This is a genomic window from Geodermatophilus sp. CPCC 206100, from assembly GCF_048569675.1.
In the GTDB taxonomy this organism is placed as follows: domain Bacteria; phylum Actinomycetota; class Actinomycetes; order Mycobacteriales; family Geodermatophilaceae; genus Geodermatophilus.
In genome coordinates this window covers 57,402-115,072 of the sequence record NZ_JAQISV010000017.1, presented here as the reverse complement: position 1 = coordinate 115,072, position 57,671 = coordinate 57,402, and the positions used below count along the sequence as shown (strand labels likewise).

Genomic DNA, 57,671 nt, shown 5'->3' with positions numbered 1-57,671 from the left:
GTGACGTCGGCGACCAGCGGCACCTCGCCGTCCAGCTCGCACCGGACGGTGGCGCCGTGCGGGGTGGCCGAGACCAGCCGCAGCGGCCAGACGTTGCGCGGGCTGCCCTGCGGCCGGGCGGGGAAGAGCGCCACCGACTCCGGCCGGACGGCGACGAACACCGGCCCGGCCGCCTCCTCGGCCACCGCCACCGCGCCGCCGCCGTCCAGCCGCACCGTCGTCCCCTCCCCCGTGCCGGGCAGCAGCGCCAGGCCGACCAGCCGGGCGACGTAGTCGGTGCGCGGGTGGCGGCTGACGTCGGCCGGGGTGCCCGCCTGCACCACCCGCCCCTCCTCGACGACGACCACCCGGTCGGCCAGCGCCATCGCGTCGACCGGGTCGTGGGTGACCAGCACCGTGCTGCCGGCGTAGTCGCCCAGGTGCCGCCGCAGCTCGGCCCGGACGGCCAGCCGGGTGCGCGCGTCCAGCGCCGACAGCGGCTCGTCGAGCAGCAGGACGGCGGGGTCGCCGACCAGTGCCCGGGCCAGCGCGGCCCGCTGCGCCTGCCCGCCCGACAGCCGGCCGGGCCGCCGGTCGCCGAGCTCGGCCAGCCCCACCCGGTCCAGCCACGCCGCGGCCGCGGTGCGGGCCGCCGCCTTCCGCGCGCCGCGGGTGCGCAGCCCGAAGGCGACGTTGTCGACCACCGTCAGGTGCGGGAAGAGCAGGTGGTCCTGGAAGACCATGCCCAGGAGCCGCCCGTGCGCGGGGCGGTGCACGCCGGCGGCCACGTCGTCCCACACCTCGCCGTCCACGGTGACGCGGCCGCCGTCGGGGGGCAGCAGCCCGGCCAGCACGCGCAGGAACGTGGACTTCCCGGCGCCGTTGGGCCCGAGGACGGCGAGCACCTCGCCGTCGGCCACCTCGACGTCCAGGTCGACGGTCACCCCGCCCCGCGCCACCCGCACGGTCGCCGCGAGGGTCACGGGGCGGCCCGCGAGAGCCAGCGGTCGCGCAGCAGGAGCAGCGTGGCCAGGGAGACCGCGAGGAGCACCAGCGAGAGGACGATCGCCGCCTCGGGCTCCCGCTGCAGGGCCAGGTAGACGGCCAGCGGCATGGTCTGCGTCGTCCCGGGGAAGTTGCCGGCGAAGGTGATGGTGGCGCCGAACTCGCCCAGCGCCCGCGCCCAGCACAGCACCGCGCCGGCCGCGATGCCCGGGGCGACCAGCGGCAGGGTGACCCGGCGGAACGTCGTCCACCGGTCGGCGCCGAGCGTGGCTGCGGCGTCCTCGAACCGGGCGTCGGCGGCCCGCAGCGCCCCCTCGACGCTGACGACGAGGAAGGGCATCGCGACGAACGTCTCGGCGATGACCACCGCGGTCGTGGTGAACGGGATGGTGACGCCGAGGGTCTCGTCCAGCCAGCGGCCGACCAGGCCCTGCCGGCCGAGCACGAGGAACAGCGCCACCCCGCCGACCACCGGCGGCAGCACCAGCGGCACGGTGACCAGCGCGCGCAGCACCGACCGGCCGCGGGCGGTCGACCGGGCCAGCACCCACGCCAGCGGGACGCCGAGCACGAGGGAGACCGCGGTGGCCAGGGTCGCGGAGACCAGCGACAACCGCAGCGCCTCCCCGACGGCCGGCTCGGCCAGCTGGGCCGGCAGGTCGCCCCACGGTGCCCGCACGACGAGCCCGGCCAGGGGCAGCACGAGGAAGACGACCGCCACGACGGCCGGCACCAGCAGGGGCAGCGGAACGCCGGCTGCCCGCCGCGAGGCCCTCACGGGGCCCGGAAGCCGGCGTCGGCGAGCGCCCGCTGCCCCTCCTCGGACCGCACGAGGTCGACGAAGGCGGCGGCCGCCTCGGGGTTGGGGGCGTCGGCGAGGACGGCGATCGGGTAGTCGTTGACCGCCTGCTCGGCCTCGGGGACGGCGATCCCCTCCACCGCGCCCCCGGCCGAGGCGACGTCGCTGGCGTAGACGAGGGCGGCGTCCACCTCGCCCAGCTCGACCTTGGTGAGGGCCGCGCGGACGTCCTCCTCCAGGGTGTCGGGCCGCGCGGCGACGCCGGCCGCCGCGAGCACGTCCTCGGCGGCGGCGCCGCACGGCACCTCCGGCGCGCACAGGGCCACCGCGAGCTCGTCGCGGGCGAGGTCGGCCAGCCCGGTGACACCGCCGGGGTTGCCGACGGGGACGGCGATCTCGAGCACGTTCGTGGCGAACACCGCCGGGTCGCCGTCGGCCAGCCCCGCGTCGGTCACCACCGCCATCTGCGCCTCGTTCGCCGAGGCGAAGACGTCGGCCGGTGCGCCCTGGGTGATCTGGGTGGCCAGCGCGGAGCTGCCGGCGAAGTTGAACCGCACCTCCAGGCCGGGCTGCCGGTCCGCCAGCTCCTCCCCCAGCGACGTGAAGACGTCGGTGAGCGAGGCGGCGGCGAAGACCGTGACCGTGCCGGGGACCCCGGTGTCGCCCGCGGGGCCGCCGGCGGCGGTCCCCGAGCCGCACGCGGTCAGTGCCACCGCCATCGCCATCGGCAGCACGGCGGGCCCACGCCTGGCCATCGGACCTCCCGTTTGCCGGACCGCTGGATCGCCGTCCGCGCGTGCGGGACCCTAGCCTGCGTCGGCCCGCGTCTGCGTGCCCGTGCCGGGTGACTCGTCCGAAGGTGCGGCCGCGCTCAGGGGACGTCGACGCTGACCTGGGTGGCCTTGACCGTGGCCACCGCCCGGACGCCGACGTCCAGGCCGAGCTCGTCGGCCGCCTCCCGGGACATCAGCGAGACGAGCCGGAAGGGACCGGCCTGGATCTCCACCTGCGCCATGACGGTGTCCCGGACGACCCGCGTGACGATGCCGGTCAGCCGGTTGCGGGCCGAGGAGTGCCGCGTCGCGCCAGGATCGGGGGCCTCGTGCAGCTGCGCGGCCACCCGCGCGAGGTCGGCGCCGTCGACCTGCGCCGGTCCGCTGCCCACCCGCCGGGCCGGGAGCCGGCCGCCGTCGATCCACCGGCGGACGGTGTCGTCGCTGACGCCCAGCAGCTGCGCGGCCTCGGCGATCCGGTAGGCAGGCACGGCCGCGCAGCGTAGCCGTGCGGGGAACGTGCACCCCTGTTCGTGCACAGGGCGGGCGCCGTCCCCAGGCCGCCGCCGGTCCGCGCGGCCCGGCCGGACAGCATGGTCGGCATGGGGAGCCCGACTGCCGACGACGCCTGGGTCCACGAGCTGCTGCTGCGGGGGGACTGGCTGACCGACCCCGCGCACACCGGGGCGACGGCGGCGGCCCTGGCCGCCCGGGACCCCGGGGTGGACCGGGACGGGAGCGCGACGCGGGCGCTGCTGTCCGCGCTGGCCGGCGCGTGGGAGAAGGGGTGGCAGCCGGCCGACGTGGCGCACGCGGTCGGCCGCGCGGGGACCGTGCGCGCCCGGCGGCTGGCCGTCGCGCTGATCGGGGAGGACGCCCGCGGCAGCGAGGCCGCCACCCGGGCGCCCGAGGCCTGGCTCGGGCAGCTGCGCGACCTCGGCGCCCTCGGGCCGGGCGACCCTGCGGTCGTCGGCGTCTGGCACCGGGCCGAGGGCCGGCCGGCCGCCGAGGCGTGGCGGGTGGTCCTGGGGGTGGCCACGACGCTGCGCACGCTGGCGCGGATCGACCAGCTGGTGCCGCCGCCGTCCCGCTGGGGCGCCGGGGCCGCGCGCCCGGAGGCCGCCCGCGGCGCGGACGACGCCCGGACGCTGCGGCGCATCCGCGGGCTGCTGGCCAAGGCGGAGTCCAGCGACTTCCCCGACGAGGCCGAGGCGCTGACCGCGAAGGCCCAGGAGCTCATGGCCCGCCACGCGCTGGACGTGGTCCTGCTGGACGCTGCGGGGCAGGACGGGGGCACGTCGGGCCGGGGGTCGGTCGGCACCCGCCGGGTGCACGTCGACGAGCCCTACGTGCGGGCCAAGACGCAGCTCCTGAACGCCGTCGCCGACGCCAACGGGGTGCGCCTGGTCTGGTACCAGGGCCTGGGCATCGCCACGCTGGTCGGTGCGCCGGCCGACCTGGACACCGTCGAGCTGCTGTTCACCTCTCTGCTGCTCCAGGTGGCCCAGGCGCTGGCGTCGGCCGAGGCGCACGCCGGGCAGCGCGAGGCGTCCCGCTCCTTCCGGCGCGCGTTCCTGCTGGGCTACGCCCACCGCGTCGGCGAGCGGCTGCGGACCGCCCGGGAGCGGGCGACGGCGCAGGCGGCCGCCGAGCGCGGTGCCGACCTGCTCCCGGCGCTCCGCGCGCGGCAGGACGCCGTCGACACGGCCTTCGAGGAGCTGTTCCCGCGGGTCCGCAGCAGCCGGACGCGGGGGTCGGTGGACGGCGGCGGCTGGTACGCCGGGCGGGCTGCGGCCGACCGCGCGGACGTCGGCCCGCGCCGCCCCTCCGTGCGCTGACCGCTCCGCTCCCGCTCAGCGTCTCCCCGACGTCCCAGCGGCCGAGGCGTTCCCGCGGGAACGCCGGTCGGCACCTCCTCGTGTTCCCCCACTCGCGCGGGCGCCCTGCCGGCTCTCGCCGCTGACGCTCGCCCCTCCTGATCGGCGAGCCGCACCCTCGTACCTCCCTCCATCCACGTGCCGCGTTCCCGCGGGAAACGTGCGCCGCTCACCAGCGCAGTTGTGTCGGTAGGGCCCGCTAGCTTCCGAACACACGTTCGAGGAGGCCAACCATGTCAGGCACGACTGCGGAGCACCCGTCCGGCTCACCACTGCCCGAGCTGGCGCTCGCCATCACCGCCGGAGCGGTGCGGATGGCGGCGGCGACCGCCGCCTGGCTGCGGCTCGTCGCCGAGTTCGACGAACGCGGCGGCTGGGAGGGCGTCGGCATCCGCTCGTGCGGGCACTGGCTGGCCTGGCAGTGCGGGCTCTCCCCCGGCGCGGCCCGTGAGCACGTCCGCGTCGCACGGACACTCCGCGAGCTGCCCCGGATCGAGGCCGCCTTCGCCGCCGGGCGGCTGTCCTACTCGAAGGTCCGCGCCCTCACCCGGGTCGCCGCCCCCGACTGCGAGGAGGCGCTGCTGGAGTTCGCCCGGTGCGCCACCGCGTCGCAGACCGAGCGGTTCTGCCGGCAGTGGCGACGCGTCGACGACGCCGAGGCCGCTGCCGAGACCCGGGAGGCCAGCCTGGCGTTCGAGCACTGGACCGACGACGACGGCGTCCTCACGCTCGAGGTGCGGATGCCCGCCGAGGCGGGTGCGGCGCTGATGGCCGCCATCGACTCGCTGGCCGAGCGGGAGGCGCGCCGCGAGCGCGCGCAGAACGTCAAGGCCGCGGCGCGCCACGCGGCCGTCCGCGCGGGGGGCGGCACCGTCGACGCGGAACTGGCCCGGCGCTGCGCCGAGGACCACGCCGCGGGGCTCGCCCGTGAGCGCACCGCGGCTCGCCGCATCGCCGCGTTGTCCGTCCTGGCCGAGGCGAGGGTGGGCCTCGACCGGCGGCCCGGGGACCCGCCGCGCCGGGAGGTGGTGGTGCACGTCGACGCCGGGGTCCTCGCCGAGGACGAGGCCGCGGGCCGGGCGCACGTCGAGGGCGGTCCCGCGCTGTCGGGCGCCCAGGCCCGCCGGCTCCTGTGCGAGGCCACGGTCGTGGCGATGCTCGAGGAGGGCCGCGAGCCGCTCGCCGTCGGCCGCCGCAAGCGCCGCGCCACCCGGGCCCAGCGGCGCGCGCTGCTGCGCAGGGACGGCGGGTGCGCCCGCCCGGGCTGCCCTGAGACGCGCATCGAACGGCTGCACGCCCACCACATGCGGCACTGGCTCTTCGGCGGGCGCACCGACCTGGCCAACCTCGTCCTGCTGTGCGACGCCGACCACGGGCAGGTCCACGACCAGGGTCTCGTCGTCGCCCGACAGCAGGGACGGTTGGTCGTCACCGCACCCGACGGACGGCGGGTGTGGGGCACCGCCGACGCGGCCTTCCGGAGCGGACTGGCCGGCCTCACCGCCGGCCCCGCCGACCCGACGGCCGAACTTGACCGCGCACACGCCCACGCCGGAGCCCAAGCCAGAGCCGGAGCTGACCGACCCGAGATCCCCGGCGAGGACGCGTTCACCGGCGTCCACCCCCTCGACACCGCCGTCGGCCGTCGCCCGCTCGACGCGCCGCCGTCGAGGCCGGTTCAGGGCGAGCGTCGGACCTCCGGCCGGGCACTCCTCCGCAGGTCCGCCGTCCGGCGCCGGCCACTGCCGGTGAACGTGCCCAGTCGCCGGGATGCGCGCCCCTCCGGTCGCGCCGCAGCACGCCCCGGACCCGCCGGCCGGTCGCGGGACCGCACGACCCCGCGACCGCCCACCGGCGGTCCGTCCCCGGCGGCCCTCAGCGCGCGGATGGACGCCGCGCTCTTCCCCGGCGGGCCGCCCCGCTTGCCGGCCACGCTCCAGGACCACCACGACCGCATGGACCTCGAGTGGGCGGTGAGCGTCCTCATGGGCCACCGCGAGTTCGTCCGGCGACTCGCGACGGAGGCGGGTGTGCCGGCGACGAGCTGAACGGCGCGCGGTGTGGTCACGTTCCCGCGGGAACACCGGCCCGCGCCGCCGGTCCCGGGACCGTGCCACCGCCGGTCCCCGGGACCGTGACCCGATCCACGCGGCCGTTTGCCGATCTCGGGCCATGGGCAGCGGGTGCCGGTGCCCCGCACCGATCAGACGAACCCCGCCGGGGCCTCCGCCTCCGTCCGCACCCGTCGCATCCGCGAGGTCGCGCACGACCTGCTCGGCTTCGAGGACTTCCGGCCCGGCCAGGAGGAGGCGATGCAGTCGGTGGTCTCCGGGCGGGACACGCTCGCGGTGCTGCCCTCGGGCGCCGGGAAGTCCGCCGTCTACCAGGTCGCCGGGCAGCTCACCGACGGTCCGGTGCTGGTGGTCTCCCCGCTGATCGCCCTGCAGCGCGACCAGGTGGACCGGCTCGACGAGCTGGACGGGCTGGACGGCCGGGCCGCCCAGCTGAACTCCGCCCTGGGCGTCGGCGACCAGCGCGCCGCACTCGAGGGGCTGGGGGACGGAACGGTCCGCTACCTGTTCCTCGCCCCCGAGCAGCTGACCAAGCCCGAGGTCGTCGAGGCCATCGCCGTGAGCCGCCCGGCGCTGTTCGTCGTCGACGAGGCGCACTGCGTGTCGGCCTGGGGCCACGACTTCCGCCCCGACTACCTGCGGCTCGGCGCGGTGATCGAGCAGCTCGGCCACCCGACGGTGCTCGCCCTCACCGCCACCGCCGCGCCCCCGGTGCGCGCGGAGATCCTCGAACGGCTCGGGATGCGCGACCCCCGGACCGTCGTCGCCGGCTTCGACCGCCCCGAGATCCGGCTGGAGGTCGAGCAGCACGCCGACGCGCACGGCAAGCAGCAGGCGGTGCTCGACCGGGTGCTCGCGGAGGTCGGCGAGGGCCACGCTCCCGGCATCGTCTACAGCGCCACGCGCAAGGGCACCGAAGAGCTGGCCGGCGAGCTCACCGAGCGGGGCCTGCGCGCCCGCGCCTACCACGCGGGCTTGCGCAAGGGCGACCGCGAGGACGCCCAGCGCGCCTTCATGGACGACGAGCTGGACGTCGTCGTCGCGACCACCGCCTTCGGCATGGGCATCGACAAGCCCGACACCCGCTTCGTGGTCCACGCCGAGCCGGCCGACTCGATCGACAGCTACTACCAGGAGATCGGCCGCGCCGGGCGGGACGGCGAGCCCGCGCTGGCGGTCCTCGTCTACCGGCAGGAGGACCTCGGCCTGCGCAAGTTCTTCGCCGCCGGCGTGCCCGCCGAGGAGGAGCTACAGCAGGTGGCCGGCCTGGTGGGCGCCGCGGAGGCCGCCGGGCTCGAGGACGGCGTCGCGGTCAAGCAGCTCCGCGAGGAGACCGGCCGGGGCGCCACCCCGCTGGCCCGCGACCTGAACCTGCTGGAGCAGGTGTCGGCGGTCGTCCTCGACGAGGAGGGTGCCGCCCACCCGGCCGAGGGCGCCCCGAGCCCGGGCGAGGCCGCCGCGGCCGCCCGCGAGCTGGCCGAGCACCACGAGCGGGTCGACCAGAGCCGCGTGGAGATGATGCGCGGCTACGCCGAGACCACCGAGTGCCGACGGCAGTTCCTGCTGGGCTACTTCGGCGAGCAGCTCGAGCAGCCCTGCGGCAACTGCGACAACTGCTCGGCCGGGTTGTCCCAGGAGCAGCCCGGCGAGGACGAGGACACCCCGTTCCCCGCCCAGGCGCCCGTCCAGCACGCGGAGTGGGGCCCGGGCGTGGTCATGCGGGTGGAGGACGACCGGGTCGTCGTCCTGTTCGAGGAGGTCGGCTACAAGACCCTGGGGCTGGCCGCCGTCCTCGACAACGACCTGCTCGAACGACGCGACTGAGTGACTTCGGCGCCCGAAGTGCCCGCTCGCCCTGCGGGCCGCGGGCGTCCGGGCCCATGATCACCACAACGGAACCGGGCGCAGCCTGCCCGGCGGAGGGAGTACACGGGTGAAGGTCCTGGGCATCAACGCCATCTACCACGACCCCGCGGCGGCGCTCGTCGTCGACGGGCGGATCGTGGCGGCCGCCGAGGAGGAGCGGTTCAGCCGGCGCAAGCACGGCAAGCGCCCCCTCCCGTGGAGCGCGTGGGAGCTGCCCGAGCTGTCGGCGGCCTGGTGCCTGGCCGAGGCCGGCATCCGCCCCGAGGAGCTCGACGCCGTCGCCTACTCGTTCGACCCGGCGCTGATGGGCACCCCGGAGGAGTCCGGGCTCTTCGACGACGGCGACGTCATGCGCAAGGTGTACGCCGAGAAGGCGCCGAGCTTCCTCGCCTCCGCGCTGCCCGGCCTCGACCCGGCCAAGGTGCGCTTCGTCAAGCACCACGTGGCCCACGCCGCCTCCGCGGGCCTGGCCGCCCCGACGCCGAGCAACGCGGTGCTCGTCCTCGACGGCCGCGGTGAGGCCCACAGCCACCTGGCCGGGCGCTACGTGGACGGGCAGCTGGAGGTCCTGGCCGGCCAGGCGCTGCCGCACTCCCTCGGGCTCATGTACGAGGACCTCACCGACCACCTCGGCTTCCTGCGCAGCAGCGACGAGTTCAAGGTCATGGCGATGGCCTCCTACGGCAAGCCGCGCTTCCTCGGCGACCTGAGCGAGCTGATCCGGGCCACCGACGACGGCGGGTTCCGCACCGAGAAGATCGACTTCTCCGAGTTCGCGCCGCGCCTGGGCAAGGGCGACGACTGGACCCCGGACCACGCCGACCTCGCCGCCTCGGTGCAGCAGCGACTCGAGGAGGTCATGCTCGACCTGGCCCGGTGGCTGTACGAGCAGACCGGCGAGCGCACCCTCACCCTGGCCGGTGGCACCGCACTCAACTGCGTGGCCAACACCCGCATCTACGCGGAGACCCCGTTCGAGGACGTGTGGGTGCAGCCGGCCGCCGGCGACGCCGGCACGGCGCTGGGCAGTGCCCTGCACGTGGCCCGCGTCCTGGGCGAGCAGACCGAGCCGATGCCCGGCGCCGACCTCGGCCGCGGCTGGTCCGACGACGAGATCGAGCAGTGGCTGCGGACGGCGGCCATCGACTACGAGCGCCCCCGGGACGTCGCAGACGCGGTCGCCGAGGTGCTGGCCGACAACGGGATCGTCGCCTGGTTCCAGGGCCGCAGCGAGTACGGCCCGCGGGCGCTGGGCCACCGGTCGCTGCTGGCCCACCCCGGCTACGAGGCCAACCTCGAGCGGATGAACGACGTGAAGGGCCGGGAGCAGTTCCGCCCGGTGGCGCCGATGGTGCTGGCCGAGCGGGCCGCCGACATCTTCAGCCGCGGCCCGATCCCGTCGCGGTACATGCTCTTCGTGCACGACGTGCACCCGGAGTGGCGCGAGCGCATCCCGACGGTCACCCACGTCGACGGGACGGCGCGGATCCAGACGGTCGACCGCCGCGAGGAGCCGCTGGTGGCCCGCATGCTCGAGTGCTTCGAGCGGCGCACCGGCCTGCCCGTGGTGGTGAACACCAGCCTGAACACCGCCGGCCGGCCGATGGTCGACGACCCGCGCGACGCCTTGGAGTGCTTCGGCTCCGCGCCCGTGGACCTGCTGGCGATCGGCCCGTTCGTCGTCCGCCGGCCCCGGCCGACCGTGCGCTGACCCGCCGGCTGCCCGGCTCGGACCGCCAGGTCACGGGGCCGGGCACCGGCAGGTATCGGTTCGGCAACGGTGTCGCCCGGGCGGGTGAGTGTCGTTACCCCGCTTCGACCGGCGGGTATTCCTCGATCGGGCCGTCCAAGACCGGGCGGGCCCACGAGGGACCATGGGAGGACACCATGTCCGCAGCACGAAACTCCGCCGGTGCCGGCCGGGGGGCCATGACCTGGCCGCAGATGCTGGCGCTCGCGTTCGGCGCGATCTACCTGCTCATCGGGATCATCGGCTTCTTCATCACCGGCTTCGGGGACTTCTTCGGCAACGAGGCCGGGACGCCGCACCACGTGGACGCGAACCTGCTCGGCTTCATGATCAACCCGATGCACAACGTCGTGCACATCCTCATCGGCGTGGCCGGGCTCGCCCTGTCCCGCACGCTGGCCGGCGCGCGCACCTACGGCTGGCTGCTGGCCGTCGGCTACGGCGCCGCCTTCCTCTACGGCGTCTTCGCCGTCGGCAAGGAGTGGGACTTCCTCAACCTGAACTGGGCCGACAACATCCTGCACCTGGTGACCGCGATCGTCGGTGTGGTCATCGCCGTGGGCCCGGTCCGGACCGCCGTCGACCACCGGAGCGGCCGGCTCTGACGGAGGACCCCCGGACGACCGGGGCGATCGGAGGCCGGGTCCCAGCGGGGCCCGGCCTCCGCCGCGTCCGGGCCCGGAACGGCCCTCTACGGTGCGGCATGGACTTCTCCCTCTCCGCCCGAGCCGACGACGTCTGCGGCCGGATGTGGGACTTCATGCGCGAGCACGTCTTCCCCGCGGAGCCGGTCTACGACCAGTGGCGCGCGGCCCGCGGCCACGACGACCACGGGCACCCGCCGGTCCTCGAGGAGCTCAAGGCCGAGGCCCGCCGGCGGGGCCTGTGGAACCTCTTCTCCCCCGACCTCTCGGGCCTGAGCAACCTCGAGTACGCCTCCGTCGCCGAGATCATGGGCTGGAGCCCGACGATCGCCCCCGAGGCCACCAACTGCGGCGCGCCCGACACCGGCAACATGGAGACGCTCCAGCTGTTCGGGACCCCCGAGCAGAAGGAGCGCTGGCTCGAGCCGCTGCTGGCCGGCGAGATCCGCTCCGGTTTCGCGATGACCGAGCCGGACGTCGCGTCGTCGGACGCCCGCAACATCCAGACCTCGATCGTGCGGGACGGGAACGACTACGTCGTCAACGGCCACAAGTGGTGGACCAGCGGCGCCGCCGACGAGCGCTGCCGGGTCTTCATCGTCATGGGCAAGACCGACCCGGACGGCGCTCCGCACCGGCAGCAGTCGATGATCCTCGTCCCGCGGGACACCCCCGGCCTGCGGATCGTGCGGCACCTGCCGGTCTTCGGCTACCAGGACCAGCACGGCCACTCGGAGATCGTGTTCGACGACGTCCGCGTGCCCGCGTCGAACCTGCTCGCCGGGGAGGGCGACGGCTTCGCGATCGCCCAGGCGCGGCTGGGCCCCGGGCGCATCCACCACTGCATGCGGGCCCTGGGCATGGCCGAGCGGGCCCTCACGCTCATGACCGCGCGGGCCACGAGCCGGGTCGCCTTCGGGCGGACGCTGGCCGAGCAGGGCACCGTCCGCGAGCTGATCGCGCTGTCCCGCCTCGAGATCGACCAGGCCCGGCTGCTCGTCCTCAAGACCGCGGACCTGATCGACCGGTACGGCGCCAAGGGGGCGCGCACGGAGATCGCCGGCATCAAGGTGGTGGCGCCGCGGGTGGCCTGCGAGGTCATCGACCGCGCGATCCAGGTGCACGGCGGCGCCGGCGTCAGCGCCGACACCGTGCTCGCCCGGTTCTACGCCTCGGCCCGCACGCTGCGGATCGTCGACGGGCCGGACGCCGTCCACCTGCGCTCGGTGGCGCGGGAGGAGCTGGCCCGCGAGCGGCCCTTCGTCGGCTGAGCGCGGTCCCCGGGATCGTCGGACCCCCGTGCCAGGGTCCGCCCGTGACCCCGAGCGGACCCGTCCTCGTCCTCGGCGCGACCGGCACCACCGGCCGGCGGGTGGGAGCTGCCCTGCGGACCGCCGGGGCCGGCGTGCGGCCGGCCTCCCGCAGCTCGCCGACCCGGTTCGACTGGACGGCGGCCGAGACGTGGGAGCCCGCCCTCGACGGCGTCGGCGCGGTCTACCTCATGGCGCCCGACGGCGTCGCGGTGGACGAGCGGTTCGTCCGGCTCGCCGTCGCCTCCGGCGTGCGCCGCATCGTGCTGCTGTCCAGCGACGCGGTCGAGGAGATGGGGGACGCGCGGCTGCTCGACGCGGAGCGGGCGGTCCGGGAGTCCGGTGCCGAGTGGACCGTGCTGCGGCCGAGCTGGTTCGACCAGGACTTCGACGAGGGCGTCTTCCGCGACGCCGTCCTCGCCGGGGAGCTCGCCCTGCCCCTCGGCGACCTCCGGCAGGCGTTCGTCGACGCCGACGACATCGCCGCGGTCGCGGCGGCGGCGCTCACCACCGACGGCCACGCCGGGCAGACCTACCAGGTCCAGGGGCCGCGGGCGCTCTCCTTCGCCGAGGCCCTGGCGCTGGTCAGCCGGGCCAGCGGGCGCCCGGTCCGGTTCGCCGGCGACCCCGCGGAGTACCGCGCCGCCCACCTCGGCTACGGCCGGGACGAGGCCGAGGTCGACGCGGAGCTGGCGGCCTTCGCGGCGCTGCGCGCCCGCGGGGACGACGAGCCGGGGGACGCCGTCCGGCGGGTCACCGGCCGGGATCCGCGGAGCTTCGAGGACCACGTGCGGGCGGCCGCCGAACGCGGCGCCTGGCGCGGGTGAGGGTCAGGGGGCGAGGGTGCCGCCGAACCCGCCGCCGGCCAGCTTGGCCATGAGCTGGGTGCGGTCCAGGCCGACGGCGTCGAGGGCGTCGGCGTCCCGGTCGGTGTCGATGTCGTCGGGCAGCCGGGCCGCGACCTTCTCGGCCGTGTCGTTGTCGCCCTCGGTGCGCAGCACCCGGAGCAGCTCCTGCTTGTCCAGCTTCACGGCCGACCTCCGCTCGGTCCTCCGACAGTCGCCGTCCAGCGTGAGGGGCGTTGCGCTGACCTGCAACGCAGCCGGGCGGCACCCGCCGCTCAGGAGCGCTGCGACCGCCGGTACAGGAGGGCCGCCACCGCACCGAGGACGCCGCCGAGGAAGAGCTGCGCGACCCCGACACCCGCCCGCCCGCCGGCGAACCAGGTCGGCGACGACACCAGGAGGACGACGGCGACCCCCGCGACCAGCAGGGCCACCTGGCGCTCGCGGGGTGCCGCCGGTCGGGGAGTGCCCATGGCCCCGACCCTAGGCGTGACCTCAGCGGGGCGTGACCTCGGCCGGGTGGGGCCGGCGGCCGGCCGCGCGCCGGGCCCGCTCGGCCGGCCAGCGCGCGATCACGTCGGACATCTCGGCCCGCAGGAAGGCCATGAAGTCGCGGGTCTCCGCCAGCCGCTGGCCGCCGGGCCGATCCGTGCCCAGCACCTCCAGGCCGCCGTCGATTGCCTGCACGAAGCGGTCCAGGCTGCTCAGCTCCGCCGTGACGAACCGCGACCACAGGTCGCGGTCGTCGAGGACGTAGAGGTCGCTGCGCGTCCCGGGCTCCCGCTCGCGGCTGAAGAAGCCGACCTGCACCAGGTAGCGGACCGCGCCGCTGATCGCCGCCGGGCTGACCCCCAGCCCGCGGGCGAGGTCCCCGGCGGTGTACCGGTCGGCGTCGTCGGCCAGGGCGTAGGCCAGCACGCGCGCCGGCATCGGCGCCATGCCGGCGTCCCGGAGGGTGAGCGCGAAGCGCTCGACGAACCGCAGCAGCGCGATCCGCTCGCCGCCCTCGACCTCGCTCACCCGGACCTCCCGCCCCGTCGCGTCGTGATCACGGTAACGGACGCATCGCGTTATCAACACTGTTCACATGTTCGTGAAACGTGTGTAGGTTCCGAGGTCATGGACAGCGCGATCGCCGTCTCCGGCCTCGTCAAGACCTTCGGCTCCACCCGCGCACTCGACGGCCTCGACCTGGAGGTGAGCACCGGCGAGGTGCACGGGTTCCTCGGTCCCAACGGGGCGGGGAAGTCCACCACCATCCGCGTCCTGCTGGGGCTGCTGCGCGCCGACGCCGGCCGGGTCCGCCTGCTCGGCGGCGACCCCTGGGCCGACGCCGTGGCGCTGCACGGTCGGCTGGCCTACGTGCCCGGCGACGTGACGCTGTGGCCCGGGATCACCGGGGGCGAGGCCATCGACCTGCTCGGCCGGCTGCAGGGCGGGCTGGACCCCGCCCGCCGCGCCGACCTGCTGGAGCGCTTCGCGCTCGACCCGCGGAAGAAGGCCCGCGCCTACTCCAAGGGGAACCGGCAGAAGGTCGCACTGGTCGCCGCGCTGGCCTCGGACGCCGAGCTCTACGTGCTCGACGAGCCCACCTCGGGGCTGGACCCGCTGATGGAGGCGCTGTTCCAGGAGGAGGTGCGCCGGCTGCGCGCGGAGGGCCGCACGGTGCTGCTGTCGAGCCACATCCTGGCCGAGGCCGAGGCGCTGTGTGACCGGGTGAGCATCATCCGGCACGGCCGCACGGTGCAGAGCGGCAGCCTGTCCGAGCTGCGCCACCTCACCCGCACCACGATGACCGTCGAGACCGCGCGGCCGGTCAGCGGGCTGGAGACGCTGCCGGGGGTCCACGACCTGGCCCGGTCGAACGGGCGGGTCCGGTTCGACGTCGACTCCGACGCCCTGGACGCCGTCGTCCGGCACCTGGGGGGCTTCGGCGTGCGCGCGCTGACCAGCACCCCGCCGACGCTGGAGGAGCTCTTCCTCCGCCACTACGGCGAGGACCTCGCCGAGGAGCGGGTCCCCGAGGCGGTGCGGTGATGAGCGCCGTGTCGCTGGCCGGAACGGGCACGCTGGTCCGCGCGACCCTGCGCCGCGAGCGCGTGCGGCTGCCGGTGTGGATCGCCGTCGCCGCCGGGCTGGTCGCGACGCAGTCGGTCTCCAGCCAGGCGGTCTACGACACTCCGGCCGACCTCGCCGCCTACCAGGCCTCGGTCGGCAGCAACGCCGCGACGATCGCGCTCGCCGGGCCGCCGGTGGGCCTGGACACCGTCGCGGGCGCGGTGGCCTTCGAGATCTCCGCCTTCGTCGTCCTCGTCACGACGCTCATGGTCATGACCACGACCGGGCGGCACACCCGGGGCGACGAGGAGGCCGGGCGCACCGAGCTGCTGCGGGCCACCCGCGTCGGCCGGCACGCCCCCGTGCTGGCGGCCGTCCTGGTCTCGACGCTGGCCTGCGTCGTCACCGCGGTCGCGATCGGCGCGGTCGCCACCGCCACCGGGCTGCCGGCCGGGGGCTCGTTCCTGCTGGGCGCCTCGGTCGGCGCCGCGGGTCTGGTCTTCACCGGGGTCACCGCGGTCGCCGCCCAGGTCACCGGGTCGCTGCGCGCCGCCTACGGCATCGTCGGCACGGTCTTCGCCGTGGCGTTCGTGCTCCGCGCCGTCGGGGACATCGAGGGCAACGCGCTGGTGTGGACCTCGCCGATCGGCTGGGCGCAGGCGGTGCACCCCTACTCCGGGAACCGCGCCTGGCCCCTGCTGGTCTGCCTGGCCGCCACCGCCGTCCTCCTGGCCGCCGCAGTCGCACTGCTCGACCGCCGCGACCTCGGCGCCGGCCTGCTCGCGTCCCGGCCGGGCCCCGCGTCGGCGCCGCGCTCGCTGCTCTCCCCGCTCGGGCTGGCGTTCCGGCTGCAGCGCGCGGCCCTGTTCGGCTGGACCGCGGGCCTCATCCTGCTCGGGCTGGTCTACGGCGCCCTCGCGGAGTCGGTCGAGACGCTGTTCGCCGACAACCCCGAGGCGCGGGCGTTCCTGCCCGACGCCGACAGCCTGGTGGACGCCTACCTGGCGACGACGCTCGCGATCAACGCCCTGCTCGCCGGCGCCTACGCCGTCTCGGCGGTGCTGCGGGCGCGGGCCGAGGAGTCCGCGGGCCGCGCCGAGCCGGTCCTCGCCACCGCGACCAGCCGCGCCGCGTGGCTCGGCAGCCACGCGGCCGTCGCGCTGCTCGGGTCGGCGCTGCTCGTGCTGGCCTCGGGCGCGGCCATCGGCGCGGTGCGGGCGGCCGCGACCGGGGACCCCGCCGAACTGGGGCGCCTGGTCGCAGCCGCCCTGGGCCACCTCCCGGCGGTGTGGGTGCTCGCCGGGGTGGCGCTGGCCCTGACCGGGCTGCTGCCCCGGGCGGCGGCCGCAGGGGCCTGGACGGCGGTCGCGTACGTCGCGGTCACCACGCTGCTGGCCGGGTCGCTCGACTGGCCGGGGTGGATCGACGACCTGTCCCCGCTGAGCTGGACACCGGCGGTGCCGGTCGAGCCGGAGCGGGCGCTGCCGCTCGCCGTCCTCACCGCCGTCGCCGCGGGCCTGGCGGCTCTGGGGTTGGCCGCCTTCCGCCGGCGGGACCTCGTCCCGGGCTGAACGGCTCTCAGTCGGCCTTGTTGGGGGGCTCCCCCTGCGCGACCGCCTCCTGGGCCTGGACCGGGTCGTAGGCGCAGGCGTCCCCGACGTCGGCCACGGCCTGCGGGTCGCCGTCGGTGCTGCCGGCCGGCGGCGGGCCCGGGTCGGCCGGCGGCGGGCCCGGGTCGGCCGGCGGCGGAGGGCTGCCGGTCCCCGGGGCGCCGTTGGCCGGGAGGTCGCCGGCCGGGGAGTCGTCGGCCGGCGCCGGCGGGGCCAGCGCCTCCTGCACGAGCCGGCGCATCTGGTCGTAGTCCGGATAGGCCGGGTCGATCAAGCTCGTGTCGAAGACGACGCTGCGCACCTCGGCGTCCTTGACCAGGAAGCCGAGGTCGACGAAGTCGTCGAGCGCCGACCGCGGGATGTCGGTGCTCACGATGTCCTGCGTGGTCGCGGCCAGCTCCTGGTAGCGCTGCAGCAGGGTGCCCGGCTCGGCGGCGTCGATGATCGCCGAGATCGTGCAGCGCTGGCGGGCCATGCGGTCGTAGTCGGTCAGCCCGTACCGGCCGCGGGCGAACTGCAGCGCGCGGAACCCGTCCATGTGCTGGTCCGGACCGGGCTCGATGTAGTCGTCGGGGAGCTCGCCGGTGCCCGGGTCGCCGTTGATCGGCACGAAGTAGTTGACGTTGACGGTGATGCCGCCGAGGGCGTCGACCAGCCGGCTGAAGCCGTCGAGGTTGACCAGGACGAAGTAGTCGACGGGCAGCCCGAGCGCCTCCCCGACCCCGAGCTTGAGGAAGTCGGCTCCCGGGTCGTCGGTCGCGCCGAGGATCTCCGGGTGGTCGGCCGGCCCGTTGCGGTAGACGGCGTTGAGCAGGCTCTCGCTCTCGCTCTGCGCGGACTCGAAGCCGTCGGGATAGGCCTCGGCCAGCGGGCTGCCGGGCGGGAAGGGGAGGTCCTGGAGGTTGCGCGGCAGGCTGAACAGGGTGGTGTCGCCGGTGTCGGTGTCGATGCTGGCCAGGATCACCGTGTCGGTCCGGACCCCCTCCCGGCCCTCCCCGCCGTCGCCGCCGAGCAGCAGCACGTTGACCCGCTCCTTGTCGCCGAACGGGTCGGGGACGTCGACCACCGTCGCGGACTCCCGGTCGTCGGCGAAGAGGCCGTCGATCAGGCCGCGCTGCGCCACCGCGACCTCGGCGACCTTGTACGCCGGATAGGCGATCCCGGCCAGCAGCGCCAGCACCACGACCGCACCGAGCAGGTGCCGGCTGCGCGGCGTCCGCCGGGGCACCAGGGCCCGGTAGCCGCCGATGACGACGGCCATCCACAGCAGCGCGCCCACCAGGACCCCGCCGAGCAGCCAGGTGAGCGACGCGGAGTCGACGGCGATGCGCGCGGCGGTCTGCCGCCCGCCGGTGGCCAGCCACACCGCGCCGCCGACGACCAGGAGGAAGAGGACGAGGACGACCGCACCGAGCCGGCGGCGCCCGGCGGCCAGGAACGCCGTCCCCGGGACCAGCGCGCCGACGACGGTCATCGCCAGGGCCGTGGAGAAGTGGCGCGCACCGGTGGGCTCCCCCTCGGCGCTCCCCGGGAGCGGGGGCAGCGGACGCGACGGCCCGATCGGCCGGGTCTCGTCGGCGTGGTCGGTCACGTGCCCACTCTCGCTCGGCCCTGCCCGGTCATCCCGCCATGGTCCCACCCCTGGCCGCCCCGCCGCGCCGTCCTACCCGCTCCACCTGGGAGGACACCCCGCGCCGGCTGGGAGCCCGGTGTGGGGCCGCTCTCCGGGCCGGCGCACCGGGCGGTGGACCGGCCGCGCGCTCCGTAAGGTCGGTCCACGTGCGACTGGCCACCTGGAACGTGAACTCCATCCGCAGCCGCGCCGACCGGGTGGTCGCCTGGCTGCAGCGCTCGGACGTCGACGTCCTCGCGCTCCAGGAGACGAAGTGCCGCGACGACCAGTTCCCCGAGGCCCGCTTCACCGAGCTGGGCTACCAGGTCGCCCACGTCGGCCACTCGCAGTGGAACGGTGTCGCGGTGCTGTCCCGGATCGGCCTGGACGACGTCGAGATCGGCTTCCCCGGCCAGCCCTCCTGGGGCGACGACCCCGCCACCGAGGCCCGCGCGCTGGGCGCCACCTGCGGCGGCGTCCGGGTGTGGAGCCTGTACGTGCCCAACGGGCGCACCCTGACCGATCCGCACTACCAGTACAAGCTGCAGTGGCTGGCGGCCCTGCGGGAGACGGCGGCCGGCTGGCTGGCCGACGACGCCGCCGCGCCGGTGGCCCTGGTCGGGGACTGGAACATCGCCCCGCAGGACGACGACGTGTGGGACGTGCGGGTCTTCGCGCACTCCACGCACGTCTCCGAGCCCGAGCGCGCCGCGTTCCGCGCGATCGTGGACGCCGGGTACGCCGACGTCGTCCGGCCGCACACCCCGGGCCCCGGCGTCTACACGTACTGGGACTACACCCAGCTGCGCTTCCCCCGCCGCGAGGGCATGCGGATCGACTTCGTGCTCGGCTCCCCCGCCCTCGCCGCGCGCACCACCGGCGCCCGCATCGACCGGGAGGAGCGCAAGGGCAAGGGCGCCAGCGACCACGCCCCGGTCGTGGTCGACCTCACGGACTGAGGGGCACCGGGCCGGTCGGTCCCGGTGTTGTACCTGACGATGACCGCCCCGGCTGCTCCCCGTCCCCGCCTCTGGACGCCGTCGCGCGTCCTGGTCACCCGCTCGGCCGCCGAGCGCCCGCACGGGCAGCGGATCCTGGCTCGCCTCGAGGCCGCCGGCGTCTCCGACGTCGAGCTGCTGCGCAGCGACCGGCTGCCCAACCTGCGCGGCGACGGCGACCGCGCGGCGTTCATGCGCGCGAAGGACACCCTGGCCGTGGTCGTCGGCGCTCCGTCGCGCCGCCGCCTGCAGCCCATCCCGCCCTCCGCCGACTGGCGCTTCGACCTGGCCGAGGGCTGTCCGGCGCACTGCCAGTACTGCTACCTGGCCGGCTCTCTGACCGGGCCGCCGATCACCCGGGTCTTCGCCGACCTCGACGAGGTCCTGGCTGGGCTCGACGCCCACGTGGGGCGGGGGTCGGTCACCACGGGCACGGCCGGGCGCGGCGCCGAGGGGACGACGTTCGAGGCCTCCTGTTACACCGATCCGCTGGCCATCGAGCACCTCACCGGCGGCCTCGCCGCGGCCGTCACCCACTTCGGCACCCACGACTGGCCGGGTCCGGTGCAGCTGCGGGCGACGACCAAGTTCGACGACGTGGCCGGCCTGCTGGACCTGCCACACCACGGGCGCACCCGGCTGCGCTTCTCGGTCAACGCGGCGTCGGTCGCCCGGCGGTTCGAGGGCGGAACGGCGCCGGTGCCCGCGCGGCTCGCAGCCCTGGCGGCGCTGGCGACGGCGGGGTGGCCGGTCGGGCTCACCATCGCGCCGATCATGCCGGTCGAGGGCTGGCGGGAGGAGTACGGCGACCTCCTCGACGCGGTGGCCGCGCTCCTGCCCCCGGACGCCGACCTGACCGTCGAGTGCATCACCCACCGCTTCACGCCCAACAGCCGGGCCACGCTCATCGAGTGGTACCCCCGCACGCGGCTGGAGATGGACGTGGACCGCCGGACGACCAAGCGCGGCAAGTTCGGCGCGGTGAAGCACGTCTACCCGCGCGAGACGATGGCCGGGCTGCGGAGCTGGTTCGAGGCCGCGCTGGCCGAGCGGCTGCCGCAGGCGCGGTTGCTCTACTGGACCTGACGGAGGACCGCGTCCCCCCCTCCTCGTAGGCTGGTCCCCCGTGCTCGTCCTGCTGCCGCCGTCGGAGACCAAGGCGCCGGGCGGCGCCGGCGCACCGCTCGACCTCGACGCCCTGGCCACGCCGGAGCTGACGCCGGTGCGGACGGAGCTGGCCAAGACGCTGGCCGACCTCGCCGCGGACCTGCCCGCCTCCCGCGCCGCGCTGGGGCTGTCCCCGCGGCAGGACGACGAGATCGCGCGCAACGCCGCGCTGTTCACCGGCCCGACGATGCCGGGGCTGGAGCGCTACACCGGCGTCCTCTACGACGCCCTCGACGTCCGCTCGCTGAGCCGCGCGCAGCGGGCGCGGGCCGACCGCCGGCTGGCGGTCGGGTCGGCGCTGTTCGGGCTGGTGCGCGGCGGCGACGCGATCCCGGCCTACCGGCTCTCGGCCGGATCCGCGCTCCCCGGCCTGCCGACCCTGCGGACCCTCTGGCAACCGGCGCTCGGGCCCGTGCTGGCCGCGGTCGACGACCTGGTCGTGGACCTGCGCAGCGGGTCCTACACGGCGCTGGCCCCGGTCCCCGGCGCGGTCACCGTCGACGTGCTCAGCGAGCGCCCCGACGGCAGCCGGAGCGTCGTCAGCCACTTCAACAAGGCGCACAAGGGTCGGATCGCCCGGCTGCTGGCCACCACCACGGCCGAGCCCGCGGACGTCGTCCGGCTGCGGGCGCTGCTGCGGAGGGCCGGGTTGCACGTGGAACACGACGGCCGCAGCGCCCTGACCCTCGTGGTCCCCGCCGCCTCCGCTGCGCGCTGATGAGTAACTCTCCGTCACGAGGTCCGTGACCTCCGTCAGGTTTCCTTGCCCGCAACCGATTCGCGTGGCATAACTGCGGGAGCGTCGCGTCTCGAACCGCCGGGGCAGGGCGCCCAGCCCGGCTGATGCCGGCCGAGAAGGGGTGCAGTGGCCGATTCCCCTCGGCGCGCCGGTGCCGTGCGCGCGCTCGACGCTGCCTCCGCGGCGGACGAGCTGCGCCGCGACCTGGCCCGGCTCCGCGCGGCCCGACGGCTGCGCGTCCCGCACGGCGGCAACCGCGCCATCGACCGGCTGGTGGACCTGGCGACCCGGCTGCTCGGGGCCGGCGCGGGGCAGATCTCGATCCTCGACGAGGTGCACACCGTGGCCGGCACGGCCGGGTTCCCGCCGGACGCCGCCCTCGGCGAGTCCCCGCTGACCGACTCCCCGTGCAGCATCGCCGCGGCGGCCGGGGAGACGCTGGCCGTCCCCGACGCGCGCGCCGACGTCCGCCTCCGCGACCTCCCGCCGGTCCGCGCGGAGATCGTCGTCGCCTACCTCGGGACGCCGCTGACCGACAGCGGGGGTCACGTCGTCGGCGCCCTGTGCGTGTTCGGCCCGGAACCGAGGGAGTGGTCCGGCAGCGACGTCGCCACCCTCCGCCAGCTCGCCGAGTCGGTCGTCACCGAGCTGGAGTACGCGGCGCTGGCCGGCGAGTACGAGCGCCAGCACGCGCGCTGGACGCTGGCCATGGACGCCGGTCGGGTCGGCACCTTCGACTGGGACCTGCGCACCCGCGAGCTGGTCTGGGACGAGCCGCTCCTGGCGATGTTCGGCTACACGGCCGAGGACTTCCCCGCCACGATCGAGGGCTTCGCCGCCCGCGTGCACCCCGACGACCTGCCGCGGGTCTACGAGGCGCTGCAGACGTCGATCGAGACCGTCGGCGAGTACGAGGCCGAGTACCGCGTCGTGCGTCCCGGCAACGACACCCGCTGGGTGCAGGCCCGCGGCCGGGCCCTGGCCGACGGGGACGGGACGGCGGTCCGGCTCCTCGGCGCGGCCTTCGACACCACCGAGGAGCGCGACGGCCAGTCCCGCGTGAGCCGGGTGCTCGAGGCCATGCCGGCCGGCTTCTACTCCCTCGACCGGGAGTGGCGGTTCACCCACGTGAACGCCGAGGCCGAGCGGCTGCTGGGCCGAACCCGCGACGAGTTGCTCGGGCGGGTCCTGTGGGAGGCGTTCCCGGCGGCCGTCGGCAGCGCGTTCGACGAGAACTACCGCACCGCCGTCCGGACCGGGGTGCCGGTCACCTTCGACGCCTACTACCCCGTGCCCCTGGACGGCTGGTACGAGCTGCGCGCGTGGCCCAGCCCCGAGGGCCTGTCGGTCTACTTCCTCGAGGTCACCGAGCGGCGCCGGGTGCGCGAGCGGGCCGAGCGGACCGCCGCGCGGCTGGCGCTGCTGGCCCAGGTGAGCGCCGAGCTGGCCGGCACGCTCGACGCCCAGACCGCGACCGGTCGCCTGCCCCGGCTCGTCGTCCCCGCGGTGGCGCAGTGGTGCATCGTCACCGTCGTCGAGGCCGACGGGCGCCCGCGGGACGTCGGCCACTGGCACGCCGACCCGTCGGCCCGCGCGCTGGTCTCCCGGTACGCCGCCGTCCGGCTGGACGCGATGCCCGCGACGTCGCCGGTCGCCCGGGCGCTGCTCACCGGCGAGCTGGTCCGGGCGTCCGGGGCCGAGGTGACCGCCCTGCTGGCGCCGGGCGAGGCCCGGGACCTGCTCACCGCCCTGGCCCCCGAGGCGGCCGTGGCCCTGCCGTTGCGCGGGCGCGGCCGCACCCTCGGGGTGCTCACGCTCTACTTCGGCCGGGGCGTGCCGGTGACCGACGAGGACCTCGCCACCGCCCAGGACGTCGCCGATCGGGCCGGCCTGGCGCTGGACAACACCCGGCTGTACGCCCAGCAGCAGCAGCTGGCCGAGGGCCTGCAGCGCAGCCTGCTCACGAAGCCGCCGGAGCCCGACCACGCGGAGATCGCCGTGCGCTACCTGCCGGCCGTCGAGGCCGCGCGGGTCGGGGGCGACTGGTACGACGCGTTCCTCCAGCCCGGCGGGGCCACGATGCTGGTCATCGGCGACGTGGTCGGCCACGACACCGAGGCCGCGGCGGCGATGGGCCAGCTGCGCGGGCTCCTGCGCGGCATCGCCACCTACAGCGACGCGCCGCCGGTGGAGGTGCTGCGCGGCCTGGACGCCTCGATGTCGCTGCTGCAGACCCGGGTGCTGGCGACCGCGGCGGTGGCCCGCTTCGAGCAGAGCGCCGACGAGCGCCGGCGCGGGGTCACGCGGATGCGCTGGGCCAACGCCGGGCACCTGCCGCCGCTGGTCATCAACCCGGACGGCAGCGTCGCGGAGCTGGCCTCCTGGCGCGGCGACCTGCTGCTGGGCGTCGACCCGGGCGCCCGGAGGCAGGAGTCGGTGGTCACCCTCGACCGCGGCGCGACCGTGCTGCTGTTCACCGACGGCCTCGTCGAGCGGCGGGACGCCGACCTCGACGCCGGCCTGGTGCGGCTGCGGGATGCCCTGGTCGAGCTGGCCGGGCTGCCGCTGGAGCAGCTGCTCGACGAGGTGCTGGAGCGGCTGGTCGACGGCCGCCCGGAGGACGACGTCGCGCTCGTCGCGGTCCGGCTGCACCCGCAGGACGAGCCGCGTCCGGCCGAGGCGGGGCCCAACGACGTCCCGGACGTCGTGCCGGAGGACCCGGCCTCCTGACCCGGGCTCCGGTGCCGTCCGGAGGACGACGGCGTTGTGGCAACCTCGTGCGGTGACCGCCACCACTGACGAGCTCTGCCTGCGGCCCGCCACGGAGCTGGCCGGGCTGATCCGCACCCGGCAGCTGTCGGCCCGGGAGCTGACCGACGCCTGCCTGGACCGGATCGAGCGGATCGGCCCGCAGCTGAACGCCATCGTCACGCTGGACCCCGACGGCGCCCGGGCCGCCGCGGACGCCGCGGACGCCGCCCTGGCCTCGGGCGCGGAGGTCGGCCCGCTGCACGGGCTGCCGGTCGCCCACAAGGACACCCACGCCACCGGCGGCATGCGCACCACGTGGGGGTCGCCGCTGCACGCCGACACCGTGCCGGCCGAGGACGAGCTGGTGGTCGCGCGGCTGCGGGCGGCGGGCGCGATCCGGGTGGGCAAGACCAACACCCCGGAGTTCGCGGCCGGCTCGCACACCTTCAACCCGGTCTTCGGCGTCACCCACAACCCGTACCGGCACGGGCTGTCGGCGGGCGGCTCCAGCGGCGGGGCGGCCGCGGCGCTCGCGGCCGGCCTCGTGCCGCTGGCCGAGGGCAGCGACATGGGTGGCTCGCTGCGCAACCCGGCGGCGTTCTGCAACGTCGTCGGGCTGCGGCCCACCCCCGGGCGGGTGCCGACCTGGCCGGCGCCGATCGGGTGGTCGCAGCTGTCGGTGCAGGGGCCGATGGGCCGCACCGTGGCCGACGTCGCGCTGACGCTGTCCGCGGTGGCCGGGCCGGACCGGCGGGTGCCGATCTCGCTGGGCGACCCCGGGGCCCCCTTCGCCGCGCCGCTGCCCGAGCGGCTCGACAGGCTGCGGGTGGCCTGGGCGCCCGACCTGGGCGGCCGGATCCGGGTCGATCCGGCGGTCACCGCGGTGCTCGCGGAGACGGTCGGCGTGTTCGAGGAGCTCGGGGCGACGGTGACGGCCGACTGCCCCGACCTGTCGGGCGCCGACGACGTCTTCGGCACGCTGCGGGCCTGGCTGTTCGACGCCGCGTACACCGACCTCGCGCGGCAGCACCCGGGCCAGGTCAAGGAGGCGATCCGCTGGAACGCCGAGATGGGCGCGAAGCTGTCCGGGACCGACGTCGCCCGCGCGGAGATGGCGCACACCGCGCTGTACGAGCGGGTGGTGGCCTTCTTCGACCGCTACGACGTCCTGCTGGCCCCGACCACGCAGGTGCTGCCGTTCCCCGTCGAGCAGGAGTACCCGACCGAGATCGGCGGGCAGCCGCTGGAGAACTACCTGGAGTGGATGCGCGCCTGCACGCTGATCACCCCCACCGGGTGCCCGGCGCTGTCGGTGCCGGCCGGCTTCACCCCGGACGGGCTGCCGGTCGGGCTGCAGGTGATCGCCGCGCCGCGGGCCGACCGGCGGGTGCTCGAGGTGGGGCACGCCTTCGAGCAGGCCACGCGCTTCGGCGAGCGCCGTCCGCCGCTCTGAGCCCGCCGGTCACCGATGAGTCTGCGGCGGCCGGGCCGTCTGATCGGCATGACGCTGGACCCGGGCCCGCAGAGCGCAGACGAACAGCACATCGCGGAGGTGACCGCGCGCTACCGCCGCCGGGCCGACGCCTTCGAGGCGACGGTGACCGCGGTGGCCGACGCCGACTGGGCGCGGCCCTCGCCGTGCGCGGACTGGAACGCGCGCGACGTCGTCGGCCACATCGTGGACATGCACGCCGTGATGCTGCGGCCCTACGGGCGGACGCCGGCACCGGCCCCCACCGTCGACGAGGACCCGCTGGCGGCCTTCCGCGCGGCCCGGCACGAGGTGACCGCCCTGCTCGCCGACCCGGAGCTCGCCACCCGGACCGTGGAGAGCCCGGCCGGCACGATGGCCGGCGTCGACATGGTCGACCAGGTCGCCAGCGCCGACCTGGTGCTGCACCGCTGGGACCTCGCCCGCGCCACGGGGCAGGACGACACCATCGACCCCGAGGAGCTCGAGCGCATGTGGCCCGGGCTCCAACAGATCCCCGACGTCATGCGCCAGCCCGGCGCCTTCGGGCCCGGCGTCGTCGTCTTCGGCCCGCTGGTCGAGGTGCCGGACGACGCGCCGCTGCAGGACCGCGCGCTCGGGCTGGTCGGCCGCGACCCCGCCTGGCAGCCCGACCGCTAGCGAGGCCGGGGAAGAGGCACAGGCGCCCGCACCAGCGCCTCACCCGAAATTGGTGAATGAGAGAACCGGGCAGTTTCGTCACGGCGAAGTCGTCATTACCCGGGGCCGCGGGCAACGAGCGCGGCCACCACCGGTGACAGGCGTTCCACTGCGCGCGGCGCGGCCTCAATTCGGAACACCCTCGGCCGCCATGGCCGCCGTGTCGACCGGACCACCCGCCACGCCGCCGGACCGGCCGACCCCGGCCCCACGTCCACGGGTGGCCGGGATGCTGCCATGCCTCTGCGCAACGGCGGGGACACTCACCGGATCCACGTCGTGCCGAGCGTTCAGGATCTGCACTGCCATCATCAAGATTTTTCCCAGGTCGCCCCCCGTTGGCACCCCCTCGGGGCGAGTGCTGAACCCGTCGCAGCGGACGCGAGCCACCCTCTGCTCACTCCTGGTAGTACCGCCTGCTCGTTGTGAATGACGCCGAGAGCGACGACGGAGGGACCACCCGCCGGGGCCGGCTCCCCAGAGCACGCCGCGCCGGCGTCGATCCCCCTCATTCCACGACCCTCCACTTCTCCGGAGAACGAGAAGTGAGGTCCACCATGCTTGACTCGCCAAGGACTTGGTGATCGCATTCCGCCCACGTCGGAGCAGGGGCGAGACGATGTGCGACCCGCCATCCGAGCCCTCGGCATCGACGTCCGCGTGACCCGTTCCTGACGCGCAGTGACAAGACCAGAACAGAACACGTCCACCGCAGGTGAAATGCACGGGAAGACCGGGCGCCAGCGACTCGCTGGCCGGTCTCCAGCCGACAGTGCACGGGGGTTTGCGTCGTGTCTCATCAACTCGACGGCGGAGCGACGGCGTCGATGGCGCGCTCCACCGGCGCACGCAGGGCTGCTGAACTGCGGTTTCGTGACCTCACCGCCCCGGATCGCCCCGCTGCACAGCCGGCACCCGGCAGCGCCCGAGCGGACCCGGAGTCGATGTCTGCCATTCCCACACCTCCGTGCCCACGGCATCGCGCGGCGGACCGGACCACCGCACCGGCGATTGACACCGGGTCCGGACAATGGTCGGAGCGGGCCGCCGGACCGGTTGCGAATTGCGGCTCCGGAAACGCACCGGCCGCCGCTGCGAACACTTCCCTCCTCCCGTTGGTGCCATTCCGGAGCCAGCGCGCCGAACCGGTACCCGAGCGGCTCGTGTGGGCTCCTCCCATTCCTCGCACCAGGTGCGCCCGCCATTCCGTGGGGGTCCCCCGGTGAGGCGGGCGGTCGACGTGGTCGTCGGGGTCCTCGCGGCCCTGCTGCTCTCGCCGGTGCTGCTCGCCGTCGCGATCGCCATCCGCTGCGCCGACGGGCCGCCCGTCCTGTTCCGTCAGGAGCGCTGGGGTCGTGGCGGGCAGGTCTTCGTCATCTGGAAGTTCCGGACGATGCGGCCGCAGGCCCACCCAGGGCAGCCCGACTGCGAGCGCTCCCTCCCGCTGGGGCGCCTCCTGCGGGCCAGCAGCCTGGACGAGCTGCCCCAGCTCTGGAACATCATCCGCGGCGACATGAGCCTCATCGGGCCGCGGCCGTGGCCGGTGATGCCGGGCGACGAGCTGCTCTACACGCCGCGACAGTGGGGCCGCCTGGCGGTGCGGCCGGGCCTGACCGGCTGGGCGCAGGTCAACGGGCGCAACGCCCTGCCGTTCCCGGAACGGATCGAGCAGGACCTCTGGTACATCGCCCACCGCTCCCTGCTGCTCGACCTCCGCATCCTCGCGCTGACGCTCGGACGTCTCGTGCGCCCCAGCGGCATCGTCGGCTACGGGGTGGCCAACCCGGGCTTCTCCGTCGGGCTGCTCGGCGCCCCCGTCGTCGGGCTCCCGCCCGCTCCGCCTCCTGACGGGGGCCTCGCCTCCGCGGGCAACGGCCTCCGTGCCGGCGATCCCGCCGGTGGTCGGGGTGCACGCCCCGGCGGCCCGCTCGCCGCCGGCGCGGCAGACCACGAGCGTCGGGGGGCCGACCGATGAGGGTCCTGGTGACGGGGGGCGCCGGCTTCATCGGCGCCAACCTCTGCCGCGTCCTCGTGGGGGACGGCGTGGACGTCGTGGTGCTGGACGACCTGTCCACGGGCCTCGACGCCAACCTGCGGGGTGTCGACGTCGACCTGCGGATCGCCTCCGTCCTCGACAGCGCAGCGGTGGCGGATGCGTGCGAGGGCGTGTCCGCCGTCGTCCACCTGGCGGCCGTCCCCTCCGTACCGCGGTCCCTCCACGACCCCCGGCGCAGTCACGACGTCAACGTCACCGGGACCGTCGCCGTCCTGGACGCGGCACGCGGCGTGGGCGCCCACGTGGTCCTGGCGTCGTCGAGCTCCGTCTACGGGAACGGGCCCGAGCTCCCGAAGTCGGAGGACCTCCGCTGCTCCCCGGCGAGTCCCTACGCCGTCAGCAAGCTCGCCGCGGAGTCCTACGCCCTGGCCTACCAGCGCTGCTATGGCCTGCCGTGCACGGCCTTCCGCTTCTTCAACGTCTTCGGCCCCCTCCAGCCCCCGGGCCACGCCTATGCCGCGGTCGTCCCCGCCTTCGTCTCCGCCGCACTGACCGGGGCCCCCCTCGTGCTCCACGGGGACGGCGACCAGACCCGGGACTTCACCTTCGTGGACTCCGTCTCCGGGGTGCTGACCCGCTCCCTGGCCGGTCGCGTCTCCCACGACGCCCCGGTCAACCTGGCCTTCGGGACCCGGACCTCCCTCAACACCCTCATCGACGTGCTCTCCGGTCTGCTCGGCCGGCGGCTGGAGGTCGACCGCCGGCCACCGCGTCCGGGGGACGTGCGCCACTCCCAGGCCGCGGTCGGAGTGCTCACCTCCCTGTTCCCCGACCTCACGCCCGTCCCTCTCGAGGAGGGACTCCGCCGGACCATCGCCTGGATGGAGGAGAACGTGCTCGCTGCGACACCCGGAGGAACTCCGGCATGACCGTCACCGTGGCGCTTCCCGCGCCGGTCCAGAGCTCGCCGCGCAAGCTCGTCGTCGTCGGGCAGGGATACGTCGGCCTGCCCCTGGCCATCCGCGCGGTCGAGGTCGGGTTCACGGTCGTCGGCGTGGACACCGACGCCGTCCGGACCGATGCCCTCGCCCAGGGGACGTCCTACGTGGAGGACGTCGCCGCCGAGCGGCTGGCCCGTGCCCTCGACAGCGGTCGCTACCGGCCGACGACGTCCTACGACGACGTCTCCGGCTTCGACGCCGCGATCATCACCGTGCCGACCCCGCTGCGGGACTCCCTCCCGGACCTCAGCTACATCACCGCCGCCGCCGGCCAGCTCGCCGAGCACCTCACCTGCGGCGCGACGGTGGTCCTCGAGTCGACGACCTACCCGGGCACCACAGACGAGATCCTCGTCCCCCTCCTCGAGGAGGGCAGCGGCCTCGTCGCCGGCAAGGACTTCTTCGTGGGGTACAGCCCGGAGCGGATCGACCCCGGCAACCCCCGGTACGGCTTCGAGAACACACCCAAGGTCGTCTCCGGGATCGACCGGCCGTCGCTGTCGGTCGTGCAGAAGCTGTACGCCAAGCTCGTCCAGGAGACCGTGGCTGTCTCCGGGTGCCGCGAGGCCGAGCTGACCAAGCTGCTCGAGAACACCTTCCGGCACGTGAACATCGCCCTCGTCAACGAGATCGCGATGTTCGCCCGCGAGCTCGGCGTCGACGTGTGGGAGGTCATCGACGCGGCATCGAGCAAGCCGTTCGGGTTCATGCGGTTCACCCCGGGCCCGGGCGTCGGCGGTCACTGCCTCCCGGTGGACCCCACCTACCTGTCGTGGCAGGTGCGGCGCCTGCTCCGTCGCAGCTTCCGCTTCGTCGAGCTGGCCAACGACATCAACGACCACATGCCCGACCACATCGTCCTGCGCATCGCCGCCGGGCTGAACCTGCGGGGTCGGGCCGTGAACGGCAGTGAGATCATCGTGTTCGGGCTGGCGTACAAGCCCAACACCGGGGACGTGCGGGAGTCACCCGCAGTCCGCGTGGTCCAGCTGCTCGCGGACCTGGGTGCCACGGTGCAGGTCGTCGACTCCCACGTGGAGCCGCACAAGTGCCCGCCCGGCGTGAAGCTCACCGACGCTGCCGACGTGCGCCTGGACTCGGCGGACGCGGTCGTGCTGTTGACCGACCACGACGACATCGACTACCGGCCCCTGGAGCGGTCGCCCTCCTGGGTCCTCGACACCCGGCACCGGCTGGTCTCCAAGAACGTGGAGTACCTGTGACCTCCCCTCCGGTGTGCGGGAGGACGGCGGGATGACCCTGCGGGGGTGGTGCCGGGAGCTGCTGCGGCGCTGGCGGTGGCTCGCGGGGGGACTCGCCGTGGGGCTCGCCGTCGCCGGCCTCGTCACCGCCCTCACGCCCGCCCGTTACGCCGCCGGGACGACGCTGTACGTCTCGCCCGGTGTCCCCACCACGGACGCGCCGTCGGCCTACCAGGGCGGCCTGCTGTCCGAGCACCGGATGAAGTCCTACGTCGAGCTGGCCACCGGGGAGCGGCTGGCCGACGACGTCGCCGCGGAGCTGGGGCTGTCGGGCGGCGCCGACCTGGCCGGCCGGATCACCGCGGTGGCCCAGCCGGAGACGCTCGTCATGACGATCACGGCCACCGACCGGTCGCCCCAGCGGGCGGCGGACCTGGCCGACCTGGCGGCGGCCTCGTTCGGCCGGCTGGTCGAGCAGCTGGAGCAGACGCCGGGCGAACCGGGGCCGAGCCCGGTCCGGGTGCAGGTCGTCGAGGCCGCCGAGCCGCCGACCGCCCCGGTGTCCCCGGACTCCCTGGTCAACCTCGTCCTCGGGGCGCTGCTCGGCCTCCTCGCGGGCCTCGGGCTGGCGGCCCTGCGCCGGAGTCTCGACGACGCCGTGGGCTCGGCGCACGCGCTGCAGGAGCGGACCGGCGTCCCGGTGCTCGGCGTCGTGCCACTGCCGGCAGAGCCGCGGCCGGGCCGTGCGGCGGCAGCCGCCCCGGCCCGGCTGGAGGCCCTGCGGCGGCTGCGCGCCGCGCTGCACCACAGCACCCCCGGAGCCGACCGCGCGGTCCTCGTGGTGACCGGTCCCCGGCCCGATGAGGGGCGCACGACCCTGGTGTGCGACCTGGCCGACGCGATCGCGGCCGGCGGGAGCCGCGTCCTCGTCGTGGACACCGACCTGCGCCGGCCCACGGTGGCCGAGTACCTCGGCACGGAGCCACGACCGGGCCTGGTCGACCTGCTGGCGGGCGGGAGCCGGCTCGCCGAGGCGATCCGTCCCGGGCGGCCCGGGTCGTTCGACGTGCTGACCGGCGTCCCGGTCCCCGGCAACAGCACCGAGGTCGTCGGGTCCCAGCAGCTGGTCGACCTGCTGGAGGAACTGCGGCAGCGGTACGAGGTCGTCCTGCTCGACTCCCCGCCGCTGCTCGAGGCCGCCGACGGCTCGGAGCTCGCGGCGGTCGCCGACGGCGTACTCCTCGTCTGCCGCGCCGGCAGGACGACGTACCCGCAGGTCGAGGAGTCCCTCGACGCGCTGGACGCGGTGTCCGCGCGGGTCCTCGGCGTGGTGCTCACCGTCGACCCGACCCGCGCCCGGCGTCCGGGGGCCCGGCCGGGCAGGCGCGCCGCGGCCCACCCGGAGCCCGACGGCACGCCGCTTCTCGCGGGCAGCCTCCGGCGGGCGCGACGTCCCCGCCCGGCCGGCTCCGGAGCGGGGCCGGACGACCGAGCCGGGTCCCCGGCGCCGGCCCCGGTCCGGCTCACCGCCCCCCGCGCCGGCGAGCACGCATCGCCGGGCAGCGCCAACCACCACGGCCCCGTCCCGGAGAGGTGAGCGTGCGATGACCGACCTCGACGCGAGGGGCGCGGCGCCCTCCCGGTCCGGCCCTGCCCCCGCCCCCCCGGCTCCGGGCACCGACGCGGTCCCGGGTCCGCCGAGGATCCTCCTCGCCGTCACCGACCCCTTCTGTGCGGTGTTCTTCCGCGGGCAGCTCGCCGCGCTGGCCGCCGCCGGGGCCGAGGTCACGCTGGTCACCTCCCCGGGCGAGCGGGCTCGCGCCATCGCCGCGGAGGAGGGGGCCCGCTACTGCCCGGTCCCCATGGTGCGCGAGATGGCACCGCTGGCGGACCTGCGGGCTCTCCTCACCCTCGTCCGGCTGCTCCGGCGGCTGCGTCCCGACGTCGTCTGCGCCGGGACACCCAAGGCCGCCCTCCTCGTCCTCGCGGCCGCGGCGGCCGTCCGGGTGCCCGACCGGCTGTTCGTCCTGCACGGGTTGCGGAGCACGACGCTGTCGGGCCTCAAGCGCGCCGTGGTGCGCGCCGCCGAGCGGACGTCGGCCCGGCTGGCGACCGACGTCCTCTGCGTGAGCAGCAGCCTCCGCGACGAGGCGGCCGCCGAGGGGCTCGTCCAGGCGGACCGGGCCCGGGTGGTCGGGTCGGGCTCGTGCAACGGGGTGGACCTCGAGCGCTTCCGCACCGGGCCCCTGCAGGTGGCGGCGGCGCGGCGCTTCCGCCGCGGTCTCGGGTGCGGCCCGGAGGAGACGCTGATCGGGTTCGTCGGCCGGCTGACGAAGGAGAAGGGGCTGCTCGAGCTCGCCGAAGCGTGGCAGCTGGTGAGGGACGGCCGCACCCGGCTGGTCCTCATCGGTCCCGACGAGAGCGGGCCGGACTGCGAACCGGCGCTGCGGCTGCTCCGGCGCGACCCCCGTGTCCGCTTCACCGGGGCGATCGACGACATGCCCGCCGCGTTCGCCGCCATGGACCTGCTCGTGCTGCCGACCTGGCGCGAGGGCTTCGGCAACGTCCTCATCGAGGCGGCCGCGATGTCGCGTCCCGTCATCGCGTCGCGGGTGACCGGCTGCGTGGACGCCGTGGCGGACGGCGTGACCGGCACGCTGGTGCCGCCGCGCGACGCCGTGGCACTGGCCGACGCGATCCAGGAGTACCTCGACCGGCCCGACGTCCGGACGGCGCACGGGACGGCCGGGCGACGCCGGGTCGAGGTGCTGTTCGACAGCCGCCGGGTCTGGCAGGAGCACCTCGAGCTCTACGACGCCCTGCTCCGGCGCCGTGGCCGGCCGGCCCTGCTCCCGTCGGACGACCGGTCCCTGCCGCGACCGGCGCCCCGGCGGCCGGTCCGGCCCCCGGTCACCGCATGAGGGACAGCGCAGCCGTGGCCGATGCCGGCCGACGGTCCCCCCGGGAGGTCCCGGAGTCCGGGGACGACCGGAGCGTCAGCTGGGTCCTGGGCGCGGTGCTCGTCCTCGGCACGACCGCCGTCGCCGCCCTCATGGTCCCGGACCTGCGGCACTGGTTCCTGGTGCCGGTCACGGCGTGCGGCCTGCTCGTGGCCCCCGACGCCGTGGACTGGGTGCGCGGTCGCCTGGACGTCTTCGACCCGCAGGCGCTCACCGGGCTGGTCGGCGTGCACTTCTTCTTCGTCACCCCCCTCCTGCACGTCGGCTTCGACTACTGGGCCAAGTACGTGGACGGATCCGCCGACTGGCGCACCGCGCTGGGCCGGATGGCGCTGGTCAACCTGCTCGGGCTGACGGTGTACCGCGCCGTCCTCGCGCCCCGGCCGACGCGGGCGCACCCGCCGCTGCCCTCGACGGACGTGCGACGGCTCGGCCGGCTGTCGGCCGCGGTGGCCGTCCTCGGCGCCCTGTCCTTCGCGCTGCTCGTCGCGAGGATGGGCGGGCCGGCCGCCTACGTCGAGGCGATGGCCGACGACCGCTCGCAGCTCCAGGGGCTCGGACCGGCACTGCTGGTGTCGACCGCCTTCCCGATCGCCCTGCTCGTGCTCGCCCTCGTCCGTCTCCGGGACCGACTCCGGAGGCGACCGGCAGCCGTCGTGCTCGTCCTGGTCCCGTACGCGCTGCTGGAGTTGCTCGTCGGCGGGCTGGGCGGCAGCCGGTCCCACACCGTCTGGTGCCTGGTCGTCGGCGTGGGTCTGTGCCACTTCCTCGTCGCGCCGGTCCGCCGCCGGACCCTGGTGGTCCTCACGGTGGCGCTGGTCGGCTTCCTGTACCTCTACGGCTTCTACAAGGCGGCGGGGAGCGACGCGCTGGAGGCCATCGGCGAGGGGGCGTCCCTGTCGGAGCTGTCGTCGGACACCGGCCGCGACATGCGGTCGGTCCTCCTCGGCGACCTCGGGCGCGCCGACGTCCAGGCCCTGCTGCTGGAGCGGCAGCAGGAGGGCCGCGCGCCGGTGGCCCACGGCGCCACCTACCTCGGCGACCTGACGTTCCTCGTCCCGGACTCCCTCGGGCTGGGACGCATCCCGGACAAGATCGACGTGGGCACGGACATGCTGTACGGCAGCGGCAGCCACCGGCCGGACTTCGCGTCGAGCTACGTCTACGGGCTGGGCGGGGAGGCGGTCCTCAACTTCGGCGCGGCGGGCGCGGTCCTCGCGTTCCTGCCGTTCGCGCTCGTCGTCCGTGGTGCGTCGTCCTACTACCGCCGGTGCCTGACCTCGCCGCACGCACCGGGCGCGGCGCTGGTCGCACCGGGGCTGTCCCTGGCCGCGGCGCTGGCCCTGACCAGCGACCTGGACAACGTCACCTGGTTCCTCCTCAACTACGTCGCCGTGTTCGCCCTCCTCGCCCTCGGGTCGCGGGTCCGGGCGCGGGCCGGGGAGACCCCGCCCGCGGAACGCGCCGCTCCCGGGCGGGCCGGCTGAGGTGCCCGCCGTGGGGATCGCACCGACCCGTCGTCGCCGGTCGGGAGAGGAGACCGGACGGCCGACCCTGAGCCTGTTCGTCGAGGCCCGCTTCGCCCGGGACGAGACCGGGGGGTGGGGGGCGATGGACCCGACCAGCGGCGCGGGCACGTGGCGGCGGTACGCCCGGGGTGGCGTGGCGCTCCGGTTGGTGGCCCGTGCGAAGCGCCGCACGGAGCCGGGCCTGGCCGCGCTCGACGGGACGGCCACCGTCGCGCCGCTCCCCTACTACCTGGGGCTCCGGGGACTGGTGCCGGCGCTCCCCCGCCTCGCCGCGGCGATCACCGGCGAGGTGGCGCGGGCCGAGGTCGTCCTCCTCCGCCTGCCCGGGGTGGTCCCCCTGCTCGCCGCCGCGGCCTGCCGCCTCCTGCGGCGCACCTACAGCGTCGAGGTGGTCGGCGACCCCGTGGCCGTCCTGACCTCGGGGGCGCTGGGCCGGCCGGGCCGGGCGCTGGCACCCCTCGCCCGCTGGCAGATGCGCACCGCGGTCGGCGGCGCCGCCGCCGCCCTCTACGTGACCGGGTCGACGTTGCAGTGCAGCTATCCGCACCGCGCCGGGGCCGTCGCGGTGAGCGTGTCCGGCGCCCGTCTGGGCGACGACGCCTTCCGGGACGGCGGCCGGCGGTGGCAGCCGGGCCCCGTCCGGATCCTCACCATCGGCAGCCAGGAGCTGCCGTACAAGGGGCACGACGTGCTGCTCCGGGCGCTCCACCGCATGCGGGTCGACGGCGTCGACGCCCGGGCGGTCATCGTGGGCGGCGGGCGCACCCACGCGCAGCTGGTGGACCTCGCCGAGTCGCTCGGCGTCGGCGACGCGGTGGTCTTCACCGGTGCGGTGCACGACCGCAGCCGGCTGCTGGAGCTGCTCGACGAGGCGTCGCTGTTCGCCCTGCCGTCCCTGACCGAGGGGCTGCCGCGGGCGCTGCTCGAGGCCATGGCGCGGGCGCTGCCCGCCGTGGGCAGCGACGTGGGCGGAATCCCGGAACTGCTGGACGGGCGGTGGCTGGTGCCGGCGGGGGACCCCTCCGCCCTGGCGGGCGCGATGACGGCGCTGGCCGCCGACCGGTCCGAGTGGGAGGCGCAGTCCCTCCGCAACCTCCGGACCGCCCGCCGCTACTCCTCCGACGTCCTCGACGCCCGCTTCACCGAGTGGCTGGGGGCGCTGCCCCGGGCCCGCGGAGAGGCCGGACGGTGACCGTGGACCGCCTGCGGTCCGCCGCGGGGACGGGAACGCGGGCGCCCGTCCGCAGCATCGTCACGATGTCGGCGCTCAACGTCGCCCAGACCGCGTGCAACGCCATGATCGCGCTGTTGACGACCGTGGCCCTGGGACCTGCCGACCGCGGCGTGATGGTCGTCGGCATCACGGTGGGCAGCTTCCTGAGCTTCATCGGCGGCCTCGGCACCGGGCCGGCGCTGCGGTCGCGTGCCCCGTCGGCGGACGGCGAGCATCGCCTCGCCCTGCTCTCGGCCTACACCTGGTGGTCGGTGGCGGGCGCGGTCCTCGCCCCCGCCCTGGCCGTGGCCGCGTCGGCGGCCTCCGCGCCCGCCATCGACGCCGGCCTCGCCGATCCCGGCTTCCTGCTCGCCCTGGCGGTGTACACGTCGACCCAGCTCCTCATGAACCAGTTCGTCGAGGCCTGGTACGCCGACGGGCACTACAACCGGGCCGTCGGGTCGGCCGCTGCCACGGGCGCGGCGAGCCTGGCCGCGGTCCTGGTGGGCCTCGCCGTCGAGCGCACCCCCGGCGCCCTGCTCCTGGCCCAGAGCCTCGGCGCGGCCGTGGCGTGCGGCGTCGTCGGGACCCGGCTGCACGCGGCCGGCCTGCTCGATCTGCGCCGTCCCCGCCTGCACCTGCTGCCGGAACTGCTGCGGGTCGGGACGCCGGCTCTGGGCGTCAACGCCGGGTTGGCCGTCGTGCTCCGTGCCGACCGCTACCTGCTGGGGCTGGCCAGCGGGCCGGCCGCCGTGGGCGTCTACTCCCTGGCCGCCACCCTGGGCGAGGTCGTCCGCGTCGTGCCGATCGCTGCCGGCCAGGTGCTGCAGCGGGAGACCGCCGTCGACCGCCGCGGCGGCGGCGCTGCCCGGCTGCTGCGCACCGCGCTCGTCATCACGGCCGCCGGTGCGCTCGTCGGTGGGATCGCCGCCTGGTGGCTCATCCCGCCGGTGTTCGGGCCCGAGTTCACCGGCGCCCGTGACCTGCTGGTGGTCCTGCTGGTGGCCGAGGTCTGCTTCGTCCCCTACGCCCTGGCCAGTCGCGGCCTGCTCGGCGGGGGGTGGACCGGCACGGCGGGGAGCCTGGGGATGGCCGGCGCGATCTGCGCCGTCGCCTGCTACGCGGTGGCCACCCGCACGGGCGGCGCCGCCGGGGCGGCCGTCGCCTCCCTGCTCGTCTACGGGGGGCTGTCCGCCGCGTCGTGGGCGCTCCTGCGCCGGCGGCTGCGGACCGGCCGGGACCCGGTGCGGGCCGGCGGCCCGGCACGCCGGGACCGGGCGCTGCTGCGGTCCGCTCCGCGCGAGGACGGGAGGAGCTGAGGTGTCCCGGCGCGAGCACGGCCCGGTCCGCGTCCTGCACATCGTCGGGAGCATGGACCGCGGCGGCGTGGAGACCTGGCTCATGGAGGTCTTCGGCCACGTCGACCGGTCGCGGCTGGCGATGGACGTGCTCGTCCACACCGCCGCGCCCGGGGCGTACGACGACGAGGCCCGACGCCTGGGGGTCTCGATCATCCCGTGCGCACCGTCCTCCCGGCCGGCGCGGTTCGCCCGCCGGTTCCTCAGGACGGTGCGGAGCGGTCGCTACGACGTCGTGCACAGCCACGTCCACCACTTCTCGGCCTATCCCCTCGGGCTGGCCCGGCTCGCCGGGGTGCCGGTGCGGATCGCGCACAGTCACGCCGACACCTCGTCCGTGCAGGCCACCGCGGGCCTCGTGCGGCGGATCTACTTCGCGACGGCGGGCCGCCTCTTGGACCTCGTGGCCACCGACCGTCTCGGCGCCAGCGTCCCGGCGGGCCGGGCCCTGTTCGGGCCCCGCTGGCCGGACCGGCCGCGGGACCGCCTCGTGCACTACGGCTTCGACTTCCGCCGCTTCGACGCCCCCCTCGACGCGGCCGCGGTGCGCCGCGACCTGGGGCTGGCGCCGGACGCCTTCGTGGTCGGCCACGTGGGACGGTTCGACGAGGGCAAGAACCAGACGTTCCTCCTCGACGTCGTCGCCAGGGTCGCCCGGTGCGACCCTCGCACCGTCCTCCTCCTCGTCGGGGAGGGGCCCCTGCGGGGCGACGTCGAGCGGCAGGCCCGGGAGCGCGGGCTGGCCGATCGCGTGGTGTTCGCCGGCACGCGGGCCGACGTCCCCGCCGTCATGCGGGCGGCGATGGACGTCTTCGTCCTGCCCTCCCTGCACGAGGGGCTCGGCATCGTCGGCCTGGAGGCACAGGCGGCGGGGCTGCCGTGCGTCCTCTCCGACGCGGTGCCCCGCGAGGTCACCGTGGTGCCGGAGCTGACCCGGTTCCTGCCGCTGCAGGGGGCCGCCGACTGGGTCGACGCGGTCCTGGAGGCGCGCACCGCAGACCGGCGTTCGCGGGTCCCGGAGCTCATGGCGAGCTCCTTCGCCGTCCAGGCCTGCCTCGACTCCCTCGGCGAGGTCTACCGCCGCCGTCCGGGCGCGGTCGCCCGGACCACCGTGAGCACCGACGGGGCGCCGTCCTGGCGTCGCCGTCGACCGTCGACAGCACCAGGGGAAGGAACAGCGGGATGACACACGAGAAGGTCCTGGTGACCGGGGGAGCCGGGTTCGTCGGCTCACACCTGTGCGAGGCGCTGCTGAGGGAGGGCCGGTCGGTGACCGTCATCGACGACCTCTCCACCGGTCGCTGGGCCAACATCGACCACCTCAAGCGGGATCCGCACTTCCGCGTGATCATGGCGTCGGCCACCGAGCGCGCGCTGGTCACCGAGGAGGTGGCCCGCCACGACCTCGTCTACCACCTCGCGAGCGCGGTCGGCGTGAAACTGATCATCGAGCAACCGGTCCGGACCGTGGAGACGATCTTCCACGGCACCGACGTCGTGCTGAACGCGTGCGCGCGCTACCACCGGCCCGTGCTCATCACCTCGACCAGCGAGGTGTACGGCAAGTCCGAGCGCATCCCCTTCCGCGAGGACGCCGACGTCGTGATGGGCCCGACGTCCAAGCGGCGCTGGGCGTACGCCTGCGCCAAGGCGCTCGACGAGTTCCTCGCCCTCGCGCACCACTACCAGTCCCACCTGCCGGTCTACATCGTGCGGCTGTTCAACACGGTGGGACCCCGCCAGACCGGCCAGTACGGGATGGTGGTTCCCTCGTTCGTGCGGCAGGCCCTGTCCGACCGGCCGCTCACCGTCTACGGCGACGGCACGCAACGGCGCTGCTTCTGCTCGGTGCACGACGTCGTGGACGGCCTGCTCCGGCTGCCGGCCAACGAGGCCGCTGCCGGCCAGGTGGTGAACCTCGGCACGCAGGAGGAGATCTCGATCCTCGGGCTGGCCGAGCGGGTCATCGACCTGTGCGGGTCGCGTTCGACGATCGACTTCGTGCCGTACGAGGAGGCCTACGGGGCCGGCTTCGACGACATGATGCGCCGGGTCCCCGACACCCGCCGGGCCGCCGAGCTGATCGGGTGGGACCCCGCCTGGCGGCTGGACGACATCATCCAGGAGATCGCCGGCCTCGCCGACCGTCCCGCTCCCCTGCTCGCCGACGTGGTCCGGGGCTGAGCGTGTGCGGCTTCTGCGGCATCCTCGCGCCGGGGCCGCCCGCTGAGCTCCGGAGCCGGGTCACGACGATGACCGCGTCCCTGGCCCACCGCGGGCCCGATGCCGACGGGCTCTACGTCGGCGAGGGCATCGCGCTGGGCCACCGGCGGCTGAGCGTCATCGACCTCACCGCCGCCGGGGCCCAGCCGATGACCGACGACGCGACCGGCGTGTGCGTGGCCTACAACGGCGAGGTCTACAACTTCCGAGAGCTGCGGCGGGAGCTGTCGGCCGCAGGCGTGGGCTTCGCCGGGACCTCCGACACGGAGGTCCTGCTGCGCGCGTACACGCGCTGGGGGCTGGACGGCCTCCGCCGCCTCGAGGGGATCTTCGGCTTCGCCCTGTGGGATCCCGCCCGCCGGCGCCTGGTGCTGATGCGGGACCGGCTCGGGGTCAAGCCGCTCTTCTACGCCCGGTCCGGGGAGACCCTGGCGTTCGGCTCGGAGATCAAGGCGTTGTGGCGGGCCGGCGTGGACGCCGACGTCGACCGGCAGGCGCTGCGCGAGTACCTGTGGTTCGGCAACGCCTACGAGGACCGCACGATCTACCGGTCCGTGCGCTCCCTGCCGCCCGGCCACTGGCTCCTCGCCGAGGACGGCAGGACGCGCATCGAGCCGTACTGGCGGCTGGAGGACTGGCTGACGCCCGGCCCGCCGCCGGACGAGCGGGAGGCTGCGGCACAGGTGCGGCACGCCGTCGACACGGCCGTCGCCCGCCAGCTCGTGGCCGACGTCCCCGTGGGCGTCTTCCTCAGCGGCGGCATCGACTCGTCCTCGATCGCGGCCTCCGCCGCGCACGCCTCGGGACGCCGGCTGTCCAGCTACTCGGTCGGCTTCGACTTCACCGACCACGCCGACGAGCTGCCGGCGGCCCGCCGCCTGGCGGCCGACCTCGGCCTGGACCACCACGAGCTGCACGTCTCCGCCGCGCACCTCGGCGACGTCCTGGAGCGGCTGGCCGACGCCCACGACGAGCCGTTCGCCGATGCCGCCAACATCCCCCTCTTCCTGCTCGCCGACGAGCTCGGGGGTGCCGTGAAGGTCGTCCTGCAGGGCGACGGTGGCGACGAGGTGTTCGGTGGCTACCGGCGCTACTCCCTGCTCCGGCACGCTCGTCCGTGGCGGGCCTGGCCACGGCTCCTCACCCCCGCCCTGAGGGCGGCCGGGCCCACCGGGCGGCGCGCGGCACGCGTCGCGGACGCGCTGGGCCGCGCCGACCCCGCGGAGCGCATGGCGCTGCTCCTGACCCTGGAGACCGGGGACGCGCCGCCGGAGGACGTGCTGACCGTGGACGCCCGCCGCCTGCTGGTGGAGGGGACCGACCCCTTCCTGGCCTACCGGCACGCTGCCGACCGGTTCGCGGGAGCCGACCCGGTGCAGCGGATGCTGCTCACCGACCTCACCCTGCAGCTGCCCTCGCAGTTCCTCCCGAAGGTGGACCGGGCCACCATGGCGCACGGCCTGGAGGCCCGGGTCCCGCTCCTGGACGAGGGGGTCGCCGGGCTCGCCGTGGGCCTGCCCTCCGGCTACAAGGTGCGCGGCCGGGAGAAGAAGGTCGTGCTCCGTGACGCCATGCGCGGCCGTGTCCCCGACGCGGTCCTCGACGCGCCCAAGCGGGGCTTCGGGGTGCCGTTCGACCGGTGGCTGCAGCACCAGCTGCACGCGCCGGCGCGGGCTGCGGTGCTGGCCCAGCCGGTGCTGGACACCTTCGGCCTCGATCGGCGGGTGGTCGCCGCCTGCTTCGAGCAGCACCGGACCGGTGAACGGGACCGCGGGCCGCTGCTCTGGAAGCTGTACCAGCTCGCCCTCTGGCACCACAGCCGGCCGCGGGCGGCGGTGCCTCAGGAGGTGAGCAGGTAGTCGCCGGTCAGGTCGGGGACGGCGATGGCGTCGACGGCGCCGCCGGACCGGTCCCGGCACGAGGCGTCCTCGGGGCAGGGCACCACGACCGTCCGCCCGGTCGCGTTGACGACCACGACGCCGTTCTCCGTCGTCCGGCTGTACAGGGCCGCACCGCGGCCGCCCTCGCGCCGTACCTCCATGGTGGAGGTGGCGCGGCCGATCGCCGCCTTCATGGCCTGGTACTCCTCCGGCGGCAGCTCCATGAACCCGGGGCCCTGCGGCGCCCAGGCGGTGTCCGCGCCCGAGAGCAGCAGGTAGGCCACGAGACCCGACCGCAGGTCGCTCTCGTAGGTCGGTGCGGCGGGGTCGAGCAGCGACCGCATCAGCACGACGCCGCCGTCCGCCGCGAAGTCGGACACAGCCCTCCAGTGGTCGAGCAGCAGCTGCCGTCCGTCGGGTGACAGGCCGTCCCGGACCGCCGCGAACAGCTCTTCGATCACCAGCCCGTCGACATCGGCGAGGTCCTGTCGGAACGCGGCCCAGCTGTCCGGGCTCCCGGCGTTCACCATCACGCGCAGCCCGGGCCGCATCTCGTGGAGTCGCGCGAAGAAGTGCCGGTACATGGCGTGCAGCGCGGCCGATCCGTGGGGGAAGGGACGGTCCATGATCGGCCCGGCGTCCATCGGGACCCACGTGCCCGCGTCGTCGAGGACTCCGTAGAGGTGCTGGTTGATGGTGATCTGGTCCAGCCCCAGCCACTGGTTGGGATGCGGGCCCGGCAGGTCCGCGGGGCGACCGTCGGCCGTGTGGTAGCGGTGGAACACGATGGGCTCGACGTAGTTGTCCAGGACCCACCTGGTGTACCGGTCGTCGGCGAGGTTGACGGCCTGCTCCCAGTCGTCGGGGTCGGGAACCCGGGGCGGTTCACCGGGCGCGGGGAAGCCGAGGCTCCAGTTCAGGTACACCGGCCGGGACACGCCCTGGTAGGTGGCGGTCAGCCGCAGCGGTGGCCGCCCGGCAGCGACCTCGCGCTGCTCGTACTCGATGAAGGCGCGGTAGGGGAACCAGGGCCACTGCGACTCGCCACTGGGACGGATGACGGTGGCCATGCCGTGGGCGACCTTGACCGCGGCGTCGGACATCTGTGCCCAGTGGACCGAGTGCGGGTCGTTGAGGGAGATGCCGAGGAACGCGTTCTCCCCGTCGGCCGCGCTGGCGAACAGGGTCCCCCGGTCGTTCGGCAGCACGGGACGGCTGGGGGCGGGTTCCGCGGCGGACTCGACCCGCTCGGCAGGGGAACAGGCCAGCACGGACGCGGCCCAGACACCGGCCGAGACGATCGCGAGCAGGCGACGTCCTCGGGTCATCGACACCTCCGGTGCCCGGCGCCGGGCGACTAGGTGCGGCGGCGGAGGCCGCGCAGGGTCCGGACGGCGACCAGCAGCTCGGCCAGCTCCTGCCGGTCCCCCGAGGCGATGTCGACCAGCTGCGCGGCCGCCCGCTGCTGGGCGCTGTCCCAGCCGCCGACCCAGCCGGCCACCAGGTCGTCGGCGTCCCCGGTCTCGCCCGTCCGCCCGGCGAGCACCTCCGCGGTGAGGGCGGCCTGCTCGCCGGCCAGGTCGTCACGCAGGCTGGCCCGGGCCATGGACGGCCACCGGCGGTCCCGGGGCAGCGCGATCACCAGCTCGCGCAGCGGGACCAGCGCGAGCCGCTCGGCCAGGCACTGCTGCACCCGCCCGGCGAGCTCGATGGGAGCCCCGGTGCGCTCGGTGACCACGGTGAGGTCGAGCGCCACCGGCAGCAGCGGGGCGGCGGCGACCTCGGCGGCCAGGTCCGCCGGCACGCCGGCCTGCTCCAGCCGGGCGGCGCGCTCGGCGTAGGCGGCGGCCTCGGCACCGAGCAGCCACGACGGCAGCCCGGCCCGCACGGCGGCCACCGAGGCGGCGAACCGGTCCGTCACGTCGGCCAGGGCGACGCCCCGCTCGGCGGCCAGCTCCGGGAGCCCGAGCAGCCAGCGCGTCGCCCGCTCGGCCAGCCGGGTGGCCTCGGTGCGCAGCTCCACCTGGGTGGCGGCCGACACCTGGTTGTCCAGCGGCCGGACGGCGTCCCAGAGCCGGTCGACCGCGAAGACCGCGCGGGCCACGGCGTGCGCCCGCACCACCCCGGGGAGGGGCACGCCGGTCTCCTCGGCCAGCCGGAACAGCCCGGTGACCCCGGCGACGTTGACCGCGCGGTTGGTGAGCGCGGTCGCGACGATCTCCCGCCGCAGCGGGTGCCCGGTCACCGCGGCCGGGAAGCGCCGGCGCAGCTCCGTGGGGAAGTAGTCGACCAGCAGCGACTCCAGCGCCGGGTCGTCGGGCAGGTCGGAGGCGAGGACGGCGTCGCCGGTCTCCAGCTTCGAGTAGGCCAGCAGCACCGAGAGCTCCGGGCTGGTCAGCGCGGAGCCGTCGCGGCGCCGCTCGGTGATCGCGCGGTCGTCGGGCAGGGCCTCCACGCCGCGCACCAGGCGGCCGGAGCGCTCCAGCGCCCGCAAGTGGCGCTGGTGGGCGTCGAGCAGGCTGCGGGCGGAGGTGACCTCGACCGCGAGCACCGCGTTCTGCGCGTGGTTGTCGGTGAGGACGGCGGCCGCCACCTCCTCGGTCATCGCGCCCAACAGCTCGGCCCGCCCCTCGGCGTCCAGCGCGCCGCTCTCGACCACCCGGTCCAGCGCGATCTTGATGTTGACCTCGTGGTCGGAGGTGTCCACGCCCGCGGAGTTGTCGATCGCGTCGGTGTTCACCCGCCCGCCGGACAGCGCGTACTCCACCCGCCCGCGCTGGGTGAGGCCGAGGTTGCCGCCCTCCCCCACCACGCGCACCCGCAGGTCCCGGCCGTCCACCCGGACGGCGTCGTTGGCCTTGTCCCCCGCGTCGAGGCTGCTCTCGGTGGAGGCCTTCACGTAGGTGCCGATGCCGCCGTTGAACAGCAGGTCGACCGGGGCCAGCAGGATCGCGCGGATGAGCTCCACCGGAGACAGCGAGGACACCTCGGCGGGCAGCCCCAGCGCCGTCCGCACCGGCTCGCTCACCGGGATCGACTTCGCCGTCCGCGGCCACACCCCGCCGCCGGGGCTGAGGAGCGTGGGGTCGTAGTCCGCCCAGGAGGACCGCAGCAGCGCGAACAGCCGGCGCCGCTCGGCGAACGACGTCGCCGCGTCCGGGGTGGGGTCGACGAAGACGTGCCGGTGGTCGAAGGCCGCGACCAGCCGGATGTGCTCCGACAGCAGCATGCCGTTGCCGAAGACGTCGCCGGACATGTCGCCGACGCCGACGACCGTGAAGTCCTGGCGCTGCACGTCGAGGTCGAGCTCGCGGAAGTGGCGGGTCACCGACTCCCAGGCGCCGCGGGCGGTGATGCCCATGGCCTTGTGGTCGTAGCCGACCGACCCGCCCGAGGCGAAGGCGTCGCCCAGCCAGAACCCGCGCTCCAGGGAGACGGCGTTGGCCAGGTCGGAGAAGGTGGCGGTGCCCTTGTCGGCGGCGACGACGAGGTAGGTGTCGTCGCCGTCGTGGCGGACGACGCGCTCGGGCGGGACCACGCGGCCGTCGACGAGGTCGTCGGTCAGGGAGAGCAGGGCGCCGATGAACAGCCGGTAGCAGGCCTGGCCCTCGGCGAGCCAGGCGTCGCGGCCGGCGCTCTCGGGCGGCGGCCTCCGGACGACGAACCCGCCCTTGGCGCCGGTCGGCACGATGACGGTGTTCTTCACCATCTGCGCCTTGACCAGGCCCAGGACCTCGGTGCGGAGGTCCTCGTGCCGGTCGGACCAGCGCAGCCCGCCGCGGGCGACCGCACCGAAGCGCAAGTGCACCCCCGCGACCCGCGGCGAGCTGACCCACACCTCGCGGTCCGGACGGGGCTCGGGCAGGTCGGGCACCGCCGCCGGGCGCAGCTTGAGCGCCAGCGGGCCCAGAGCCGCTCCCCGGGAGACGTAGTAGGTGGTCCGCTGGGTCGCCGTGACGGCGGTGAGCAGCGCGGTGAGCACGCGGTCGGCGTCCAACGACTCGACCTGGCCGATCGCCTCCCGCAGCGAGCGCACCAGCTCCTCCTGCCGGGCGGCCCGGCCCCGCTCGCGGTCCGGGGAGAAGCGCGTCTCGAACAGCGCCACCAGGCGGGCGACGACGTCGGGGTGGCCGGCCAGCGTCGTCTCCACGTAGCGCTGGCCGAACGGCAGCCCGGCCTGGCGCAGCCACTGCACGTAGGCCCGGACGACGGCCACCTGCCGCCAGTTCAGCCCGGCCAGCAGCACCAGCGCGCCCAGGCCGTCGTCCTCGGCGTCCCCTCGCCACACCGCCGACAGCGCGTCGGTGAACCGCTCGGGCAGCGAGCCGGGGAAGGGCAGCTCGCCGGCCGGGGAGGTGAGCCCGAAGTCGTAGATCCAGGCCAGCGGGGCGCCGATCCGGTCGATCTCGTAGGGCCGCTCGTCGATGACGTCGACGCCCATGTGCTGCAGCATCGGCAGCACGTCGGACAGCAGCAGCCGCTGCCCGACGCGGTAGACCGCCAGCCGGGGCTCCGCCGTGGAGCCGGCCGCCGGCCGGCGCAGCACGAGGCCGAGCTCGCCCTCGGCCAGGGCGTCGAGCCGCTCGAGGTCTTCGACGGCGACCGCGGCGGCGAAGTCGGCCTGGTAGGCCGTGGGGAACGCGTCCGCGACCCGGGCCAGCCGTCGCTCGGCGTCGGGCCCGTAGCGAGCGGTGAGCGCGTCGGCGAGGTCGTCGGTCCAGCTGCGGGCGACCGCGGCGAGGGCGCTCTGCAGCGCGGCGACGTCGACGTCGGGCAGCTCGGTCCGGCCGCGACGCCGGACCGGGGGCCGGACGACGAAGTGCAGCCGGGCCAGGACCGACTCGGTGATCCGCGCGGTGTACTCGATGCTCGTGCCGCCCAGCCGTTCCAGCAGCTGCTGCTGGATCGCCAGGCGCACCTCGGTGGTGTACCGGTCGCGCGGCAGGTAGACGATCGCCGACCAGAACCGATCGGCCGGGTCCCGGCGCAGGAACAGCCGGGTCTGGCGACGCTCCTGCAGCTGCAGCACCGCCAGCGCGACCGGCAGCAGCTCGTCGGTGCCGACCTGGAACAGCTCGTCGCGCGGATAGGTCTCCAGGATGTCGAGCAGCTGCTTGCCGGTGTGGCTGTCGGCCGGCACCCCGGAGCGCGTCACCACCTCGGCCACCCGCCGGCGGACCAGCGGGACGTCGCGGACCCCGTGCGCGTAGGCCGGGTTGGGGAACAGGCCGACCAGCCGGTGCTGGCGGGCCGGCCCGCCGCCGCCGTCGTCGCCGTCGCCGTCGCCGTCATCGTCGCCGCCGCCGGGCAGGGTGACCGACACCAGGTCCAGCCACGCCCGGCGGTGCACCGTCGAGCGGCCGTCGGCCTTGGTGACCCCCAGCAGCGACCGGCCGAGCGCACCCTCCGGCGCGGTGGTGGTGCCCGTGTCGCTGCGCAGCACGCCGAGGCCGCTGCCCGGCCGCGCGCGGACCGTCGTCCGCCCGCGGGCCGCGGTCAGCTCGACGTCGCGGGCCCCCAGGAAGACGAAGTTGTCGTCGGCCAGCCAGCGCAGCAGCGCGGCGGCCTCCGCGGGGTCGTCGGCCGGGTCGCCACCGTCGCGCGGGGGCAGCTGCTCGAGCTGCTCCGCCAGCTCCAGCGCGCGGGCGCGCATCCGGCCGGCGTCCTCGTCGACGGCGCGCACGTCGGCGAGCACCGTGCGCAGCCCGGCCACCAGGTCGCCGGCGGCCTCGTCGTCCAGCGGCCCGTCGAGGACCACCGCCATCCAGGACTCGGCGAGGGCGTCGACGCCGCAGGCGCCCGGCTCGGCGCTGTCGCAGAAGGCGCGGATCCGGCCGGTGACGTCGCGGCGCACCACGACGACCGGGTGGACGACGTGCTGCAGCCGGAACCCCTGGCGGACGACCTCGGCGGTGACCGAGTCGACCAGGAAGGGCATGTCGTCGGTGACCACGAGGACCATCGAGCGGGGGCCGGCCCCGTCCCGGCCGGGCAGCGCGCGGACCTCGACGGTGGCCGAGCCCTGCGGGCGCACCTCGGCCAGCCGCAGGTGGCTCAGGGCGAGCGCGGCGAGGTCGGCCGGGTCCTGCTCGAGGACCTCGGCGGCCGGCTCGCTCCAGTAGTAGCGCTGCAGCAGGGCGGGGACGTCGGTGGGGGTGCAGCCGGGGGGCAGCCCGTCGCCGGAGTCGAGGGCGGCGCGCGCGGCCTGCTCCAGCAGCCGGCGCTTGTCGTCGCGGGCCGCCTCGAAGGCGGCGATCTCGCTCGCGGGGACCGGGGTGGGGTCCGCCGCGGGGCCGGGCTCCGGGGTCGCCGGGGCCGGTCGGGTGGTGCTGGTCATGCCGACTGACGCTAGTAGAAGGACCCCCTTCCCCCCACCGCTCGCAGGCTCGCGGCGGGTCCCTGAAGGGGGCCGGCGGTCAGCGCTTCTCCGTCAGCTGGTCGGCGATCCACCCGCCGATGGCCAGCAGCAGCCCGCCCAGGATCGCGGTGCCGACGCCGTCGACCTGCAGCCGGTCGGTGAGGGCGGCGGTGATCCCGAGCAGCGCCGCGTTGACGACGAGCAGGAACAGGCCCAGCGTGAGCAGCACGAACGGCAGCGAGAGCAGCCGCAGGATCGGCCCGACGATCGCGTTGACGAGCGCGAAGATCAGCGCGATCCACAGCCAGGTGCCCAGCTCCCCCAGCGGCCCGTCGGGGTTGGGGACGACCTCGACGCCGTTCAGCAGGTAGGCCACGCCGTAGAAGACGCCGGCCATGAGCACGACCTTGAGCGCGAACCTGATCACGCCGCCACGCTATCGGCCGTTCCTGTCGATGAGCTGCGTGTCGGGCCGTCTCGGCCTCTCTAGCCGTACACCTAGAGAGCCGCAGACGACCCTGACGAGCGCAGGGGCGGGGCGCCGCGGCGGGATCCCGCCCGGATGGGGGCAGGATCGGAGCCGTGACGCGCCGGCCGGTCCTGGTCTACGACGGCGACTGCGGCTTCTGCACGCGCACCGCCGGGTTCGCCCGCCGGCTGCTCGGTGCCGACGCCGAGGTCGTGGCCTGGCAGGCGGCCGACCTGGCCGGGCTCGGCGTGACCGCGGCCCGGGCGCGGCACGAGGTCCTGTGGGTCCCCCGCCCGGGCGCCGCGCTGGGCGGAGCCCGCGCGGTCGCGGCCGCCCTCCGCGCGGCCGGGGGCTGGTGGGCCCTGCTCGGCGGGGTCCTGGCCCTGCCGCCGGTCAGCTGGCTGGCCGCCGGCTGCTACCGCGTCGTGGCGGCCAACCGCACGCGGCTGCCCGGAGGAACGCCCGCGTGCGCCGTCCCGCCGGCGGACGGCGGCTCCCCCGACACGCGCTAAGTCGTTCTACCCGCGTCTAGGGCACCGGCTAGACGAGGCCATACGGTGCTCGACATGGACCCCGTCCGGAACCCGTACGCGCCCGGCGCCGGGCAGCGCCCGCCCGAGCTGGCCGGCCGCGACACCGAGCTGTCGGCCTTCGACGTCGTCCTCGAGCGGATCGCGCACGGCCGGCCGGAGCGCTCCCTCGTGCTCACCGGCCTGCGCGGGGTGGGCAAGACGGTCCTGCTCAACCAACTGCGGTCGGCGGCGATCAGCCGCGGCTGGGGCACCGGGAAGATCGAAGCGCGGCCGGACCAGTCGCTGCGCCGGCCGGTCTCCTCCGCGCTGCACATGGCCCTGCGCGAGCTGCGCCACCCGGACCAGGAGTCGATGGACGCCGTCCTCGGCGTGCTCAAGGCGTTCGCGCTGCGCGGGGTGGGCGGGGACGGAGCCGCGGCCAAGGTGCGCGACCGGTGGCAGCCGGGCATCGACGTCCTCGCGGCCACCGGACGGGCCGACTCCGGCGACATGGAGATCGACCTGGTCGAGCTGCTCAGCGACGCGGCCGGGCTGGCCGCCGACGTCGGGAAGGGCGTCGCGCTGTTCATCGACGAGATGCAGGACGTGCAGTCCGACGACGTGTCGGCCATCTGCGCCGCCTGCCACGAGCTCTCGCAGCAGGGCGCGCCGCTGATCGTCGTCGGCGCGGGCCTCCCCCACCTGCCCGCGGTGCTGTCGGCGTCCAAGAGCTACTCCGAGCGGCTGTTCCGCTACCTGCGCATCGACCGGCTGGACCGGGCCGCCGCCGACCGCGCCCTGCTCGCGCCGGCCGAGCGCGAGGACGTCACCTTCGAGCCGGGGGCCCTGGACGCGCTCTACGCCGCCGCCGACGGTTACCCGTACTTCGTGCAGGCCTACGGCAAGGTCACCTGGGACGTCGCCGCCGCCTCCCCCGTCACCGCGGCCGACGTCGCGATGGCCGCGCCGGTGGCCGAGGCCGAGCTCGCGGTGGGTTTCTTCGGCTCGCGCTACGACCGTGCCACCCCCGCCGAGCGCGAGTACATGCACGCGATGGCGGAGCTGGGCGGGCCGGGCGGGCACGCCGTCGCGACGTCGGAGGTCGCCGTCTCGCTGGGCCGCAAGCCGGCGTCCCTCTCCCCCGCTCGGGACTCGCTGATCAAGAAGGGCCTCGTCTACTCCGCCGAGCGCGGTCAGATCGCCTTCACCGTCCCGCACTTCGGCCGCTACCTGCTGTCGCACCCCGACCAGGCATAGGAAGCGAGACCCACGTCGCGGCGCCCGATACGCAGGGAGAGGCTCCCATGCCTCGACGGGCGGTTGGCCGCCGCACGGTCGGGGCAGGGGGCCGCCCGTGCCGACGTGGGCGGAAGCGGGACTGTGGGGGCTGCTGGGCGGCGGGGCCCTGGTCCTGGGCGCGCTCGTGGCCTGGTTCGTGCGGGTCCCGCAGACCGTGATCGCGTCGGTGATGGCGTTCGGCGCGCTGCTCGACGGCGTCCCCGAGTCCGTGGTGCTCGGCCTGGGCCTGCTCAGCGGCGGCGGCGTCAGCACGTCGGTGCTCGCTGCGGTGTTCATCTCCAACGTCCCCGAGGGGCTCTCGTCGGCGGCGGGGATGAAGAGCAGCGGCCGCTCCGCCCGCTACGTGTTCGGCGTGTGGGGCGGCATCGCAGTGGTGAGCGGGCTGGCCGCGCTGGTCGGGTCCGTGGCGCTGGGTGGGGCGCCGCCGGAGCTGGTCGCGGTCATCACCGCCGTCGCGGCCGGCGCGATCCTCACCATGATCGCCGACACGATGATCCCCGAGGCCTTCGAGCGGACCCGCACCTGGACCGGCGTCATCACCACCCTGGGCTTCCTCCTCGCCTTCGCCATCGAGGTCTCGGGCCGCTGACCGGCCCCCGTGCTGCGACCGGCGCCCGCCCCGGGCAGGGTGGTGGCGTGAGTGAGCCAGTCCGCGACCCCGTGCAGATCGCCGTCCCCGTCGAGGGCGGTGAGCTCTCCGCGCTGCACTGGCCCGCCGACGCGCCCGGCGCGCCGATCGTGGTCCTCGTGCACGGCATCACCGCCAACGCGATGTCCTGGGCGCGGGTGGGCGCGGCGCTGGCCGGGGACGTCGAGGTGGTGGCCCCCGACCTGCGCGGGCGGGCCGGCTCGGCCGGGCTGCCCGGCCCCTACGGCCTGGACGCCCACGCCGCCGACCTCACGGCGCTGCTGGACTCCCTGGGGGCGGACGGCGACGGGGGCGCCGAGTCCACCGTCCTGGTGGGGCACTCGATGGGCGCGTTCGTCGCCACGCTCGCCGCGGCCGGGCCGGCGCGGGACCGGGTGCACGGGCTCGTGCTCGTCGACGGCGGGCTCGCCTTCCCCCAGCCCCCCGGTGCGGACCTCGACGCCATGCTGGCCGCCGTCCTCGGTCCGGCGCTCGACCGGCTGTCGATGACCTTCCCCGACCTCGCCGCGGTGCGGGCGTTCTGGGCGCAGCACCCGGCGGTGGGGCCGTGGGTCGACGTCCCGTCGGTGGCCGCCTACCTGGCCCGCGACGTGACGGGCGAGCCCCCGGCGCTGCGCAGCGCCTGCGTGCCCGAGGCGGTGCGGGTCGACGGCGGCGACGTGCTGGCCAACGAGCGGGTCCTCGAGGCGACCACCGACCTGCCGGTGCCGGCCACCCTGCTCTGGGCGACCCGCGGGATGTTCGACCAGACCCCGGGGCTCTACGACCAGGTGCGGCTGGCCCAGCTCGGCCTCGAGCCGGCGGGGATCACCGCGCGCGAGGTGCCCGACACCAACCACTACTCGATCCTGTGGGCGGCCCAGGGGGTCGAGGCGATCACGGCCGCGGTCCGCGCGGCCGCGGCGCGCCGCTGAGACCGGTCCCCTCCGGTCAGACCGGGCGGCCGCCCCCCGGCCGCACCGGCGCGGGACCCGGGCCCGGCGGGCGCTCCCACGTCGGCGGGTGGGCCCGGACGGCGAGCACCGCGACGTCGTCCTCCACGCCGCCGCCCACCATCTCGGCGAGCAGCCGGTCGCACAGCACGTCCAGCGACTCCCCGGCGCCGGCGGCCAGCAGGCGGCGCACCTGGTCCCGGCCCTCGTCCAGGCCCAGGCCGCGCCGCTCGAAGAGCCCGTCGGTGAACAGGAGGACCGTGCCTCCGTCGGGGAGCGCGGCCAGGCCGTCGGCCCGCGGGCCGCGCCAGCCGATGCCCAGCGGCGGCCCCACCGGCGCGGAGAGGTCGCTGACCGTGCCGTCGGGCGCGAGCAGCAGCGGGTCCGGGTGGCCGGCCGAGGACCAGCGCAGCCGGCGCACCCCCGCGTCGGTCAGCTCCACCCGGCAGACCAGCGCGGTCGCCATCGTCGGGACGGCCAGGCCGACGAGGGCGTGGTCGACCCGGCGGAGCACCCCGGCAGGCTCCTCCAGCCGGTCGTAGGCGATCGCCCGGACCAGGGTCTTGACCTGGCCCATCCCGGCGGCGGCCTCGATGTCGTGGCCCATGACGTCGCCGATGACGACGACCGTGTCGCCGTCGGGCTGCAGGAAGGCGTCGTACCAGTCACCGCCGATGGCGACCCCGCGGGTCGCCGGCCGGTAGCGGACCGCCAGCTCCAGGTGGTCGGGCTGCACGGGCGGGGAGAGCAGGCTGCGCTGCAGCCGCTCGGCGACCTGCTGGTTGGCCGCCGAGAGCCGCGAGTTGTCCAGCGCCAGCGCCGCCCGGCGGGAGGCGATCTCCGCCGTCCGCAGCTCCTCGTCGGTGTGCGGTCCGCGCTCGGGCCCGTTGACCAGGGTCAGGGCGCCGAACAGCTCGCCGCGGGCCAGCAGGGGGAAGGTGGCGACGGCGGAGACCTGCAGGGGGCCGAGCAGGTCGCGGGTCGCCGGGTCGGCCACCATCTGCTCGACCTGCTCTGCGGTCACCTCGGGGAGGACCACCGGCCGGCCGCTGCGCAGGGCGGTGGGCACCGGTGCGGTGGGGTTGTTGGCCTGCACCCGCGCGTCCGCGTAGCGGTGCATCGCCGCCACGAGAGCCGGGTCGCGGTGCGCGCGGCCGACGTCCCGCCGGACGCCGCCGGGGTCGACGACGCTGACCACGCACCAGTCGGCCAGCAGCGGGACGACGAGGTGCGCGAACCGGTCGACGGCCTCGTCGACGTCCACGGTCGAGGTCATGGCCAGGTTGATGTCGCCCAGCAGCATGAGGTGCCGGCCGGCCCGCTCGGCGCTGGCGGCGGCCTCGGCGGCGGCCCGGGCGGCCTCCTCCCGGGCGGCCACGGCGGCCGCCCGCTCCTCCTCGACCGCGCGTCGCTCGGTCACGTCGTCGTAGGTGACCACCAGGCCGGCGCCGGTGAGGAAGGCGTCGGCCCGGAACCACGAGCGCAGCGGGGGGAACCAGGCCTCGGTGCTGGCCGACTCCCCCGTCGCCCGGACGTGCCGGTAGAGCGCGTCGAAGGGCCCGCCGACGGCCTGCGGGAACTCCTCCCAGAGGCACCGGCCGAGCAGACCCTCGACGGTGCGCCCGAGAGCGGCCGCCCCCGCGCGGTTGATGTAGGAGAACCGCCAGTCGGCGTCCAGGACGAGCAGGGGACGCTCCATGCCCTCCACGGCCTGCACCAGCAGGTCGGAGGGTGGTACCCCTGCATCCCGGTCCACGGGACCCACTCTGCCCCATGGTCCCGCCCCCGTCGGCCCGCCCGGGAGACTCCGCCCGCTCGGGGGACGCCCTCCGCGGCCGCGCTGCTTGGCAGGGGCACCGCGCACTGTCACCATCCGGGAGCCCGCCGCGACCCCGGTGGGCCGGTGCGGGGGGACCGCCCCGGGCGACGGCGCCCGGCGTGCGCACGGAGGGGGTGGTCCGCGTGGGGACCGTGCTGCCCGACGACTCGCCCCTGCCGACGGCACCCGCCCGGGTCCCCGACCCCTCCGCGGGGCTCCTGGCCACCCTCCCCGCCGCCCTGCTCGCCCTCGACGGGCGGGAGCGGGTCACGTACGCCAACCCGGTGGCGGTGCGGCTGCTCGGCCGCCCGCTGGAGGACGTGCTGGGCCGTCCGGTCGCCGACGTGTTCCCGACCGCGGTGGGGCCGGGCGTCGCCGCCGCCTGCCGCGAGGCCGTGGCCGGGGGGACGCCGGTCGCCGTGGAGCTCCTGCTGCCCGGGCTGGTGGCCGGCTGGTTCGAGCTGCACGCCTGGCCGGCCCCCACGGGCCCGGCGCTGGCCCTGGTCGACGTCAGCCCGCGGCACCGGGCCCAGGTCGCCGCCGAGCACGCCCGCCGGGAGGCGGAGCGGGCGAGCGCGCGGATGACGCTGCTGGCCGCCGTCACCGCCGAGCTGTCGGGGGCGCTGGACGGCGAGTCCGCGCTGGGCAGCCTGGCCCGGCTGGTGGTGCCCGCCCTGGCCGACGCCTGCATCGTCACCGTCATCGACCGGGAGGGACGGGCCCGCGACGTCGGCTCGTGGCACGCCGACCCGCGCCGCCGCCCGCTGCTGGAGCGCTACGCCCAGGTGCGGATGGACACCCTCCCGCCGGCGTCGCCGGTGGCACGGGCCCTGCGCTCGGGGACGTCGGCGCAGGACCCGGTCGATGCCGTCCTGGCGCTGATGCCCGCCGGGCCGGCCCGCGACCTGCTGCGGGAGCTCGGCCCGGAGTCGGCCGTCGTCCTCCCGCTGAGCGGGGAGCACCGGCCGGTCGGCGTCCTGACCCTGTACCTGGACCCGGGCCGCCGCCTGGACGAGGACGACCTGGCCGCCGCCGCCCAGGTCGCCGCCCAGGCCGGGCGGGCGGTGGACCGGGTGCACCGGCAGAGCCAGCAGGCCCAGCTCGCCGAGGCGCTGCAGCGCAGCCTCCTCACCGACCCGCCGACCATCAAGGGGGTCGAGGTGGCGGTCCGGTACGTGCCGGCCGCCGAGGCCGCCCGCGTCGGAGGCGACTGGTACGACGCCTTCCTGCACCCGAACGGGGACCCGGTCGTCGTCATCGGGGACGTCGCCGGCCACGACACCGCGGCCGCCGCGGAGATGGGCCAGCTGCGGGGCCTGCTGCGCGGCATCGCCCACTACAGCGGCGCGGGCCCGGCCGAGGTGCTGCGCGGCCTGGACGCCGCGATCGAGCACATGCACACCGGCACGATGGCCACCGCCGCCATCGCGCGGCTCGAGCGCGGGGGGACCCTGCTGCGCTGGGCGGCCGCGGGCCATCCGCCGCCCCTGGTGGCCGACCCCGACGGGACCGTCCGGGTGCTCGCCGACAGCATGGGCGACCTGCTGCTGGGCGTGGACGCGAGCACCCCGCGGCGGGAGTTCACCGCCCCCCTGCGGCCGGGCGCGACCGTCCTGCTCTACACCGACGGCCTGGTCGAGCGGCGGGACAGCGGCGTCGACGAGGGCGTGGGCCGGCTGCGCACCCACCTCGCCGAGCTGGCCCGGCTGCCCCTGGACCGGCTCTGCGACGAGCTGCTCACCCGGATGCTCCCGGGCACGCCGGACGACGACGTCGCGCTCGTGGCGATCAGCGTCCGACCGCCGGCCTGACCCGCCACCGACGGCACGGCGGCGCGGACTCACCCCGGCGGGGGGAAACGCACCCGCCGGAACGGTTGAGCCGCGGAACTGCTGGGCACCCCTGTTGCGTCGCAGCCACCCGACGGAGGAGAAGGACGTGGGTCGAGTCGCGTGGCCGTTGCGCCCGCTCCCCGACGGGCGGGGCGAGGTCTGGCGGTGGGACCTGCAGCGGGTCGCCGAGCTCCCCGCGGCGCGCGCGGTCCTGCGCTCCCGCCTGGGCGGCGTCGGTTTCCCCCAGGACGAGGACCAGGCCGCCGAGCGGCTCGTCCTGGCCTTCGACGAGCTGGCCTCCAACGCCCTGCGGCACGGGTTGTCGCCGGTCGTGGCGACCGTGATCGCCGGCAGCGGCGGCTGGCTGCTCGACGTCAGCGACCGGGACCCCGACACCATGCCGACCCCGGCGGTCGGCCGGGATCCCGCGCAGGGCGGCCTGGGGCTGTACCTGGTGGCGCGGCTGGCGGTGGCCCACGGCTGGTACGTCGACGAGGAGTGCAAGCACGTCTGGGCCTGCCTGCCCACCACGATCGAGGACCGCCAGCCCGCCTACACCTGAGCGGCGGGTGTGCCACGTGCCACGACGGCCCCGGGCTGCTGCCCGGGGCCGTCGTGTGTGGTGCAGTGCGCCCGGGACGGCGGGAACCGGGGTTCCGGCGCCGTCCCGGGGCAGCCCGGTGTCAGGCCCCCGAGGGGATGACCAGGGAGAGCGCGCCCTTGCCGTAGCCGGGGACGTCGACCGCGAGGTCGATCCGGTTGAAGGCGGCGAGCATGCCGGCGATGTCCGTGGGGAGCTCGTCGCCGGGGGCGTAGAGCTTGTAGAGCTTCGAGTGCGGCGCACCCGGCACGTTGAACAGCGCGGAGAGGACGTTGACGACCTCGTGCAGGGCCTCGGCCAGCATGGTGGTCAGCTCGCCGTCCTCCTCGACGGCGTCCTGGACGCCGCCGGGGGGCAGCAGCGCGAGCGCGCCGCCGGTGTAGGCCGACAGGGCCAGGTCCATGACGCAGAGGGCGTTCACGTCCATCCCGGGGTCCACGTACACGGCGACCGAGACGGGGCTCTTCTCGGTCGGCGTGACCGGGGCGCCGGGCGCGACGGCGACCGCCTTGCCGACCAGCCCGGACAGCATGTCCTTGACGGCCTTGGGCTCGGGCAGGACGACGGTGGCCGGGGCGGTCACGCGATCACCCCGTCCAGGTTGTCGCGGAAGGTCTCCTCGGTGAACGGCTTGGCGATGAGGAACAGCGCGCCGGCGTCGGCGGCCTTCTCGCGCATCTCGGCCGAGCCCTCGGAGGTGACGAACCCGAAGGGGACGCCGGAGCCGGACGACCGCAGCGCCTGCAGGCACTCCAGGCCGGTCATGTTCGGCATGTTCCAGTCCGACAGGACCAGGTCCGGGCTCTCGCTCTGGACCTTGTCGTAGGCGTCGCGGCCGTCCTCGGCCTCGACGATGTCGTGGTCGTCGTAGCCGGCCTGCCGCAGGGTGCGGATGACGATCTGCCGCATGACGCGGCTGTCGTCGGCGACCAGGATCTTCACAGTGGCACTCCGTTCTCGTACGTGGGGTCCGGTTCCGTTCCGTCCAGGGCGGCGCCCTGGACGGAGATGGTCAGCGGGTGGCCGCGCCACTGGACGTCGACGCGGCAGGTGTCGGCCGGCGCGGGCACGCGCGGCGCGACCCCGACCTCGGGCAGGCCGAGGACGGAGGGTCCGGGGAGGACGGCCTTGACGTTGCCGCCCACCACGTTGGCCAGTTCGCCGAGGGCGTCGGCGACGTCCTCGTCGTCGAGCACGGCCGGGGCGTGCTCGTGCAGCAGCGCCCGGGTCAGCTCCTCGGCGGTGGACCGGTCGCAGGTCAGGACGACGGTGCCGGTCCAGGGACCGGTGATGTCGACCCAGGCGCTGAGGGGGTCGGTCCCGAGCCGGCCGGGGAGCGGCACCAGCAGCTCCTCCTCGCCCACGAGGGCGGCCCACGCCTGGTCGGCGATCTCCTGGACCGTCGCCTCGTCGATCAGGGCGGTGATGACGGGCGCGCTCACAGCACGACCTCCTGCGGGAGCAGGCCGAGCAGCGCGAGCTTGTCGCGGATGGCGTCGGCGGTGAACGGCTTCAGGACGTACTCGTGCGCGCCGGCCGCCAGCGCGCGGACGATCTGGGACTGCTCGCCCTCGGAGGTGACCATCATCAGGGTCACCGCCCGCCAGGCGGGGTTGGTGCGGACGGCGGAGACGAACTGCAGCCCGTCCATCACCGGCATGTTCCAGTCGATGGTGCACAGGTCGGGCACCCAGCCCTCGTGGAGGACGTCGAGCGCCTCCTGGCCGTGGCCGGCCGGCCGCGTCTCGTAGCCGAACCCCTCGAGGGTCCCGCTCACGATGCGCCGCATGGCGCGTGAGTCGTCGATCACCAG

General features: G+C 75.7%; 48 protein-coding genes (1 of these 48 only partly in view). 32 read left to right on the top strand and 16 right to left on the bottom strand.

The genetic code is table 11. From position 1 onward, the window contains the following. The 4 genes from PGN05_RS10390 to PGN05_RS10375 all read right to left on the bottom strand — a co-directional run. On the bottom strand, positions 1 to 962 hold the 5' portion of the coding sequence (locus tag PGN05_RS10390; protein WP_419752460.1) for an ABC transporter ATP-binding protein. It extends 91 nt beyond the left edge of the window; only the first 962 of its 1,053 coding nucleotides appear in the window; its start codon is at positions 960 to 962; its stop codon lies beyond the left edge, outside the window. Further along, on the bottom strand, positions 959 to 1,762 hold the full coding sequence (modB, locus tag PGN05_RS10385) for a molybdate ABC transporter permease subunit (protein ID WP_419752459.1): 804 nt from the start codon (positions 1,760 to 1,762) through the stop codon (positions 959 to 961). The genes PGN05_RS10390 and modB overlap by 4 nt, the downstream gene beginning before the upstream one ends. Further along, on the bottom strand, positions 1,759 to 2,538 hold the full coding sequence (gene modA, locus PGN05_RS10380) for a molybdate ABC transporter substrate-binding protein (protein ID WP_419752458.1): 780 nt from the start codon (positions 2,536 to 2,538) through the stop codon (positions 1,759 to 1,761). Before modA ends, modB begins: the two co-directional genes overlap by 4 nt. A gap of 116 nt (positions 2,539 to 2,654) precedes the next feature. Then, complete coding sequence (locus PGN05_RS10375) at positions 2,655 to 3,047, bottom strand: TOBE domain-containing protein (RefSeq protein ID WP_419752457.1); 393 nt, start codon at positions 3,045 to 3,047, stop codon at positions 2,655 to 2,657. A 111-nt stretch (positions 3,048 to 3,158) separates the two neighbouring features. Here PGN05_RS10375 and PGN05_RS10370 point away from each other — a divergent pair, with 111 nt between their 5' ends. The 7 genes from PGN05_RS10370 to PGN05_RS10340 all read left to right on the top strand — a co-directional run bounded on the left by PGN05_RS10370 (position 3,159) and on the right by PGN05_RS10340 (position 12,902). Beyond that, entirely contained in the window at positions 3,159 to 4,394 is a 1,236-nt protein-coding gene (locus PGN05_RS10370) for a DUF2786 domain-containing protein (RefSeq protein WP_419752456.1), read from the top strand. Positions 4,395 to 4,666: 272 nt separating this feature from the next. Next, complete coding sequence (locus tag PGN05_RS10365) at positions 4,667 to 6,481, top strand: DUF222 domain-containing protein (protein ID WP_419752455.1); 1,815 nt, start codon at positions 4,667 to 4,669, stop codon at positions 6,479 to 6,481. Positions 6,482 to 6,622: 141 nt separating this feature from the next. Continuing rightward, the gene (locus tag PGN05_RS10360) at positions 6,623 to 8,329 is read left to right on the top strand and encodes a RecQ family ATP-dependent DNA helicase (RefSeq protein ID WP_419752454.1); all 1,707 of its coding nucleotides are present in this window, start codon (positions 6,623 to 6,625) and stop codon (positions 8,327 to 8,329) included. Positions 8,330 to 8,438: 109 nt separating this feature from the next. Further along, positions 8,439 to 10,082, top strand: a complete 1,644-nt coding sequence (locus PGN05_RS10355) for a carbamoyltransferase (RefSeq protein WP_419752453.1) — start codon at positions 8,439 to 8,441, stop codon at positions 10,080 to 10,082. Positions 10,083 to 10,258: 176 nt separating this feature from the next. After that, positions 10,259 to 10,726 carry a DUF4383 domain-containing protein gene (locus PGN05_RS10350; RefSeq protein WP_419752452.1) on the top strand — a complete coding sequence of 156 codons (468 nt, stop codon included), beginning with the start codon at positions 10,259 to 10,261 and terminating at the stop codon, positions 10,724 to 10,726. Positions 10,727 to 10,824: 98 nt separating this feature from the next. Further along, complete coding sequence (locus PGN05_RS10345) at positions 10,825 to 12,036, top strand: acyl-CoA dehydrogenase family protein (RefSeq protein WP_419752451.1); 1,212 nt, start codon at positions 10,825 to 10,827, stop codon at positions 12,034 to 12,036. Between the two features lie 44 nt (positions 12,037 to 12,080). Then, positions 12,081 to 12,902, top strand: coding sequence for an NAD(P)H-binding protein (locus PGN05_RS10340; RefSeq protein WP_419752450.1), 822 nt, complete (start codon positions 12,081 to 12,083; stop codon positions 12,900 to 12,902). A 3-nt stretch (positions 12,903 to 12,905) separates the two neighbouring features. On the opposite strand, the gene PGN05_RS10335 is transcribed toward PGN05_RS10340, so the two are convergent. The 3 genes from PGN05_RS10335 to PGN05_RS10325 all read right to left on the bottom strand — a co-directional run bounded on the left by PGN05_RS10335 (position 12,906) and on the right by PGN05_RS10325 (position 13,940). After that, positions 12,906 to 13,106: a hypothetical protein gene (locus PGN05_RS10335; RefSeq protein WP_419752449.1), complete on the bottom strand. Its 201-nt coding sequence runs from the start codon at positions 13,104 to 13,106 to the stop codon at positions 12,906 to 12,908. Positions 13,107 to 13,195: 89 nt separating this feature from the next. Further along, positions 13,196 to 13,393: a hypothetical protein gene (locus PGN05_RS10330; RefSeq protein ID WP_419752448.1), complete on the bottom strand. Its 198-nt coding sequence runs from the start codon at positions 13,391 to 13,393 to the stop codon at positions 13,196 to 13,198. 22 nt (positions 13,394 to 13,415) lie between these two features. After that, entirely contained in the window at positions 13,416 to 13,940 is a 525-nt protein-coding gene (locus PGN05_RS10325) for a GbsR/MarR family transcriptional regulator (protein WP_419752447.1), read from the bottom strand. Positions 13,941 to 14,039: 99 nt separating this feature from the next. Between PGN05_RS10325 and PGN05_RS10320 the strand changes: the two genes are divergently transcribed. Together PGN05_RS10320 and PGN05_RS10315 are read left to right on the top strand one after the other, a co-directional pair. After that, entirely contained in the window at positions 14,040 to 14,957 is a 918-nt protein-coding gene (locus tag PGN05_RS10320; RefSeq protein ID WP_419752446.1) for an ATP-binding cassette domain-containing protein, read from the top strand. Then, entirely contained in the window at positions 14,957 to 16,549 is a 1,593-nt protein-coding gene (locus PGN05_RS10315; RefSeq protein ID WP_419752445.1) for an ABC transporter permease, read from the top strand. The genes PGN05_RS10320 and PGN05_RS10315 overlap by 1 nt, the downstream gene beginning before the upstream one ends. 7 nt (positions 16,550 to 16,556) lie before the next feature. Here the strand turns inward: PGN05_RS10315 and PGN05_RS10310 are convergent, their stop codons facing one another. After that, positions 16,557 to 18,179 (bottom strand): LCP family protein, encoded by a 1,623-nt coding sequence (locus PGN05_RS10310; RefSeq protein ID WP_419752444.1) that lies wholly within the window; start codon positions 18,177 to 18,179, stop codon positions 16,557 to 16,559. Positions 18,180 to 18,367: 188 nt separating this feature from the next. On the opposite strand from PGN05_RS10310, the gene PGN05_RS10305 reads away from it, so the two are divergent. The 17 genes from PGN05_RS10305 to asnB all read left to right on the top strand — a co-directional run bounded on the left by PGN05_RS10305 (position 18,368) and on the right by asnB (position 41,366). After that, positions 18,368 to 19,159: an exodeoxyribonuclease III gene (locus PGN05_RS10305; RefSeq protein WP_419752443.1), complete on the top strand. Its 792-nt coding sequence runs from the start codon at positions 18,368 to 18,370 to the stop codon at positions 19,157 to 19,159. Between the two features lie 24 nt (positions 19,160 to 19,183). Beyond that, complete coding sequence (locus tag PGN05_RS10300; protein ID WP_419752442.1) at positions 19,184 to 20,284, top strand: radical SAM protein; 1,101 nt, start codon at positions 19,184 to 19,186, stop codon at positions 20,282 to 20,284. A 40-nt stretch (positions 20,285 to 20,324) separates the two neighbouring features. Continuing rightward, complete coding sequence (yaaA, locus tag PGN05_RS10295) at positions 20,325 to 21,083, top strand: peroxide stress protein YaaA (RefSeq protein WP_419752441.1); 759 nt, start codon at positions 20,325 to 20,327, stop codon at positions 21,081 to 21,083. Positions 21,084 to 21,230: 147 nt separating this feature from the next. After that, positions 21,231 to 23,834: a SpoIIE family protein phosphatase gene (locus PGN05_RS10290; protein WP_419752440.1), complete on the top strand. Its 2,604-nt coding sequence runs from the start codon at positions 21,231 to 21,233 to the stop codon at positions 23,832 to 23,834. A gap of 52 nt (positions 23,835 to 23,886) precedes the next feature. Next, positions 23,887 to 25,308, top strand: coding sequence for an amidase (locus PGN05_RS10285; protein ID WP_419752439.1), 1,422 nt, complete (start codon positions 23,887 to 23,889; stop codon positions 25,306 to 25,308). A 48-nt stretch (positions 25,309 to 25,356) separates the two neighbouring features. Further along, entirely contained in the window at positions 25,357 to 25,986 is a 630-nt protein-coding gene (locus PGN05_RS10280; RefSeq protein WP_419752438.1) for a TIGR03086 family metal-binding protein, read from the top strand. Between the two features lie 1,261 nt (positions 25,987 to 27,247). Further along, the gene (locus tag PGN05_RS10275) at positions 27,248 to 28,000 is read left to right on the top strand and encodes a sugar transferase (RefSeq protein ID WP_419752437.1); all 753 of its coding nucleotides are present in this window, start codon (positions 27,248 to 27,250) and stop codon (positions 27,998 to 28,000) included. Between the two features lie 8 nt (positions 28,001 to 28,008). After that, complete coding sequence (locus PGN05_RS10270) at positions 28,009 to 28,950, top strand: NAD-dependent epimerase/dehydratase family protein (RefSeq protein ID WP_419752436.1); 942 nt, start codon at positions 28,009 to 28,011, stop codon at positions 28,948 to 28,950. After that, on the top strand, positions 28,947 to 30,245 hold the full coding sequence (locus PGN05_RS10265) for a nucleotide sugar dehydrogenase (protein ID WP_419752435.1): 1,299 nt from the start codon (positions 28,947 to 28,949) through the stop codon (positions 30,243 to 30,245). Before PGN05_RS10270 ends, PGN05_RS10265 begins: the two co-directional genes overlap by 4 nt. Before the next feature lie 31 nt (positions 30,246 to 30,276). Then, on the top strand, positions 30,277 to 31,821 hold the full coding sequence (locus PGN05_RS10260) for an AAA family ATPase (RefSeq protein WP_419752434.1): 1,545 nt from the start codon (positions 30,277 to 30,279) through the stop codon (positions 31,819 to 31,821). 7 nt (positions 31,822 to 31,828) lie between these two features. Beyond that, on the top strand, positions 31,829 to 33,145 hold the full coding sequence (locus PGN05_RS10255; RefSeq protein WP_419752433.1) for a glycosyltransferase: 1,317 nt from the start codon (positions 31,829 to 31,831) through the stop codon (positions 33,143 to 33,145). Then, entirely contained in the window at positions 33,142 to 34,671 is a 1,530-nt protein-coding gene (locus PGN05_RS10250) for a hypothetical protein (protein WP_419752432.1), read from the top strand. The genes PGN05_RS10255 and PGN05_RS10250 overlap by 4 nt, the downstream gene beginning before the upstream one ends. Before the next feature lie 10 nt (positions 34,672 to 34,681). After that, positions 34,682 to 35,905: a glycosyltransferase family 4 protein gene (locus PGN05_RS10245; RefSeq protein ID WP_419752431.1), complete on the top strand. Its 1,224-nt coding sequence runs from the start codon at positions 34,682 to 34,684 to the stop codon at positions 35,903 to 35,905. Further along, entirely contained in the window at positions 35,902 to 37,245 is a 1,344-nt protein-coding gene (locus PGN05_RS10240) for a lipopolysaccharide biosynthesis protein (protein WP_419752430.1), read from the top strand. The genes PGN05_RS10245 and PGN05_RS10240 overlap by 4 nt, the downstream gene beginning before the upstream one ends. Before the next feature lies 1 nt (position 37,246). After that, entirely contained in the window at positions 37,247 to 38,470 is a 1,224-nt protein-coding gene (locus tag PGN05_RS10235) for a glycosyltransferase (protein ID WP_419752429.1), read from the top strand. After that, entirely contained in the window at positions 38,467 to 39,468 is a 1,002-nt protein-coding gene (locus tag PGN05_RS10230) for an NAD-dependent epimerase/dehydratase family protein (RefSeq protein WP_419752428.1), read from the top strand. The genes PGN05_RS10235 and PGN05_RS10230 overlap by 4 nt, the downstream gene beginning before the upstream one ends. Continuing rightward, on the top strand, positions 39,372 to 41,366 hold the full coding sequence (gene asnB, locus PGN05_RS10225) for an asparagine synthase (glutamine-hydrolyzing) (RefSeq protein WP_419752427.1): 1,995 nt from the start codon (positions 39,372 to 39,374) through the stop codon (positions 41,364 to 41,366). Before PGN05_RS10230 ends, asnB begins: the two co-directional genes overlap by 97 nt. On the opposite strand, the gene PGN05_RS10220 is transcribed toward asnB, so the two are convergent. The 3 genes from PGN05_RS10220 to PGN05_RS10210 all read right to left on the bottom strand — a co-directional run bounded on the left by PGN05_RS10220 (position 41,348) and on the right by PGN05_RS10210 (position 48,172). Beyond that, complete coding sequence (locus tag PGN05_RS10220) at positions 41,348 to 42,715, bottom strand: hypothetical protein (protein ID WP_419752426.1); 1,368 nt, start codon at positions 42,713 to 42,715, stop codon at positions 41,348 to 41,350. The two genes, asnB and PGN05_RS10220, sit on opposite strands and share 19 nt — an antisense overlap. Positions 42,716 to 42,744: 29 nt before the next feature. Then, the gene (locus PGN05_RS10215) at positions 42,745 to 47,724 is read right to left on the bottom strand and encodes an NAD-glutamate dehydrogenase (RefSeq protein WP_419752425.1); all 4,980 of its coding nucleotides are present in this window, start codon (positions 47,722 to 47,724) and stop codon (positions 42,745 to 42,747) included. A 79-nt stretch (positions 47,725 to 47,803) separates the two neighbouring features. Beyond that, a complete protein-coding gene (locus PGN05_RS10210) occupies positions 47,804 to 48,172 on the bottom strand; it encodes a phage holin family protein (RefSeq protein ID WP_419752424.1) in 369 nt (122 codons plus the stop codon). 155 nt (positions 48,173 to 48,327) lie between these two features. Here PGN05_RS10210 and PGN05_RS10205 point away from each other — a divergent pair, with 155 nt between their 5' ends. The 4 genes from PGN05_RS10205 (at position 48,328) to PGN05_RS10190 (ending at position 51,588) form a co-directional block, all read left to right on the top strand. Continuing rightward, on the top strand, positions 48,328 to 48,726 hold the full coding sequence (locus PGN05_RS10205; protein ID WP_419752423.1) for a thiol-disulfide oxidoreductase DCC family protein: 399 nt from the start codon (positions 48,328 to 48,330) through the stop codon (positions 48,724 to 48,726). Between the two features lie 54 nt (positions 48,727 to 48,780). Further along, a complete protein-coding gene (locus tag PGN05_RS10200) occupies positions 48,781 to 49,983 on the top strand; it encodes an AAA family ATPase (protein ID WP_419752422.1) in 1,203 nt (400 codons plus the stop codon). A 97-nt stretch (positions 49,984 to 50,080) separates the two neighbouring features. Then, on the top strand, positions 50,081 to 50,614 hold the full coding sequence (locus PGN05_RS10195; protein WP_419752421.1) for a ZIP family metal transporter: 534 nt from the start codon (positions 50,081 to 50,083) through the stop codon (positions 50,612 to 50,614). A gap of 47 nt (positions 50,615 to 50,661) precedes the next feature. Then, positions 50,662 to 51,588, top strand: coding sequence for an alpha/beta fold hydrolase (locus PGN05_RS10190; RefSeq protein WP_419752420.1), 927 nt, complete (start codon positions 50,662 to 50,664; stop codon positions 51,586 to 51,588). Positions 51,589 to 51,604: 16 nt separating this feature from the next. On the opposite strand, the gene PGN05_RS10185 is transcribed toward PGN05_RS10190, so the two are convergent. After that, positions 51,605 to 53,362 (bottom strand): SpoIIE family protein phosphatase, encoded by a 1,758-nt coding sequence (locus PGN05_RS10185; protein ID WP_419752419.1) that lies wholly within the window; start codon positions 53,360 to 53,362, stop codon positions 51,605 to 51,607. Positions 53,363 to 53,544: 182 nt separating this feature from the next. On the opposite strand from PGN05_RS10185, the gene PGN05_RS10180 reads away from it, so the two are divergent. After that, entirely contained in the window at positions 53,545 to 55,236 is a 1,692-nt protein-coding gene (locus PGN05_RS10180) for a SpoIIE family protein phosphatase (RefSeq protein WP_419752418.1), read from the top strand. A gap of 127 nt (positions 55,237 to 55,363) precedes the next feature. Further along, a complete protein-coding gene (locus tag PGN05_RS10175; RefSeq protein WP_419752417.1) occupies positions 55,364 to 55,819 on the top strand; it encodes an ATP-binding protein in 456 nt (151 codons plus the stop codon). Positions 55,820 to 55,940: 121 nt separating this feature from the next. On the opposite strand, the gene PGN05_RS10170 is transcribed toward PGN05_RS10175, so the two are convergent. The 4 genes from PGN05_RS10170 to PGN05_RS10155 are packed head-to-tail and all read right to left on the bottom strand — an operon-like array spanning position 55,941 to position 57,668. After that, positions 55,941 to 56,441 (bottom strand): hypothetical protein, encoded by a 501-nt coding sequence (locus tag PGN05_RS10170; RefSeq protein ID WP_419752416.1) that lies wholly within the window; start codon positions 56,439 to 56,441, stop codon positions 55,941 to 55,943. Further along, the gene (locus tag PGN05_RS10165; protein WP_419752415.1) at positions 56,438 to 56,800 is read right to left on the bottom strand and encodes a response regulator; all 363 of its coding nucleotides are present in this window, start codon (positions 56,798 to 56,800) and stop codon (positions 56,438 to 56,440) included. The genes PGN05_RS10170 and PGN05_RS10165 overlap by 4 nt, the downstream gene beginning before the upstream one ends. Continuing rightward, positions 56,797 to 57,300, bottom strand: a complete 504-nt coding sequence (locus PGN05_RS10160; RefSeq protein WP_419752414.1) for a chemotaxis protein CheX — start codon at positions 57,298 to 57,300, stop codon at positions 56,797 to 56,799. Before PGN05_RS10160 ends, PGN05_RS10165 begins: the two co-directional genes overlap by 4 nt. Then, positions 57,297 to 57,668, bottom strand: coding sequence for a response regulator (locus PGN05_RS10155; protein ID WP_419752413.1), 372 nt, complete (start codon positions 57,666 to 57,668; stop codon positions 57,297 to 57,299). The genes PGN05_RS10160 and PGN05_RS10155 overlap by 4 nt, the downstream gene beginning before the upstream one ends. Between the last annotated feature and the right edge of the window lie 3 nt (positions 57,669 to 57,671).

Excerpts from the sequence above, each read along its gene's own strand:
- modA (WP_419752458.1), bottom strand. The coding sequence starts at position 2,538 with ATGGCCAGGCGTGGGCCCGCCGTGCTGCCGATGGCGATGGCGGTGGCA.
- PGN05_RS10370 (WP_419752456.1), top strand. The coding sequence starts at position 3,159 with ATGGGGAGCCCGACTGCCGACGACGCCTGGGTCCACGAGCTGCTGCTG.
- PGN05_RS10365 (WP_419752455.1), top strand. The coding sequence starts at position 4,667 with ATGTCAGGCACGACTGCGGAGCACCCGTCCGGCTCACCACTGCCCGAG.
- PGN05_RS10350 (WP_419752452.1), top strand. The coding sequence starts at position 10,259 with ATGTCCGCAGCACGAAACTCCGCCGGTGCCGGCCGGGGGGCCATGACC.
- PGN05_RS10345 (WP_419752451.1), top strand. The coding sequence starts at position 10,825 with ATGGACTTCTCCCTCTCCGCCCGAGCCGACGACGTCTGCGGCCGGATG.
- PGN05_RS10330 (WP_419752448.1), bottom strand. The coding sequence starts at position 13,393 with ATGGGCACTCCCCGACCGGCGGCACCCCGCGAGCGCCAGGTGGCCCTG.
- PGN05_RS10320 (WP_419752446.1), top strand. The coding sequence starts at position 14,040 with ATGGACAGCGCGATCGCCGTCTCCGGCCTCGTCAAGACCTTCGGCTCC.
- PGN05_RS10315 (WP_419752445.1), top strand. The coding sequence starts at position 14,957 with ATGAGCGCCGTGTCGCTGGCCGGAACGGGCACGCTGGTCCGCGCGACC.
- PGN05_RS10280 (WP_419752438.1), top strand. The coding sequence starts at position 25,357 with ATGACGCTGGACCCGGGCCCGCAGAGCGCAGACGAACAGCACATCGCG.
- PGN05_RS10265 (WP_419752435.1), top strand. The coding sequence starts at position 28,947 with ATGACCGTCACCGTGGCGCTTCCCGCGCCGGTCCAGAGCTCGCCGCGC.
- PGN05_RS10260 (WP_419752434.1), top strand. The coding sequence starts at position 30,277 with ATGACCCTGCGGGGGTGGTGCCGGGAGCTGCTGCGGCGCTGGCGGTGG.
- PGN05_RS10255 (WP_419752433.1), top strand. The coding sequence starts at position 31,829 with ATGACCGACCTCGACGCGAGGGGCGCGGCGCCCTCCCGGTCCGGCCCT.
- PGN05_RS10250 (WP_419752432.1), top strand. The coding sequence starts at position 33,142 with ATGAGGGACAGCGCAGCCGTGGCCGATGCCGGCCGACGGTCCCCCCGG.
- PGN05_RS10230 (WP_419752428.1), top strand. The coding sequence starts at position 38,467 with ATGACACACGAGAAGGTCCTGGTGACCGGGGGAGCCGGGTTCGTCGGC.
- PGN05_RS10220 (WP_419752426.1), bottom strand. The coding sequence starts at position 42,715 with ATGACCCGAGGACGTCGCCTGCTCGCGATCGTCTCGGCCGGTGTCTGG.
- PGN05_RS10215 (WP_419752425.1), bottom strand. The coding sequence starts at position 47,724 with ATGACCAGCACCACCCGACCGGCCCCGGCGACCCCGGAGCCCGGCCCC.
- PGN05_RS10200 (WP_419752422.1), top strand. The coding sequence starts at position 48,781 with ATGGACCCCGTCCGGAACCCGTACGCGCCCGGCGCCGGGCAGCGCCCG.